Consider the following 57,671-nt stretch of genomic DNA (forward strand, 5'->3'; position numbering starts at 1 on the left):
CTTTCCAATCGCTTCAAGCTTACTGGTTTCTGCATACTTTAAATCAGACAAATCTAAAACTAGAGTGTTTATGCGCTTATCATTCGCTGCAGAATCGACTGCATATAAAATATCTGACAATAATGTTTCATCAGGGTTAGTTTGTCCTCTGCTTTCTGCCACTATAGTCTCAATAGGATCAACATATTGTTTTTGGTCGACGATTCGGCCACTAATATCAAGGACTAAGGCGCTATCAGGTGCAAGGTGAACTTTTTCTTCGGTTGCAACCGCTGCAATGATGCCAATAAGGGCGATAAAAAGAAAAAAGAAAAATACCAAATTAATAATAAATTGGCGCGTAAAGTTTATGACGTTCCAGATAAACTTGAATGTACTTTTAACTGCAGATGGTTGCGTTGAAGACATACCAACTCCCTTTAATTTGAATATGATTTTATGCTACCTGAATCATTGAAGGATTTCTAAATAGAATTGTAACTGTTTTTAATATTCTTTATAGGGACTTGAGGAAAATCGACTAACAGATTAAGTTATCAACATTATAAATACTAATTAGGTGGCCAGATGCAATACCCACAATTATTCAAACCCTTAGATCTTGGCTTCACAACACTTAAGAATCGTGTACTAATGGGCTCGATGCATACTGGACTTGAAGAGCAAAAAGGTGGCTTCGAAAAACTAGCACAGTTCTATAAAGAGCGGGCTGAAGGTGGTGTTGGTTTGATTGTTACCGGTGGTATTGCGCCTAACTTTTGTGGAAGAGCTTATCCTTATGCTGCAGAATTGAGTAATGGATTTCAACTTTCAAAGCACAGGTTAATTACAGATGCTGTCCATGAAACAGACACTAAGATATGTATGCAAATTCTGCATACTGGCCGTTATGCTTACCATCCTTTTGCCGTTGCTCCCAGCCGTATCAAAGCCCCCATTAGCCGTTTTACACCATGGAAATTAACTAAACGGTGGATTCGCTCGACGATTAAGGATTTTATTAATTGCGCAAGTCTAGCTCAACAAGCTGGCTATGATGGTGTCGAAGTAATGGGATCAGAAGGTTATCTCATCAACCAGTTTATTAGCAAAAAAACCAATAAAAGAGATGATGAATGGGGAGGTAGTTTCGAAAATCGTTGTCGTTTAGCTTTAGAAATAGTCAAAGGCATTAGAGCAAAACTAGGCACTGAATTTATCATTATATTTAGACTTTCAATGTTGGACTTAGTTGAGGAAGGTTCAACTTGGGATGAAGTGATCCAACTTGCGAAATGGTTGGAAGAAGCGGGTGTAACTATCATAAATACCGGAATTGGTTGGCATGAAGCCAGAATACCCACGATTGCTTCGAGTGTTCCTCGAGCGGCTTTTTCATGGGTAACAGCAAAGTTAAAAGGTGAAGTCACAGTCCCATTGGTCGCAACCAATCGCATCAATACGCCAGAAGTCGCTGAGGAAATTTTGAAAAGTGGTCAAGCTGACATGGTTTCTATGGCCAGACCATTTTTAGCTGACGCTGATTTTGTTAACAAAGCAGAAGCTGGTACACCGGAATTGATAAATACTTGCATAGGCTGTAATCAAGCGTGTTTGGATCATGCGTTTGAACTAAAGCGTGTTACTTGTCTCGTCAATCCAAGGGCTTGTTTTGAAACTGAACTAAATTTTGAATCTTCGTCAAACCCCAAACGGATCGCAGTTATTGGGGCGGGTCCTGCAGGACTAGCTTTTAGTATCTATGCAGCACAACGTGGTCATAAAGTAGTGTTGTTTGAAGCAAACAAGGAAGTAGGTGGTCAATTTAATCTTGCTAGAAAAGTCCCAGGTAAGGAGGAATTCAATGAAACTATCAGGTATTTTCTAGCCCAAATTGAGAAGTTGAATATTGATTTAAGGTTAAATACTCGCTTTAACCCAGAAACTGAACTTGATTTTGATAAATATATTCTGGCTTCAGGTGTCAAGCCAAGAGATATTCCTCTTGAGGGTATTGAACACTCATCAGTGATTAGCTATCAAAAACTATTAATTGAACAACCAACTATAGGAGAACGAATTGCAATCATCGGCGCTGGTGGAATTGGGTTTGATATTGCCCATTATTTATTAGAACCAAAATCGAAGACGCAAAATAAAGAGTCTTGGCTTGCCCGTTGGGGTATTGATCAAAATTACCGTTCAGCAGGTGGGTTAATGGTTGAGAATGATACGGATATTACCCCGAAACAGATTTATTTATTACAAAGAAAAAATGAAAAAGTAGGTAAGAATTTAGGCAAAACGACAGGATGGATTCATCGTAGTGAACTCAAGCATCACAATGTCATCACCAAGACAGGTGTCAGTTATAAGAGAGTGGATGATAACGGGCTTCATATTACTATTAATGGTGTCGATGAAGTATTGGCTGTTGATAATATTGTCATTTGCGCAGGTCAAGTATCAAATATTGAGCTGAGTCAGCAGTTAAAAAAAATGGGTAGAGATGTGCAGATCATTGGTGGTGCAGCAGAAGCAGGAGAGCTTGATGCTAAAAGAGCAATCAGACAAGGTGCAGAGTTAGCTGCTGTTATTTAAGTGTATTCATTAAATAAAACTAGCCAACCACTTGGTGTTGGCTATGTATTATTGTTACTTTTTGATGTACTCACCTAAAACATTGGTATCAATATCTGAAGTTAAATCAAGGTCTAGGTCTGAACTAGGAGAACAACAGCAAGGTAAGCATTCATCTTCTTCAAGTACAGCTAATGGCTCATTGGTATATTCTACAGTTCCACTAATCACTTTAGTTTTACAAGAGCCGCAAAAACCATTGCGGCACTCAGAAAAAATATCGATTTCTTTATCTTCTAATGCTTCGAGTAAGTTGGCCTGTTTATCAAACAACAAAACAGGCTTACCTTGCAGGTATACAATGGGCGCTTTTTTGAAGTTCATTACAAATCGAAATCTTCAAATTCACTTTCATCAATTGATGCATCAATTTGGCCCACTAAGTAGGATGATACTTCAACTTCTTGAGGAGCAACTTGAACAGCATCACTTTCCAGCCAGTTCTTCATCCAAGGTAGAGGATTAGAGTTTTCTGAGTAAGGTTGAGCAAGGCCAACGGCTTTCATACGCTGGTTTGTGATGTACTCTACATACTGACAAAGGATTTCTTTATTCATGCCGATCATTGAGCCATCTTTAAACAGGTATTCAGCCCATTCTTTTTCTTGCTCAGCTGCTTTATAGAATAAGTCATAAGCTTCTTGCTGACACTCTGCCGCAATTTCAGCCATTTCTGGATCATCCTTACCAGACTGCATAAGGTTCAAAATATGTTGAGTACCGTTAAGGTGAAGCGCCTCATCGCGAGCAATCAGGCGAATAATTTTTGCATTGCCTTCCATTAGCTTGCGTTCAGCAAAGGCGAATGAACAAGCAAAACTTACGTAAAAACGAATGGCTTCAAGAGCATTAACAGACATCATACACAGGTAGAGTTTTTTCTTTAGAACTCTTAAGTTAACGGTAAAGGTTTTACCGTCTACAGTATGAGTACCTGCACCAAATAACTCGTAAACTTGAGTAAGCTTGATTAAGTCATCGTAGAACTCAGAAATATCAGTAGCACGTTTTAAAATCTCTTCATTCACAACAATATCATCGAATACGGTCGAAGGGTCATTAACGATGTTCCGAATGATATGGGTATATGAGCGGCTATGGATAGTTTCAGAGAATGACCAAGTTTCAATCCAAGTTTCTAGCTCAGGAATTGAGACTAGTGGTAAAAATGCAACATTAGGTGAACGCCCTTGAATTGAATCAAGTAGAGTTTGATACTTCAGATTTGAAATGAAGATGTGCTTTTCATGATCAGGTAAAGCAGCGTAATCGATCTTGTCACGACTAACATCAACTTCTTCCGGACGCCAGAAAAATGATAGCTGTTTCTCTATGAGCTTTTCAAAAACTTCATATTTTTGCTGGTCATAACGAGCAACGTTTACAGGCTGCCCAAAAAACATAGGTTCTTTGGTTGCATCATTGGGTTGTTGACAAAAAGTTGAATAAGCCATGTTTTAATACTCTGCACTCTAAAAGGGGACGTAATGTCCCCAAACTATTCCTAAAAGTTTAAGTAAGATTAAATCTTACACGCACCGCCTGCGCATCCATCATCCTCTTCTTCAACACTGGTTATATCGTCCAGTTGATCTGAGGCTCCATCTCGAGTGTTATGATAATATAAAGTCTTCACTCCAAGCTTGTATGCAGTCAATAAATCTTTCAATAATGTCTGCATTGGGACTTTGGCATCACTAAATTTGGTTGGATCATAGTTAGTATTTGCTGAAATTGCTTGATCAACAAACTTTTGCATGATTCCGACTAACTCAAGATAACCTTGATTTCCATCCATGTTCCAAAGTAGTTCGTATTTGTCTTTTAACTTATCAAAATCAGGTACAACTTGTTTTAGTTGTCCGTCTTTACTTGCCTTAATACTGATCAAACCACGTGGAGGTTCAATACCATTTGTCGCATTTGAGATTTGTGAAGACGTCTCAGATGGCATTAACGCAGATAAAGTCGAGTTACGTAATCCGTACTGCTGTATATCACTACGCAAACTTTCCCAATCTAGATGCAATGGCTCATTACAAATCTTATCTAGGTCTTTCTTGTAGGTATCAATTGGTAAGATACCTTTTGAGTACGTAGTCTCATTGAATAACGGACATGCACCATATTCTTTAGCCAAATTCATTGAAGCTTTTAATAAGTAGTACTGAATAGCTTCAAATGTTTTGTGAGTAAGGCCGTTGGCGCTACCATCAGAATACTTCAACCCGTGCTTCGCAATATAGTTAGCGAAGTTAATAACACCAATACCTAATGTACGGCGATTCATTGAAGAAAGTTCAGCGGCTTTGATTGGGTAATCTTGATAATCAAGTAAATTATCTAGAGCGCGAACGGCAAGATCAGAAAGCTCTTCAAGCTCGTCTAGATTTTCGATAGCACCTAAGTTCAATGCTGAAAGAGTACAAAGTGCAATTTCACCGTTTGGATCATTAATGTCATTTAACGGTTTAGTTGGTAACGCAATTTCTAAACAAAGATTAGATTGACGAACAGGCGCAACTTTCGAGTCAAATGGACTGTGAGTATTACAGTGATCCACGTTTTGAATATAAATACGACCAGTTGATGCACGTTCTTGCATTAATAGAGAGAACAGCTCAGCAGCTTTGATATTTTGGCGCTTGATGTTGCTGTCGTTTTCATACTGAAGATATAAACGCTCAAACTCAGCTTGATCTTCAAAAAAGGCGTCATAAAGACCAGGTACATCAGAAGGACTAAACAATGAAATGTCTTGGCCTTTAATTAAGCGCTGATACATCACTTTATTTATTTGAACACCGTAGTCAAGATGACGGATACGATTATCTTCTACACCACGGTTGTTCTTAAGAACAAGTAAAGATTCAACTTCAAGATGCCAAATTGGATAGAACAGGGTAGCTGCGCCACCACGAACACCACCTTGAGAACATGATTTCACCGCGGTTTGGAAGTGCTTATAGAAAGGAATACAACCAGTGTGGAATGCTTCACCACCACGGATTGGACTACCTAACGCACGAATGCGACCTGCATTAATACCAATACCAGCACGCTGACTCACGTATTTAACGATTGCAGATGAAGTTGCGTTAATTGAGTCTAGGCTATCGTCACATTCAATTAGTACACATGAGCTGAACTGACGAGTAGGGGTACGTACACCAGCCATGATTGGCGTTGGCAAAGAGATCTTGAATTTAGACGTAGCATCATAAAAGCGTTTAATATGATCTAATCGCGTTTCTTTTGGATAGCGAGAAAATAAGCAAGCTGCTACCAAAATATACAAAAACTGAGCGCTTTCATAAACTTCGCCAGATACACGGTTTTGTACTAGGTACTTACCTTCTAACTGCTTTACTGCAGCATAAGAGAAGGTCATATCACGCCAGTGATCTATGTAAGAATCCATAGTATCAATTTCATCCTTGGTATAGTCCTCAAGGATGTGTTGATCGTATTTACCTAACTCGATAAGTTTACTGACATGGTCATATAGCTTTGGCGGTTCAAATTGACCAAAGGCTTTCTTTCGTAAATGGAAAACAGCTAAACGTGCAGCTAAAAACTGGTAATCAGGTGACTGTGGAGAAATTAAATCTGCAGCGGCCTTGATTATAGTTTCATGAATCGCTTCAGTCGGAATACCGTTATAAAATTGAAGGTGTGAGCGAAGTTCTACTTCGGATACAGATACATTGTTAAGCCCTTCGGCTGCCCATGTGATCACGCGGTGGATTTTTTCGAGATCGATCGTTTCTCTCTCACCACTACGTTTTGTAACTGTCATATTGCTGTTCATTGAAGATAAGCCTTGTCTATATATCGTCAGCAACTACTGCTGAGTTGTTCATGTAATACAATCGAATCATGACAACCCTTGGCTAGGCAAGGTGAAGTCTTAATTTGTTTAATCTGTAGGCAAATTGTAGTGTAGCGATTGTTATTAATACACAAGATATAGTGTTTATTATGTCGTTATCTACAAGATAGTGAGGTTAGTCGGATTTTGCAAGATGTATATCTTGTGGATAACCTGAGGGTAAAACCAAGGTTAGTAATGGCTAACCATAGAAGCTATTTTCCTAAACCCTGTGTACTCATTAGACCAATATATGAACGATAAAAATTTCCTTTGCCGGAGTTAAAAAAATGTTAAAAACATTATTTTAAAAATTGAACAATGACAAAAGATCGTTAGGATCGTTTAAAATAAGATCGGCATTCCAATCGCTAATTTTTTCACCAGAGGAAATATATCCCCACGTTGCGATAGCAGATTTCATTCCTGCATTTTTAGCTGCATATATATCAGTTCGCGAATCACCCACATAGATAATGTCACTTGATAATAAATTCAACTGCTGAGCAGCAAGAAGCATGGGTTGAGCATTGGGTTTGTTATGTGTAGTAGAGTCACCAGAAATGAGAGTTGTATTCTGTGTAAATAACTCGAATTTTGCTACCAAAGGACGGGCAAACTTGGCTACTTTGTTAGTAACAATACCATAGCTCAAACCGTGACAGTCTAACCGATTGATTAGAGAATCTATGCCATTGAAGAAATCCGTTTTATGGCCGCTTACATCTTGATAGTGCTTCAGCATAGTTTTTTGAACCCGTAGTTGAATCTCTACAGGTTGCGTAGGAAGTGCTGTTTGGCAAATAATTAAACTTCCTTGAGAGACTGATTCTTTTACTAATTGTTCAGAAACGGGTGCATAGCCGTGATCGGCTAAACTGAGATTAAGTGCATAAGTTAAGTCTTTTGCTGTATCTAGTAATGTGCCATCAAGATCGAACAAAATCCCTTTTATCTTTTCTTGCATCATTTAACCTTTTGGCACGCAATCATATAGTTGACATCAAGCTTGTTGGTATATGAAAAAATCTGTGTCAATGGATTGTATTTAGTACCAATGGCATCAAAACATTGTAATTCGGTTTGTTCTGCAAGTTTTATTAATTCTGAAGGGCGGATAAATTTGCTGTGATCATGGGTACCTACAGGAAGCATTTTGAGTACATACTCAGCACCGACAATGGCTTGTATGTATGACATGATGTTGCGATTGATAGTAGAAAAGAAGACATAACCATCTTGCTTTACCATATCACAGCAAGCTTGAATGACAGAGAGAGGGTCTGGAACATGCTCCAGCATTTCCATGCAAGTAACCACATCGTACTTTTCTATATTCTCATCTCGGTGTGACTCTGCGGTCTGTTGCAAATAGTTTACTGAGACACCAGACTCAAGTGCATGAAGACGTGCAACCTCTAATGGCTCGGTTCCCATATCTAAACCAGAAACATTAGCGCCAAGTTTCGCCATGCTTTCAGATAGGATTCCACCACCGCAGCCTACATCCAGTACTTGTTTACCAAATAATCCCTGGCTTTTTTCATCGATATAATTAAGACGAAGTGGATTCATTTGATGAAGAGGTTTAAATTCACCATTAGGATCCCACCATGTCGCAGCCATACTTTCAAATTTAGCGATTTCTTGTTTATCTACATTTAAATTGTCTTGCATACACAATTGCCAAATATCCGGCTAAAAATTAAAAGTGATTATATAACGATTAATAACTTTAGCTATGTAAATAATTTATCAATCGATTAAAAAAAGTGCTAACAATCAGTGATTTTTTTATTACTATTAATTACAGATATTCCTTCGAATTGGTTCGAACAACCTGATATCACAGGCTTTAAAAGCAATTGGGTTTGTGAGTGTTTGAGTGCTTCTAAAATCTGGATTAGATTGCAGTGGCGGCTTCAAATAACTGTGTTAGAATGTTAAATCAATTTTTTTAGGCTCGAGTGGACACGGAATCATAGTGTCTTCAGCAATTTTCAGGAGAGCGAGCAGTTTATGACTGATCTGGCATCATCAATTTCGCCGATAAACATCGAGGATGAATTAAAAAATTCTTACCTTGATTATGCAATGAGCGTGATCGTAGGTAGGGCGCTGCCAGATGTACGTGATGGCTTAAAGCCTGTACATCGTCGCGTTCTATTTGCAATGAACGAGTTAAAAAACGACTATAACAAGCCTTACAAAAAGTCGGCTCGTGTTGTCGGTGACGTAATCGGTAAATATCACCCTCATGGTGACTCTGCGGTTTACGACACCATTGTGCGTTTAGCACAACCTTTCTCTATGCGTTACACCTTAGTCGACGGACAAGGAAACTTCGGTTCGGTAGATGGAGATGCCGCTGCGGCAATGCGTTATACCGAAATCCGCATGGAAAAACTGTCTCACCAATTACTGGCTGATTTAGATAAAGAGACCGTCGATTTTGTACCTAACTATGATGGTACCGAACAAATTCCAGCCGTTTTACCTACTCGTATCCCTGCATTATTGGTTAATGGTTCTGCAGGTATTGCGGTTGGTATGGCAACCAATATTCCGCCACACAACTTAACTGAAGTGGTTCAAGGTTGTTTGGCATTAATTGATAACCCAGATGTAACCATCGATGAATTGATGGAATATATTCCTGGACCTGACTTTCCAACGGCAGCAACGATTAATGGCCGTAAAGGTATTATTGAAGCATATCGAACTGGTCGCGGTCGTGCGGTTATGCGTGCTCGCGCCGTAGTCGAAACCGATAATAATGGTAAAGAAACGATTATCGTTTCTGAAATTCCATACCAAGTTAACAAAGCTAAGCTTATCGAGAAAATCGCTGAGCTAGTAAAAGATAAGCGTATCGAAGGTATCAGTGCTCTTAGAGATGAGTCTGATAAAGAAGGTATGCGCATTGTTATTGAAATCAAGCGTGGTGAAGTGGGTGAGGTTGTTCTAAATAACCTTTATGCACAAACCCAGATGCAGTGTTCTTTTGGTATCAATATGGTTGCCCTAAGCAATGGTCAACCTAAGATATTCAATCTAAAAGAAATGCTAGAAGCGTTTGTGCTTCATCGTCGTGAAGTGGTAACTCGTCGTACCGTTTACGAATTACGCAAGGCTCGTGACCGTGCACATATTCTTGAATCTTTAGCAATCGCACTGGCTAACATCGATCCTGTTATCGAGCTTATCAAGAACTCGCCTACTCCAAACGAAGCGAAAGCTAAGTTAATTGCGCAAGGTTGGGATTTAGGTAACGTTAAATCCATGCTTGAAAAAGCAGGTGATGATGCAGCACGTCCTGAATGGTTAGAGCCTGAGTACGGAATCCGTGACGGCAAATACTATTTAACTGAACAACAAGCACAAGCGATTCTTGAACTACGTTTGCACCGTTTAACGGGTCTTGAACATGAAAAGATCTTAAACGAATACGAAGAGCTATTAGAATTCATCGCTGGTTTGTTACACATCTTGCGAAGCCCAGAACGTTTGATGGAAGTGATCAAAGAAGAGCTTGAAGTGGTTCTTGCTGATTTTGGTGACGAGCGTCGTACAGAAATTAAAGCTCACGAAGTTGATATGAGCCTTGAAGATCTTATCAACGAAGAAGATGTTGTAGTAACTTTATCTCACCTTGGTTATGCCAAGTATCAGCCATTAACCGATTACCAAGCACAGCGTCGTGGTGGTAAAGGTAAGGCGGCAACTAAAGTTAAAGATGAAGACTTTGTTGAGAAGTTATTGGTTGCGAATACTCACGATACCATCTTATGTTTCTCCGACAAAGGTAAGATGTACTGGCTGAAAGTGTATCAATTACCACTAGCAAGCCGCACTGCACGTGGACGTCCAATTGTCAACTTATTGCCGTTAACAGATGAAGAACGTATTACTGCAATTCTGCCTGTACGTGAATACTCTGAAGATAAGTTCATCATCATGGCGACTGCGCATGGTACCGTTAAGAAGACGGCACTTACTGCCTACAGTAACCCGCGTTCTAACGGTATTATCGCGGTTAACCTACGTGATGATGACGAGTTGATTGGTGTTGATATCACTAATGGTGATAATGAAATCATGCTGTTCTCGAACGAAGGTAAAGTGGTTCGCTTTGGCGAGAAGGTTCGTGATTCAGAAACTGGCGAAATCAAACGTGACCTTGAAACCGGTGAAGAAGTTTACTCTCTAAGAGCGATGGGTCGTACTGCAACTGGTGTTCGTGGTATTAAGCTTGAAGATGGGCAGAAAGTGGTATCGCTAATCGTTCCTAAAGGTGACGGTGACATTCTGACTGTTACTGAAAATGGTTATGGTAAACGTACTATTTTAAGTGAATACCCAGCCAAGAGCCGTGCAACTAAAGGTGTTGTATCGATCAAGGTTAGCGAACGTAATGGTGAAGTTGTCGGCGCAGTTCAAGTGAATGAAAACGACGAAATCATGCTGATCAGTGATAAAGGTACATTAGTTCGAACTCCAGCTAGTGGTGTTTCGACCATCGGTCGTAACACACAAGGTGTGACCATTATCCGTACCGCTGAAGGCGAAAGTGTTGTAGGTCTACAGCGAATAGATGAAGTTCAGTGTGCTGACGCTGAAGTCGAAGAGGCTATCGAAGAGGCCGCTGCTGAAGGTGCAACTGAGCAACCAACAGAAGAATAATTGGAAAGAATAGACTGAGCGCCTTAATGGCGCTCTTTTTTTAAGGAATGAAAGAGTGACGAAAACCTACAATTTTTGTGCTGGTCCGGCAATGATCCCAGAGCCAGTTATGAAAAAAGCACAAGCAGAGTTAATTAACTGGAACGGCTTAGGTACTTCCGTAATGGAAGTCAGTCACAGAGATAAGCCTTTTCTAGCATTAGCTAAACAAGCTGAAATTGACCTGCGAGAGCTAATGAACATCCCTGACAACTACCATGTATTTTTTATGCATGGTGGTGGCCGAGCGCAATTTGCAGCTGTAGTAAATAACTTTTTAGGGGAACAAGGTAGAGCACTTTATTTGATTTCTGGTCAATGGTCTCAACTTGCAGCTGATGAAGCAAAAAAATTGGTGCCAGAAGAGCAGATTGATACTGTTTCGATTTCAAACCACCAAAACAAAGATGAAACTAAATCAGTAACACTTCCTGACTTTACTGGCGATGTGCGTCAATTCAGATATCTTCATTATTGTCCAAATGAAACCGTAGATGGTATCGAAATTTTTGATGACATTGATTCTCCTTGGCCAATTATTGCTGATATGTCGTCCAATATTCTTTCACGCGACATTGATGTATCAAAATTTGCTGTCATTTATGCTGGTGCTCAAAAAAATATTGGGCCTTCAGGTTTATCAATTGCAATTGTTCGTGAAGATATGTTGCAACTACCAAGCTTGCCGCAACCAACAATTTTTAGCTATCAAGCTCAGCTAGAAAATAATTCTATGTATAACACGCCACCAACTTTTGCTTGGTATCTAGCGGCTGAAGTTTTTAAATGGTTAAAACAAATTGGTGGTGTTTCATATATTGAAAAAATTAATCGAGATAAAGCTGAGCTTCTTTATGCTGCAATTGATGCTTCTGACAACTTTTACAATGATGTTGCATCACAAAATCGTTCATTGATGAATGTTACTTTTCATATGAAAGACAAGAGCAAACAAGCACATTTTTTAACAGAAGCTGAATCACATGGGTTAGTGGCATTAAAAGGGCACCGATTTGTTGGTGGACTTAGAGCGAGTATTTATAATGCTATGTCAATGGAAGGGGTAAACACATTGGCTCAGTTTATTAAACGGTATTAATGTTAAAACCTTTCATTCTAAGTATTTAAAGTAACTTCAGGTTTACCTTACAGTAAAGATAAACCTGAATTTTAATTTATCGCTTCCAAGCTCGAGTAATTTCACGTCTGCCCATAGGGCCTTCACACTGGTCTAATTTAAACCCTATCGCTTTTAGGTCACGCTTAAATTGTCCATTGGCGCAATAGCTGACCAGTAATCCATTTGGTTTTAATGCTTGAAAACATTTTTCGAATAAGTGTTTTTCCCAAGCATCAGGTTGCTTACTGGGAGCAAATGCATCGTAATATATAATATCTACTGAGTTTAGTGTTAAAGCAGCATCGTGTAACTTTTGTTGAATTTTTAGTAGTTCAAATTTTTCGGTAATTTCTTCAACTTCTCCCCAATCGCAAGCATGAATTTGGGTGAATAACTCTGGGCTTGGCATTTTTAGCTTTTTGACGTAATTCAGTTTCTGCGCGGTATCGATAGGAATAGGGTATGGCTCAAGGCTAGAATATTTAATTGCTTGGCGAGCATCTATACTTTGCTTCAATGTTAATAGAGCGTTTAAGCCTGTACCAAAACCAAATTCAAGAATGTTTATAGTCTGGTCGTTAACTGTATTTAGAGATAAAAAATATCTAAGTCCACATTCAATATATATGAATTGAGATTCTGTAAGAGCCCCATTATAGGCATGATAGGATTCTTTGAGTGTAGGGTTTATAAGCGTGTGTGAGCCATCTTTAGTGGCGTGTAATTGTACGTCTTTCATTAAACTTGGTGAGCTGGCTAAATTATAGTGATAGTGTAATAAACCAGTAGTTTATTTTCAAAAATATAGCCTTAGCGAAACATATCCATACCCGTTCACTCCATTGAAAGTATACAACGGGCATGGTTCTATGCTACTTATTTATCATTGTTGAAGAAAAAGATTAGCCATTCCAGCCTTTTATGATCATTGCAGTACCAGCAATAATTGAAGCAACACCTACAGTAGCCTCTGCAGTACCTATCCCCACAGATTTCACTCCCTCGTTTGACCATTGAGGCCCGTTGTATTCAGGGGGTAAAGAGTTGCCACTACCTTCGATAAAGTTTTTCACTGTATCATTCGTGGCATTTTGTCCAAAAATTTGTGTTGCTACGAAAGTTACGGCTGGAGCTCCTACTGCTGCAACTGCACCACCAGCAACGAAAATAGTTCCTGTAACGACTAAACCAACTCGCTTTGCGGAGCTAAGCTTATTCTGTTTGTTTGGATCTATTATCTGGTAAGCATCATCCATTGCATCATGTTGTTGGACGCTAGAATAGTGTTGTGCACCACCGCCTCTACTTATTAGGGGGGATTCTCCTGACATATTATCACCTTATTTGCTAATCACTTAAATTTAAAGCACAACTATGTTTGTAATTGGTAATGAAATCCAATTAATTTTAATTAAATATATTTCATATTTTTAATTAACGCTTTGAGGTAGCAAGAATTTGAATAGGGTTGAGTGGCAGTAAAAAATAAGGCACTCATCAAGAGTGCCTATTATGGACAGTAACTAGAGTACCTTTGCTATAGATTGAGCTAAGTAATCAACATTGGTTTCAGTAATGCCTGCAATGCTGATGCGACTAGAACCAACCATGTAAACACTGTAATCACTTTTTAGTTGTTCCACTTGTTGTGGATTTACGCCTAAGAAAGAGAACATGCCTTTTTGTGCAGTGATAAAACTGAAATCTCGATTAACATTTAATCCGTGAAGCGCATTTACCAGTAATTGACGATTACCGTTGATTCGATCACGCATGTGCTTTAATTCGTCTAACCATTGTTGCTTCAGTTCTGCTGAACCTAGAATGGTTTCTACAATAGCTGCGCCGTGAGCAGGGGGCATGGAGTATAAACAGCGTACAACATAAAGCAGAACAGAAAAGGCGGTATCCGCTTTAGTAGAAGTGCTACCAATGATTGAACAAGAACCGATACGTTCACGGTATAAGCCAAAGTTCTTAGAGCAAGAACTGCAAAGAATCATATTTTCAACAGTAGCGGCCATTTTACGAACGCCGTAGGCATCAGCGTCTTCATCAATGCCAAATCCTTGATAAGCCATATCAATCAGTGGTGTGAAGCCTTTGTTTTTTGCTAGCTCTGCAATGATGTCCCATTGCGCGGGTGTTAAGTCCATACCACTTGGGTTGTGGCAACACGCATGAAGTAAAACAACGTCATCAGCACTTACTTGCTCAAGGCGGGCTACCATTTCGTCAAATTTGAGTGACTTATTGTCATAATCATAATATGGGTAGGTTTTTACAGTGATGCCTGCTGCTTCAAATAATCCAGTATGGTTAGCCCAAGTTGGATCGCTTACCCATAGAACGGCATCATTATTACAACGTTTTATAAAATCAGCTGCTACACGAAGTGCACCTGTTCCACCAGGAGTCGAAACAGTACGAATACGGTTTGCTAATAATGCAGGATGATCTGAACCGAAACATAGTTCAGTAATTAAAGTATTAAAATCAGCTGAACCTGTTGGCCCTATGTATACTTTGGTATCTTCGGTTGCAAAACGATGTTTCTCGGCGGCTTTTACACAATCAAGGATAGGGGTATGTCCTTGTGGATCTTTATAAACCCCAACACCCAAATCAACTTTGTTTGGATTGGTGTCTTGTCGATATTGATTTAGAAGTCCTAAAATTGGATCTGCGGGCATAGCGGTTAAGCGATCTAACATCTTATATCTACCTTTTTGTTTTATCTTATAACTTATTGCAATTAAGTGAGACTATCACAAATTGAAGGGTTAGGGAGAATAACAGTTGCAGAAAATTTATGTATGCGCCATTCTGTATATCCCTAATCTGTATGCTAATTACATTCATAAGATGCAACAACTCACTTTGCCTCATTTTGCTAAATTTAATGGTGAAATAAATATTCCTGGTTCAAAAAGCATTTCCAATCGTGCCTTGTTATTGGCTTCCCTGGCTGCAGGTACAACGACCCTTAATAACTTGTTAGATTCAGATGATATCCGACATATGTTATCGGCGCTTAAGCAGTTGGGCATTCGATACGAGTTAAGCGAAGATAAAACCCAATGTGTGGTTCATGGCAACAATGGCCCATTCATAAGCTACAAATTGCAGTCATTATTTTTGGGTAATGCTGGAACAGCTATGCGCCCCCTATGTGCAGCATTAACTTTAGGCTTTGGTGAATATGAGTTAACGGGTGAGCCTCGAATGGAGGAACGCCCTATCGAAGATTTAGTCGATGCACTCGCACAGCTTGGGGCTGAAATTAGCTATCAAAAACAGTCTGGCTATCCGCCAGTTCTGGTAAAAGGGACAGGTCTGTCTGGTGGTGATGTTAGTATCTCAGGCAAATTGTCTAGCCAATTTTTAACTGCTTTATTGATGGTGGCTCCGTTAGCTAAGGATAACGTAACAATTAGCGTTGATGGCGATTTGGTTTCAAAGCCATACATTGACATAACTATTAAGCTAATGGAACGTTTTGGTGTGTTGGTCGTGAATCATAACTATCAACGTTTTGAAATTAAGTCAGGGCAACAGTATCAATCTCCAGGAAACTTTTTAGTAGAGGGTGATGCTTCATCCGCTTCTTATTTTCTTGCTGCTGGTGCCATCAATGGTGGTCAAGTTAAAGTTACTGGCATTGGAAAAAACAGTATTCAAGGTGATATTCAGTTTGCTGATGCTCTTGCTGCTATGGGCGCTAACATAGAGTGGGGCGATGATTATATTATTTCATCTAAAGCTGAACTCTCTGCTATTGATATGGATATGAATCATATTCCAGATGCTGCTATGACATTGGCTGTTGCCGCAATATTTGCTAAAGGCACAACTAAGCTTAAAAATATCTATAACTGGCGTATCAAAGAGACAGACCGATTGGCTGCCATGGCAACGGAATTAAAAAAGGTTGGGGCTACAGTTGTAGAGCATAATGATGCTATTGAAGTTACGGCTCCTCATCAGTTAACCCATGCCACCATTGATACATACAATGACCATCGTGTGGCTATGTGTTTTTCTCTGCTTTCAGCGTCAGCAGTAGGGGTGACCATTAATGATCCGGAGTGTACATCAAAAACTTTCCCTAACTATTTCGAAGCCTTATCTCAAATAGGCCAAGAGTAAGCTCTAAAATGCCGTACTGATAATTTTCTGCTCTTGTAGTCAATAAATTTGTACGGCTTCATTCCTATTCATTTTTCCTATTCATTTATTTCAGCGGTCACGAATATCTGAAAAACAATCGGATTTTTGAATTTAGCTGGTGTACAATGCCGCCGCTTATTTTCATTAGCACCCATAAAATTATTTTTCGGCTGGGCTTTAACAGCCTAATAGGTGCTTTTAGGGAATGTTTATTTTGGAGGAATTATGTCTGAACGGACTCCAGTAGTAACAGTTGATGGCCCAAGCGGAGCTGGAAAAGGGACAATATGTCATTTACTGGCTCAAAAACTCGGATTTCATTTATTAGATAGTGGTGCTATTTATCGAGTATTGGCATTAGCTTCGATTCATCATGATGTTGAACTTGATAACGAAGAAGCGATTAGTTTGTTAGCCGCACATCTCGATGTACAGTTTCTTGCAGGCAATGAAAACGACAACATCAAAGTGGTTTTAGAAGGCGAAGATGTAACGCGAGACATTCGCACTCAAGAATGCTCTGATGCCGCGTCAAAAATTGCTGCATTCCCTAGAGTTAGAGAAGCATTATTACGACGTCAAAGAGCTTTTGAGGCAGAACCGGGGCTAATCGCTGATGGTCGTGATATGGGAACCGTGGTTTTCCCTGAAGCGCCAGTAAAGATTTTTTTAACAGCATCGGCTGAAGAACGTGCAGAGCGTAGGTATAATCAGTTGCAGGACAAGGGCTTCGATGTTAAAATCGACCGCCTTTTGGCTGAAATCATTGAGCGAGATGAACGTGATATGAATCGGCTCGTTGCACCGCTGAAACCAGCGGATGATGCATTAGTCGTTGATACGACAGGAATTAATATTGAAGGTGTGTTGGATATTGTTATCACGCACATCGAGAAAAATTTATCGAATCTTGATTAATTTCGAGATTGATAGGCGTTCACCACAAGGATGATGGTGAAATTATTTAACTGACTCTACGTTTAGGAATGAATGTAGTTTATTACTTAAAGTAAATTAACATGACTGAATCTTTTGCTGATCTGTTTGAACAATCCCTAGAACAACTAGAATTCCGCCCAGGCTCTATTGTACGTGGTACTGTAGTAGCTATCGAAAACGGCATGGTACTAGTTGACGCTGGTCTTAAATCTGAAAGCCCAATCCCTGCTGATCAATTCAAGAACGCTGCTGGCGAACTTGAAATCAACGTTGGTGATGAAGTAGACGTTGCTCTTGACTCTGTTGAAGATGGCTTCGGTGAGACTCAACTTTCTCGTGAAAAAGCTAAGCGCCACGAAGCTTGGATTGTTCTTGAAAAAGCATATGAAGACGCTGAGACTGTTATCGGTGTTATCAATGGTAAGGTTAAAGGCGGTTTCACTGTTGAATTAAACGGTATCCGTGCATTCTTACCTGGTTCTCTAGTTGACGTTCGTCCAGTTCGTGACACTGCTCACCTAGAAAACAAAGAGTTAGAATTCAAAGTAATCAAGCTAGACCAAAAGCGTAACAACGTTGTTGTTTCTCGTCGTGCTGTTATCGAGTCTGAAAGCAGTGCAGAGCGTGATGCGCTTCTTGAGAACCTACAAGAAGGTCAAGCTGTTAAAGGTATCGTTAAGAACCTTACTGACTACGGTGCATTCGTTGATCTTGGTGGTGTTGATGGTCTTCTACATATCACTGATATGGCTTGGAAGCGCGTTAAGCACCCATCTGAAATCGTTAATGTTGGTGACGAAATCAACGTTAAAGTTCTTAAGTACGATCGTGAGCGTACCCGCGTATCACTAGGTCTTAAGCAACTAGGCGAAGACCCATGGTTAGCAATCAGCAAGCGTTACCCAGAGAACACTCGTCTGAGTGGTCGTGTAACTAACTTGACTGATTATGGTTGTTTCGTTGAAATCGAAGAAGGCGTTGAAGGTCTTGTTCACGTTTCTGAAATGGATTGGACTAACAAGAACATCCACCCATCTAAAGTTGTTAACTTAGGTGACGAAGTTGAAGTTCTAGTTCTAGACATTGACGAAGAACGTCGTCGTATCTCTCTAGGTCTTAAACAATGTAAGACTAACCCATGGGATGATTTCGCTTCTCGTTATAACAAGGGCGACAAAGTTTCTGGTAAGATCAAGTCTATCACTGACTTTGGTATCTTCATCGGTCTTGATGGTGGCATCGACGGTCTTGTTCACCTATCTGACATTTCTTGGACTGGTACTGGCGAAGAAGCTGTATCTGAGTACAAGAAAGGTGACGAAATCAACGCAGTTGTTCTTTCAGTTGACCCAGAGCGTGAGCGTATCAGCTTAGGCGTTAAGCAAACTGAAGACGATCCATTCAACGCTTACTTGGCTGACAAGAAGAAAGGTACTATTGTTAATGGTACTGTTGCAGCAGTTGACGCTAAAGGTGTTACTGTTGAGTTGGCTGACTCAGTTGAAGGTTACATCCGCGTTGCTGATATCTCTCGTGAGCGCATCGAAGACGCATCTACTGTATTTGCAGAAGGTGACGCTGTAGAAGCTAAGTTCATGGGTGTAGATCGTAAGAACCGCACTATCAGCCTGTCTATCAAAGCGAAAGACGAAGCTGAAGAGAAAGAAGCACTAGCATCTGTTAACAAGAAAGATGACGCTGTTATCAGTAATGCTATGGCAGAAGCGTTTAAAGCTGCTCGTAAGTAATCATTGATATAAAGGTGCTTTAATTAGCACCTTTGATGGTTTATAAGTTTGGCTGAAAAAAGAGGATAGCTAGGATGACTAAATCCGAACTAATCGCAAAACTCGCTGCTAAAAATCCACAATTATCAGCGAAAGAAGTTGAGAATGCTGTAAAAGAGATGCTGGAGCAAATGGCTTCAACATTAGAATCTGGTGACCGTATAGAGATCCGTGGATTCGGAAGCTTTTCACTTCACTATCGTGCGCCGCGTGTTGGTCGTAACCCTAAAACTGGAACCTCAGTGGATCTAGAAGGTAAGTATGTGCCACATTTTAAGCCAGGCAAAGAATTACGAGAACGTGTTGACGCAGTCAATTCGTGATCTGACTTGATTAAAAAGCCTCCTTTGGGAGGCTTTTTTGTATCTAAAGCTAGCCTAAAATTAATATTTCGCAGATAATCAGAACTCGTACTGATTTCAATGACTAAACGAACAACTTTGTTGTTATCGAAAGCAGTATTACTGAATTATATGGAGATTAATGTGAAATCATTTTTCATTACAATTGTCGTTGCAACAATCTTCTTTTTAGCTTTTATTTTCGGCGCACGTAACGAACAGATGGTGACCATCAGCTATTTTGTTGCTCAAGGTGAATATCGACTTCCAATTGTATTAGCCTCAGTTTTTCTTGTTGGATTTATGCTTAGTTGGTTATGTGCGGCTTATCAAATTATAAAACTAAAGGTTGCTTTAAGACAGGCAAATAAAAAGCTAGCTGCCATAGACCAAAAAGCCACTAGCGAAGTAGATCAATAATATGCTTGAGATATTGTTCTTGTTATTGCCATTGGCTGCAAGTTACGGCTGGTATATGGGGCGGAGGAGTATGCGCCACCAGCAACAAAATAAACAGCGTAAGCTTAGCAAAGAATATTTTTCAGGCTTAAATTTTATTCTGTCTAACGAATCTGACAAAGCGGTTGATTTTTTTATCGACATGCTCGATGTTGATGATGAAACCATTGAAACCCACCTTTCTCTTGGAGCTTTATTCCGTAAACGTGGTGAAGTAGACCGAGCCATTCGCATTCATCAAAACCTAATTTCTCGTCCTAGTTTAGCTTCTGAACAACTAGAAATGGCAATGTCAGAACTCGGTAAAGATTACATGGCGGCTGGCTTTTATGATCGAGCTGAAGAAATCTTTTTAAGTTTGTTACAACAGTCAGATGATACTCAAGAAGCTGAAGCTCAACTTATATCGATCTACCAAACAATTAAAGATTGGCGTAAAGCAATTAAAGTGATCAACAGCATGAATCGGTCTAGTCGAAATGAGTACCTAGAACGTCAAGCTCACTATTATTGTCAACTTAGTGATGAAACTGATGACCCTGCAAAAAAAATAAAATATTTGAAGTTAGCGATCAAACAAGACGCAAAATGTACAAGAGCACTACTTGAATTAGCTAAAGTCCATGCGTCAAGAAAAGAGTATAAGCAAAGTAAAAATTACTTACTATCAATACTGAGTGCCGATATCGATTTTATAGCAGATGCTTTAGAAGTTACTAAAGAAGTATATTTTGCCCAGTCAGATACAAATGGGTATCGAGATTTTTTACAGCAAGCAATTGAGAAAGGTGCTGGTGTTTCTGTTAACTTAGAAGTTGTACACTTATTACTTCAAAATCAATCTTTATCTGAGGCAGAACAAATCTTACTCGACTCCTTATATCAAAATCCTACGATGAAAGGATTTCAGGAGCTAATGAAGCTTTACTTAAATCAAACAAAAGATGATGCTTCAAAGGATAACTTAGCTAGATTAGAAAAACTGGTATCACAGCAAATCGCATATAGGCCGTCTTACCGCTGCAAATCATGTGGTTTTCCTGCTCATGTACTTTACTGGCATTGTCCGTCATGTAAGTCCTGGGGGAAAATTACTCGCATAAAAGGTATTGATGGCGAATAACCGTGATCGTAATGGTTATGAAATTGAAAATAATATAGGAGAACCCATGGCTGAAAAACGTATCCTTGTTGCTTTAGACTATGACAATAAAGCACAAGCTTTTGCCCTAATTAATCAGCTTGATCCTACAATGTGCCGATTAAAAATCGGCAAAGAAATGTTTACTTTATTTGGTCCTCAATTTGTAAAGGAAGTACAAGAAAAAGGTTTTGATGTTTTCCTCGATTTAAAATTTCACGATATACCAAATACAGTGGCTAAAGCAGTCAGGGCTGCAGCTGAACTTGGTGTATGGATGGTAAATGTTCATGCAAGTGGTGGATTAGCCATGATGAAAGCGGCTAAGGACATTCTTGAACCCTATGGTGAAAAAGCACCAATGTTAATTGGTGTTACCGTTTTGACCTCAATGAGTGACGAGGAACTGCCGCTAATTGGAATCAACAAAACTGCTGACGAACAAGTGCAACACTTAGCGGCATTAGCTTATCAAGCAGGCTTAGATGGTGTTGTGTGTTCAGCACAAGAAGCTGAGTCATTAAAATCGACCTTAGGCGATGATTTTAAATTGATCACTCCGGGAATCCGCCCAATCGGTTCTGCTGTTGGTGATCAACATCGTATTATGACCCCAGAAAAAGCACTAAAAGCAGGCTCTGATTACTTAGTTATAGGTCGACCAATTACTAAAGCGCCAGATCCACTTGAAGCCTTGACGAGCATTCATTACAGTATCAATCCAACTGAATAAATCTGACTTGTTGTCATGCCTATGAAGGCAGGCATCCGGAGTCTTTACTAAGTCACTATACACTTGTCTACGCAGGTGTGACGATACAAAATAGAGAATCAACAATGGCAAATGCATTACAAGAGCAGCTATTAAAAGCTGGTTTAGCCAGTAAACAAAAAGTTCGTGATGTTAAAACTCAGAAACGTAGAAATAGAAAGCAAAAAGTTGATGACGGTTCGGCAGAGTTAAAACAACAGATTGCCGAACAAAAAAAGCAACAAGCAGAAAAAGATAAAGCGTTAAATGAACAGCGTTTTGCAGAAGCATTGGAAAAAGGTCAGGTTCGATCCTTGATTACTGAGTTTACTCGAACAGCAATTTCATTACCTGCAAATGGTGAAGTGAAGTTCAATTTTACCCTCGGTACTAAAGTTCATTCAATTTATATTGATGAACAAGTTCAGAGCCAATTACTCAGCAGTAAATTGGGTATTGTGCGTCACGAAGATAAAACTTATGTAGTGCCATTTAAATTAGCTGAGCGTGTGAATTTATTAGTACCTGAATGGTGTGGGTATTTAGCTTCAGAGGCAGATAGGGTTGAAGATACTGTAGAAGAAGATGATCCTTATGCGGATTATGTGATACCTGATGATTTGATGTGGTAATTGATTTACTTCCAAATGAGAAAGCCCGAGTCAATTTCGGGCTTTCTGAATTCAATTATTCCTGATTTTTTTTCTTTTTCAATCCTAAACCTAACTCACGCCCTCTGAATCGAGCATAGTATGGGAAGCCAATAAGCAGTAATGAAATTAAAACTGTCTCGATAACAGCAAAAGTAAACCCGTTGTCAGCTACCCATAAGTTCGTAAGAGCGTGCAGCTCATACAGACATAAAATAAAACTGGCCCACGCAAATGTATAAGGATTACCTTGAATTATCCCTTTTAACGGAAGTAGTAACGGAATTATCCATAGTGCAGTAAATGCAAAACTATAGGTTCCTGACAAGCCAAGCTGAATAAAGTAACCACTTAAAAGCAAAACTAATGCAATATATCCAGTTCTACATAGTTGAAATAACGTTTGTGTTTGCATTAGATGATATCCAATACGTTTTCTGGTGGTCTACCGATAACAGCCTTGTTATTGGCTAAAACAATCGGTCGCTCAATAATCTTAGGTGTAACAGTCATAGCTTCAAAAAGTAGATCGTCTGATACTGAACTGTCGGCTAAATTTTGTTGCTTGTAATCATCTTCTTTAGTTCGCATCATTTCACGAACTGAAACACCAAGTAGACTATGAATGTTTTTTAGTGTCGCAACTGTAGGTACATCTTTCAGATATTCAATAATCTCAATTTCACAATTATTTTCTTGTAGCAATGCTAATGTTTGTCGACTTTTAGAGCAGCGAGGGTTGTGAAAGATGGTTACTTTAGTCATGTTATTTCCAATCTAATTATTTACAACGAATTTTAACAACAAATCTAGCGCTTAGATAACTTTTTTATCTCGATTTCGTATTGTCTGAATTGACGAATTCGAGCTTCAATTCTTGCGAGCTGCAAAGGATCACCTTGGCTATTTTTATGAGCATAATTAAGTTGATCAATTGCACCGTCATAGTTTGCTTGCAATGCCATTATTTCTGCCTGAATATAATGCTCCATTGCTGGATTATCGGTTTTAGAATAAGCATCGAGCAGTAACTGATAAGCCACCATATTATCCCATTCATAAAAAATAGCATCTTGCAGGATGGGAATGGCTTTATCAGATTTTTCAGCTTCAATGTATGCATGGGCTAAATTCATAGCAATTACTTGAGATGCTGGTTTATCTTGATATTGTGCTTCAAGCATAGTGATAGCTTGTTGATATTTTTTTTGCTTAATTAACAAATCAGTTTTTGTATCGATATAAAACAAATTATCAGGGTTATGATTAAGAAGCTGCTTGATAATGGCACTTGATTGCTGAATTTTATCTAATTCGAATAACGCTAGAGCTTTGCCGTAAAGTGCGGCGTCTTTTAACACAAATGTTTTTAGTTTAAGTTGTTTATTGAACATGGCAAGGGTTGCACTCGGGCTAAGATCGGAAAATCTTACTTGTACTCTCGCTTTAGCCAACTGAAATTCGAGACTGGCTGGAATATATCGGTGTGGATACTTGGCTGCACGATTTCTGGCTTCTGTAATTCTTGATTTTGGTAGAGGGTGGCTTTGCAAGATTTCAGGCAGGCGAGTAGCGTACTGATATTTTCGCGCAAGTTTATTAAAAAAGAGGTAAGCTCCGTCTGGGTCAAACCCTGAATCAACCAGGGTGTGCATACCAATACGGTCAGCTTCTTGTTCGTTTGAACGGGTATAATTGATTTGTGTTTGCCTTGCTATACCTGTTGTCGTAGCCAGTGCGGCCATACCTGCTTCGGGTGCTGCAATGGTTAACAGTAAAGAGCCTAATAATCCAGCTATCATTGCGGGGTTACTTCTTGCTCTGGCTTCCATAGCACGTGCTAAGTGTCGTTGGGTAACGTGGGCTATTTCATGTGCATAAACAGATGCTAATTCACTCTCATTATTGGCGTTCAGAAATAATCCTGTGTGTATTCCTACGTGACCTCCAAAAAATGCAAATGCATTAATTTCGTCATTCTGAATCAAGAAAAATTTAAAAGGGGTTTTAACATCCTGTGCATGTGCGACAAGTTTGTTGCCTAATTCAGTGATGTACTGGTTGAGTAATGGGTCATAGACAACGGGGCGTGAAGCTCGTTGTACGCGCATATAGATATCACCCAATTCATTTTCTTGGTCGATGGTTAAGGTGCTTGCTGCGGCGGTACCGAGATTTGGAAGTTCATTATCAGACCACGCGAAATGAGAGGACGAAAGCATACTGGCTGTAAGTAGAGCCATTGTTATTTTTTTTAATTTTAAGAAACGCTTTTGTTTATTCAATGTAGACCTACTTTTAAACGATGAAAATAGGGGAGTCACTTGTGTTTTGCTTATAACTTAGGATAATAGCCACAGTTACTTAAGAGCAAGCGTATTATGCAATTTATTGATTTAACTGATCACCGTTGTCCACTTGTTTTAGTTAAAATTAAAATGGCTTTAAAAAGCCTACATGTAGGTGAAAAGTTACATCTCGCCATATATGACCATCTGTCACGTAAAGATGTTCCCAAATTTTTACAACAACAGGGACACAAAGTTCAAATAATCATCAATAATAAAGATAAGTTTGAATTTGTTGTAACCAAGTAATTGTCCATATTAAGTGAAAACTCATGATTTCTTTACTTTCAGATTGGTATAAGTCTAAATTCAGTGACCCACAAGCCGTCACTTTGGTTCTGATCCTTTTAACAATATTTCTAACCATTTATTTCGCTGCTGGTATTTTGGCACCATTAATTGTGGCTTTGGTGTTAGCATTTTTATTAGAGTGGCCTGTTAAGCAGATGCATCGCGTAGGCATAAATCGCACTGCAGGGTCATCTATCGTCTTATTGGCATTTATTGGTTTAGTTCTGCTGTTAGTTTTGGGTGTACTGCCTAGTGTCTGGAATCAAGGGATTGCATTTATTTCAGAGTTACCAAAAATGCTCGATCAAGGTATGGTAATGGTCAAAGATCTATCTACTAAATACCCTGATTATATTAGTACTGATCAAATCAACAGCTTATTAAATGAAGCAAAAGCCTTAGTAGATACAAAACATTTAATCAATCTTGGGCAACAGTTACTTGGTTTTTCTGCGTCTTTAATTGTTTTGATGATTTATGTAGTTTTAGTTCCTCTTTTGGTTTTCTTTTTCTTAAAAGACAAACAAGTGTTGCTGAGTGGAGTAAAGCGGTTCTTTCCAAGTAATCGTCAATTAGCAGGAAAAGTATGGTCTGAAATGCATCAGCAACTGTTTAACTACATTCGAGGGAAAGTAATAGAAACCGTTGTTGTGGGCGTTGCAACCTATATATTTTTCTTGTTTATGGATTTACGCTATGCGGCTTTGCTGGGGGTATTGACTGGGCTTTCCGTTCTGATTCCTTTTTTAGGTGCCGCATTAGTTACACTTCCTATTTTGCTTGTTGCATTTTTCCAATTCGGTATTAGTCCTACATTTGGTTATGTAATGTTGGGTTATGGCATTATTCAAGCGCTTGATGGTAACGTACTCGTTCCACTTTTGTTTTCGGATGCTGTCGATCTTCATCCAGTCATAATAATTGCAGCTGTGTTAACTTTTGGTGGGCTATGGGGCGTATGGGGAGTCTTTTTAGCTATACCACTGGCTTCATTGGTTAAAGCTGTACTTAACGCTTGGCCGGAGCGAGAACAAGTATCTGTATCTTGATGAGAAAAAGCGACCTATTGGTCGCTTTTTTAATGATAAGATTCATTCACCTTTCAGGTAGTTTAACACTACGTCATGATGTTCTTTAGTTTTGAACTTATTAAATACGTGTTCAATCGTTCCATTTTGGGCAACAAGAAAACTAAGACGATGAATGCCATCGTAAACTTTCCCCATGAATTTTTTCTCTCCCCAAACACCAAAAGCATCTGCTACGGCGTGGCCTTCGTCACTCAATAATGTGAAATTCAATTCTTGTTTTTCTGAAAATTTAGTTAGCCTAGGAACAGCGTCGGGGCTTAAGCCAAATACAGTGACATTTAGACTATCTAATTCCGCTTTTGAATCACGAAGGCCGCAGGCTTGAACGGTACAGCCAGGAGTGCTTGCCTTCGGATAGAAGTAGACTAATACTTTTCCATTCTTTAAAGCTGACTCCAAAGAATGTGTTTCTCCATATTGATCTTGTAAATCAAATAGCGGGGCTTTGTCGCCTGCTTTTAGGGTATTCATAATTATTCCTGAATGATTTTTGTTAATTGTTTGATGCTGCTTTCAAGCCCTAGCTTTAGAGCAAACTGCTCGATTTCTGGGGTTACAGCGTTCGCAGAAATACCTTCTGGGACATTGATGATCACTTGAATTTGTTGTGTGTGTTTATCATCTTCATCTGACTCAGCATGAGATTTTACACTCGCTAAGTCTAGTTCTTTGTCTGCTAAAAATCGTGTAATTGCTGCCATTGTTCCACGTTGATCTGCGCCTGAAAATACCACTTCTAATCGAGAAGTAAAATTAGTCAAGGTATGCTTAGAAGTACGCTTAACGACAGTTAACAGATCCAACTCAACACTCAGGCTAGGAATAGTACTTTCAATTTTAGCTATTGATGTCCAAGAACCTGATAACATCATTATCATGGTGAACTCGTTGCCAAATATTGCCATTCTGCTATCAACAATATCGCAATCACAATCGGTTGCTAACCTTGCAAGACGGCTGACAATACCTGGACGGTCGGCACCCATAGCTGTAAGTACTAAGTAGTTGGTCATTAAATTACCTCTTTAGAAAGCCAATCTTCGATTTATAAATAGACAAGAAAGATCAATAGACCGTAATAAGTAAATGATATTATCAAATTTATCCTCTTGTTTGTACTTGTCATTATTGCTGAGCGTAAGTAACATAGCGTGGCTCGAGTATTGCTTGAGAATTTTTCTTAGTTGAGGGGATAACAAATGTTTAAGGGAAGTTTTGTTGCCTTAGTCACTCCTATGGCGCTTGATGGTAGTGTTGATTACGCAAGCTTAGACAGGCTGATTGAATTTCATATTGAAAATGGCACAGACGGGATTGTTGTCGTAGGCACAACAGGTGAGTCAGCGACTCTTACGACTGCGGAATACGTAGCCATTGTTAAACATGTTGTAAAAGCCGTAGATGGCCTAGTTCAAGTTATAGCCGGTAACGGTTCTAATTCTACTGCGCATGCAGTTCAATTGACGAAAGCTTTATCTCCGCTTGGTTTAGATGGAATGCTGTGCGTAACACCGTATTACAATAAGCCTTCTCCTCAAGGTTTAATAGCGCATTTTACAGCGATTGCAGACAGTACTAATGTCCCCCAAATTCTTTATAATGTGCCAGGTCGCACAGCAGTAGACATGCAGCCTGAAGTTGTTGCCGAATTGGCGAAATTATCCAATGTTGTAGGCATAAAAGAAGCAACGGGTGATGTAAATCGAGTAGAAATCATTCGAGAGTTATGTGGTGATGACTTTGCTATTTTAAGTGGTGATGATGCAACTTGTCGTGAATTCATGTTATTAGGTGGTGATGGTGTCATTTCAGTAGTTAATAATATTGCTCCTAAAAAATTCAAAAACCTATGTGATTTAGCCTTAGCAGGCAATACCGATTTATCACAACAAATTGATGAATCATTTTCAGGGCTTTACGAATCATTATTTATTGAAGCTAATCCGATCCCGGTAAAATGGGCTGCCTACCACCTTGGTTTAATTGCTAACCCAACTATTCGACTGCCTTTGACTGAACTTTCATCTAGCCATCATGGTCTGTTAATAGACGCAATGAAAAAAGCCCAACTAGAGGTTAAATAATTACATGCTAAAAAAAGTTTCACCATTGGTCTTAATGATGACCGTAGCGGCCTGTTCTACCACGGCTGAACGCCGCCAAGCGAATGGTTCGGATAATTATGTTAATGAAAAAAACGAACCCAAGCTCATAGTTCCTAATGGCTTAAAGCAGCCTGCGTACAAATCTGAATTCCGTTTACCAACATTATCTAAGGATCATGACTCACAGCAAGTCGGTTCAGCTCTTGATATTCGACCTCCTTTGCAGGTGTTAGCGCTTGCCGATGGAACACGAGTTGAAGATAATAGTAAAGGCGTTAAGGTACTGGTTGAAACCGTCAACAATAATCGCGATCTTAAAGGCGAAATCGAAAGTACTATAGAATCATTTTTAGCAAGTCGTAATATTCGAATTGTTGAAAAAACTGAAAACCCATTAACTTTTAAAACTAACTGGGTTGAAAATACTAAGGTTGTAGACTCAAGTTTATTTGGCAGTGATACAGGTTATACCTTGCGTCAACGTTATGAGTTTGACGTAAACATCAAGCCTCATGGCCGCACTGGAGATATTGTAGTCAAGTTAATTGACCATCAAGTTCAATATAATGGTGAAGAGCAGGGTATCAAGTTAACCGATACTGATATGCATCGTTATACGGTTGATATGTTAAATTCAGCCATTTCATATTTAAGAATTGAGCGTATCAAAGCCATTAAAGCAGCAAGAGTAGAACAAAGCTTAGGTATGAAGGTTGAGTTTAAAGCTGAACAGAAAACAGCATATTGGCTTGTTAATGCACCGAACACCAAAGTATGGGATCGTCTCCGTATTGTTCTTCCTGAACTTGGTTTTGAAATCGTTGACATGGATGTAAGTAAGAATCTCTATTATATTGATTACAAAAATGAAACCGGTTTTTGGAGCTCTTTATGGGGTGACAGTAACAAAATTGAGCTGAAAGATGGTTCATATCGATTAACTCTCGAACCTCAGGGCGATTCTTCTACCAAAATCATAATTCGTGATATTGAAAATAAAGCACTGTCTCTTGAACAATTACAATCACTAAATAAGCCATTAATGACGCAAATGGCTGAGAAGCGTACTTAATTAAGCATTAAGAGCAAGTGGATTATTCCGCTTGCTCTTTGGCTTAGGCTTATGCTCTAATCGCCACATCTATTCTTTCCATGCGTTACCGACGTAACATTTCATTTTGTAGTAACACTATGCCTAAAAATAATCCAACTATTCTTGCCGTTGATACTTGTACTGAAGCTTGCTCTGCTGCTTTGTTAGTAGATGGTCAAATATTTTTTGAATCCGCCAATGCACCTAGAGAGCACAGTCAAAGACTGTTAGGAATGGTGGACTTATTACTATCTAAGGCAAAGATTTCTCTTCGAGATGTTGATGGTATTGCATATGGTAGAGGTCCTGGGAGTTTTACTGGCATCAGAATTTGTACCAGCATGACCCAAGGGCTTGCATTAGGGCATGATATTCCTGTTTATGGCGTATCAACATTAGAAACCATGGCTCAAATTGCTAAAGAACAAGGAGCAAAGCAGATCATTTGCGCCATTGATGCTCGAATGAACGAGATTTACACCGCACAGTATAGAATCGAAGAAGAAAAATGTATTACGGTTTCTGATGAAGAAGTCTGTGCGCCAGAAAATATCAGCATTTCTTTAGATAATGCGATGGAAGTTATTGGTTGTGGCACGGGGTTCTCTGCCTACCCTGATTTAGCTAAAAATTTTTCTGATTTTGAAATTCAGCCCCTTGCAGAGCTACCATCTGCGAAACCTATGCTCGCGATTGCCATTGAAGCATGGCAAAAAGAGCTATATACACCAGTTGATGACCTTTCTCCAGTTTACCTGCGTGATACCGTTACATGGAAGAAACTACCTGGCAGAGAATAAAAATAATAGTGTAGAAGTGGCTCAAAGATCCATTATCCACCAATTAGTACAGTTGGCCATCCTAAAATGATGGTTCCTCCGTGTGCGGTGATATCAAGCATGCGGGCTGCGGGTTGATTACTTAGCAATACTGTCATGCTTCCTTTTACAATACTGTCTGGAGGCCCCACACAAACGCAGGGTTGCCCCATAGTCGCAGCTGGTAGATTTCCAATAAGCACCATATTTGGTAAGGGAAGAATTGGCCCTCCAACGTGAGGAATTGGCACTATTGCAGGGGTTTGCATTGGACATACATGCATATCTGTGGCTCTTGCTGCTGGAAAACTCATAATGTATCTTCCTATTTTTCTACTTTGCCATTGCCTCCCATGGCGATGTTTAATCCAATATCAATAAATTCGTTATATCTTTGTTCTGCATTTTCACCGTAAGGTAACACCGCGGTGAGAGTGATACAGCCCGATACTGCTTGTGCGTATAAATAAGCTGGGGGTAACACTTCAGGCGAATCAGGATCAATCATACTGCCACCGCTCCAGAATGCTGACTGAGCAGCCCAACCAGCTCCTGACTCTAACCCTGCTTTTTTCGCCATGTCTTCTGCGTATCTTCTATTAGCTTCATCTGGCGCGTGAACCCAAGCTCTTGCTGATTGGATTGCATTGAGTTCAGATTCATTCCAATCGGTACGTTTTGATGCACAACATACAGCCCACCATACGGCTTCTCTTATTGGTAAACCATGTGCAAGAAAGGTAATTACATGACTAAAGTTCTCATTGGTGCGAGAGTTCTGAATCAATTCATAAGGGGTAGGAAATGGCTCTGAGAATAAGATGTAATCAGCATTTGGTTGGTAAATGCTAAATAGTTTTTGTGGCGTGTCGTAAGGGATCTTTAATAATTTCATTAGTTGATTTTGGCAATTGCCCCTTGTAATTGAACCATGGCTCCAGCCTTGAGTTGCGTCATCGCTGTTCCTTCCACGCTTACAAGTGCACCTTTTAGATCTGCTTTACCTTGTCCCTCTACTGTAACCATTGCCGCTTTCAATTCAGCTTTGGCTTGTCCTGAAATTTCAACTTGAGGTGCTGAGATTTTAATGCCACTGGGACTAAGCTCGATAGAGCAACCGCCAACGGATAGCGCAATTTTTGTTTTACCACTGATTTCTACGCTTTGGCCGTCTACTGTTACAGAAGAAATAGCTTTTGCTTCTAGCCCTGAATTGGCCTGCATAGTTATATCTTTATCAGCAGTAGCACTGAATGTTCCTTTTGTACTCACAGTGAAGTCTTTGTCTGTTGATGCAGCCCAAGCTTCTTTACATGTCATTTCTATTGCTTTTTCTACCGTCGTGGTTTGATTGCCTTTTATTGTTGAAATGCAATCATTTTCAATACTGGTATTGGAGTCGTTAGCAATGGTAGTGATGATATCGTTTTTAACATCTATAAGTAGATCCTTTTCCCCATGTAGGTAGATCTGCTCATTGTCTTCTTTATCTTCAAATACTAATTCATTTGCCCTGTCACTGCTGCCATTGGGTGAGGTTCGAGTTTTGATTCCGGATTGAGTAATTACATCGTAAGGTATTTGGTTATTGGTATTATAAATAGAACCAACAACAACGGGTCTATCCGGATTTCCATCTATATATTGCACCAATACTTCGTCACCAATTCTGGGCATGAAAACAGCACCAAATCCGTTGCTCGCGCATATTTGGGAAACAGGAAGCCAGCAGGACGTATTTTCATCATTCTGGCCTATCGCATCCCAATGAAATTGAACTTTAATTTGTCCTTTTTTATCTGTATAAATTTCATCACCACTTGGTCCTGTAACTGTAGCTGTATGCAATCCTTGAGTTTTGGGTCTCGACTGTAATTTTGGTCTAAAGGGAACCGAGATAGGAATGCATTGAAAATTATTTTGATACTGTATTTGTGAGCCAGATTCAGCATGATCAATAACATGATTTATTTGGGTGACCACATATTCTTGATTAACTTCAGATACTGGATGATTTGATAATTTAAAAGTAGTACCTGCAAACAAGGCAATAATATTTGAACATGAATTGGCTTGTGTTCTTTCAGTATCTAATGCTTCCATTTGCAACTTTGCAAAATCGCGAATAACGCCTTTATCATCACAACCTTGACCGTAATAGTAAGCTTGTAAACCACTGAAATTATAATCAAGATTACTTTGCCGCTCGTCGCTTGAAAAGACTTCAGCGAGTTGTTGAGTGTGATCAGATAATGACAAACTAGCAGTCCCTAGTGAAGTTTGAAATTGCCACTGAGTTATGACTCGTTCGGGAGATTCAAATAGATCTTTATAACTAACAGAACTATTATCGATTGAAACAAAATTATTATTAGAATCCGAAATGACAACTGTTGGCTTCGAAGCAGTATGGTCTAAATAGTAATACCAGCCTTCCATCGACATTAAGCGCTTGATAAAAGCAAGATCGGTTTCACCCATTTGAGTGCAATATTCATGATCTCGACCAGAGCCTACCAAGGATAACTTTGTAAAAGTTTTTGTCTCTGAATCTTCTAAAATTTGTTCGATTATCCTTTTAGTTTCCATACTCTGAAACATTTGCTGATTGCTTCGATACTTGAGCAAGGAAATAGGGTCAACCGCACTGATGCGATAATAATAAATATTTTTTTCTAGGCTGTACTCCTCAATTACTATCGCTGAAATTAAGCCTGTGAACTGGCGAGTCTCATCTTTATATTTTACTTTGACACTTAAATCCTTACCAAGTACTTGAGCTGAAATTTCAGTATCACTAATGATGGATAAATCAATTTGAGTTCCCTCTGAGATTGCTTCACTACAATGAAGCTTTGTTGCAATGTAAGGTCCTTTACCATTTAACTTAGCCGTCATCGGACGTACTGATACATCAAAGTCAGTGACTGCCATAAGGTACGAAATCCTTTTAAAAAAGGGAGTGTAGAGAGTTTGCACTCTAGCGGATATAAAATTTATTCCCACTACAAAAGTTGAATAACTAATGCCTATTTAGTATTGCACTCATCTTTAGTTAGCAGTAAAAGTACATTCTTTCAATGGTCACTTACAGAGTGAAATAGGTATTACTATGAAAAACAGATTGAGTAATCATAGTTTGTATCTGCCTAAGTTCTTAATCATTAAAACATCAGAGTTCATAATTGTTTTAATATCTAGATCTGCTCATTCAAAGTACAGTTTTTTTACCCCTTAAAATTTTAGTTTCGTTTCATAACTCGGTTTGCCCTATATCATTTTTGAGCAAAGTTGTATTGGAGTACGAGACATGCATTTCAAAGTATTTAAACGCAAAATAAAAGATACGATGTTCGGTAGCACTACTGACACTGCGGCTTCTTTCCAATTAAAGGATATGGAAGATGCTCGTTACGGAGCCATGTACTTTTTGGCAAATGTTGAGATTAAAAAGAACTTTAGTCTTTCTAAAGACTGGTTCGGTGGCAACGTTATCAGTACAGAACCTTTAGATGATATAAAAACAGTTTCAACCATCTTATTGAACAAAACAAAAGTTGGACGAAAAATAACTGGTGCGGTTAACGTTCTTGGTGACGCAATATCTACCGTTATTGACAAAATCAAAGGTATGATCCAAGCATTCTTTGAATGTATTATCGGTAAGGTAAGATCTGTTTATGGGGTCATGCTATATGGTGCCGAATGGATAACCGAAATGGGTGTGTGGTTAGCCCAAACGTTCAGTAAAAGTTTAGCCGATGTTATTCCAGGATTAGGCTACGCCAGTTCAGCGCTTGATATCTACAGTGGAATTAGGCAGGCAGTATTAAAATCAATTGACTTTGGCACTCAACTATACGCTGGTAGGGGCGTTGAACTCCTCGGTGGTCACCCCTCAATCATTGCCAACGCATTGGCAAGACATTCTGCTGTTGGGATTGCTGGTGGTGTTAAATCAATTGCTTATGGGGCGACGAGTATCGGACTAGAGGCGGCTGCGGATTCTGTTGGTGGAGCCGGTATGATTGTAAGTGTTGTCACTGGCATATTGGACAGAATAACTGAATTAGTCGATCGATTAGTTCAAATTTCAGTGATGAAATATGTAAGTAATAAAGCAAAAAAAGAATGGGAGAATCGTGGTTCCGCAACTTCCATGCTTAATAATCATAAAGCCTTCTCTGAATGGTTTCAAAATACCACAATTACAACTCCAGTTGTTGCAGCATTAGTGATGGGTTCTGGTTTTGTTGCACACAGTAATAAGTTTTTGCAGCTTCTAGATGAAAATGCAGAAATAAAAACTCAAAACCAGTTTGATAAAGGAATCACTTATATTGAGAAACTTAAATCACTCTCTGGTAAATATGTTAGGGAGTACATTGATGGTTATGGTGTCGATTTCACTAGCTTGGATGGTGTTGTAAATGCTAGGTTAACTGAACTAACAAATGGAAAAGCTTTGCTCGACGGCACAGAATTCACTGTGCAACCCATATCTCCTAGTGTAAGCGCTATTGGTGCAATGGCAACAGGAGCACCACATCAAAACTCTGTTCAAGCATAGACAATTCGAGGGTTAATTCAATTGTTTACCGAGCAACTTAAACAAGAGTTAATTCAACCGATCAGTGCTGAGATGCATTGCGGTGAATATATAAAACTTGATAGGTCTTTATTTAGACCGCTTAGAAATTCGTTTAATTTAGCTCAGACTTCTCTGCGAAAATTAAGTCAGAACCCTGATGGAACTGAAATAGAAACTTTACTGGAAGAAAACACTAATAATTGGGAGCAGTTATCTCAAGAGTTATTAGACATTTTCAAACAATCAAGTAGAGATATTGAGTTAATAGGTTGGTTTCTTTCTGCTCAACTCATTCTTGATGCCTCATTAGCCAGTTTCGCAACGGCCATGGAGTGGCTAGCAGAACTGGTGAATGAGCAATGGGACTACCTAAATCCTGTTCTGCCAGAAAATAAACTGAAAGCAGAAGATGAAGCAGGAAAGCTAAAGGAGCAGTCTGAAGCTAAATCTAAAGCTTTTTTTCAATTAGTCGGAGATAGCGAAGAAGGTAGTTTGCTCTATGGTCCATTTTTAATGCTGCCGTTAATTAATGAAATTAGCTTCTTTCATTATCAAAGTGTTGAAAGAAAAGGTGAAGTAAGCGTTTTAAAACAAAAGGTCTCTGCTTACGTAAGCAATGAAAAAGAAACCGTAAAAACGAAGATAGAGAGCTTAGAACGTGCATTAACTGCCGTTGAAAGGTTAACGAATTCTACTTTCGAACATTGTAGGGAAAGTAACGTTACTGCGCCTAATTTCAATTTTATAAAAAATATCATCAAAAAATTTGAATCTGCAATCGTTTATTTAACAGGTATTAAGCTTAATAAAAAAGTAGCTGCGGCTGATACAGCTGATACAGGTAACGATACAGAGGCGTCAAAAGCAGGATCAGAAACAGAAAATTTAAAGGTTCAAAATCAGTCTGAATCAGGTCAAAGCAGTAGTTCTGAACAAATTATGTTAACTAAAAATTCGGAATCGTTGTCAAAGGTAGCTGCGAATAACAGTATGAATCGAAATTTTGCGCTGCATCAATTACGAGATATCTCTGATTATTTTAGACAAAGCGAGCCTCACAGTCCGGTTTCATTTCTACTAGAAAAAGCAATTCGTTGGGGCTGTATGTCTTTACCAGATGTGATCAAAGAAATGATGACTGAACCAGAGGGTGGTCTTGTTGACAAAATATTTGATAGCACAGGCTTGAATCGAATGGATCAAGTGGTGCTACCTGAAGTTGATGAAGTTAACCCTATATCCATAAATCAGCAATCAAATACACAGAAGGTAAGTCACACACCTGAGCAACAAATCCAGCAAAAAATCCATACGTCAGAACCAAGTGGGAATGACGTGACATCCAATCAACAACCAAAATCTGATGAAGCAAGAAAAAATACGGCACTCAGTTGGTAGTTGAGCAGTAATCATTCATAAGTAAGGAACTTACTATGGCAAGTATCTATATGCGAATTGATGGCGTCGATGTTCAAGGTGGCGCTACGATAGAAGGTCTTGAGGGCACGGGTTGGTTTGCTTTGAGATCATATAGTTGGGGCGGTGTCAGGAATGTTGCCATGGATATTGGTAATGGCAATAATGCCGATTCTGGCATGGTTGCAATGACAGAGGTGAATATCTCTAAGCAAGTCGATGGCGCATCAGAAGATTTACTTTCTTATCTATTTAATCCGGGGAAAGAAGGAAAAACCGTTGAAATTGCTTTTACTAAACCTGAAGCCGATGGTTCAGGCGCAAAACTTTACTTCCAAGTGAAACTCAGTCAAGCACGCTTAGTTTCATACAATGTGAGCGGTACAGATGGATCTCAACCTAATGAAAACATCTCATTGTCTTATGTAGAAATTTCACAAAAACACAATTACGAAATGGAAGGTGGCGAAGTCAAAGAAGGCGGTATTGTTACTTATAACCTACCACAGGGCAAAATGCTTTCAGGTGCTTAACAAAATTAATCTCTTGGAACCTTGTGAAATGGTAGCAAGGTTTCTTTTTTCAGTATTTTTTGCAAGTCAATCGGGGTGACGGTTATGGCATTAAACGCACAACATAAGCGAGTAAGTAAAAACCGAGTAAGCATCACCTATGATGTTGAAACAAACGGCGCAGTAGAAACCAAAGAATTACCGTTTGTTGTCGGTGTCATTGGTGATTTTTCTGGTCATAAACCTGATTCAGATAAAGTGGATTTGGAAGAACGCGAATTCGTTGGTGTAGATAAGGATAACTTCGACACAGTTATGGGGCAAGTTAACCCAACACTGAACTACAAAGTTGATAATAAATTGGCAGATGATGATAGTCAATTTGAGGTCAGTCTTGAGTTTCGTTCCATGAAAGATTTTCAACCAGAAAACGTTGTTGCGCAAATCGATCCACTTAAAAAATTGGTAGAAACTCGTAATCAACTCAAAGTGCTATTAAGCAAGGCCGATCGGTCTCGTGATCTTGAACGTCTTTTAAAAGAAGTACTCCAAAGTGCTGATGCAATTCAAGGGTTGGCTGATGAGCTTGGTGTGGGTCAAAATGGAGGAGAAGAGTAATGTCAGAAGAACAACAAGCTACCGAATCTGCTGCAGGTGAAGTTGAGCAACAAAGTTTATTAGAAAGAGCAATTTCTGCAACCACACAAACCCCCGCCGATACCACCAAAGAGTTATTAAGCATTCTCACCAGTCAAGCCTTAGATGGAACGGTTACGTGGGACAAAAACCTTACATTGACGATTCAAAAAGCCATTTCACAAATTGACAGTAAAATCTCTCAGCAACTATCGGGTGTTATGCGTAATTCTGATTTTCAGAAACTTGAAGGTACTTGGTTAGGGCTACAAAAATTGGTTAAAAATAGTGAACTTGGGCCGGATTTAAAAATAAAACTTGCTGATTACACTAAAGATGAGTTGCTGGAACAATTTGAAGATGCACCAGCCATTGATCGAAGTCGCTTCTTTACTATGGTCTACCAAGAGGAGTTCGGCACTGCAGGTGGACAACCTTATGGTGCTTTGATCGGTGACTATGAATTTGGATATGGGGATGAAGATGTTGCATTACTTCGTTACATGGCAGAAGTTGCGGCGGCATCTCACTCACCATTTGTTACTGCTACAAACGCCAGTATGTTTGACTACGATAGTTTTACTAAGTTTTCAGAAGGTAAGCCTGTTGCTGCGGGTTTTGACTCACCAGCTTATGCGAGTTGGAATGCATTCAGAGCAAGCGACGATTCAAGATACGTAGCCTTAACTCTTCCAAAAACATTGGCTCGATTGCCGTACGGCTCCGCTACAATACCAGTTAAATCTTTTGAATATGAAGAATTACAAACTCGCCCTGATGGTTCACAAATTGTAGAGTCTGACGAAGATTTTGTCTGGAGTAATGCTGCATACGACTATGGTTTGCTACTTACTCAGGCATTTACACAATTTGGTTGGTGCACAGCCATTCGTGGTACTGAAAATGGTGGTAAAGTTGAAAACCTGCCAAATTTCACTTACTACTCGGATGCAGGTGACTTGTTGCAGCAATGCCCATCTGAAGTAAACCTGACCGATGAACGAGAAAAAGAACTGAGTGATTTAGGTTTTTTACCTTTGGTTCATTACAAGAACACCAGCTACGCGGTATTCATGGGGGCTCAAACGGCGCACAAACCAAAAACTTATACTGATCCCGATGCTACTGCTAATGCCGCTATATCAGCTCGTTTGCCTTATACCATGGCCAGTAGCCGAATCGCGCAGTATTTGAAAGTTATGGGGCGCGATAGAATTGGCTCACATCTAGAACCCAGTGATGTTGAAAAAGAACTGAATACTTGGATTCACCAATATGTTAATCCCAATGCTATTGGTAATGAAGCTAAGGCGAGACACCCATTGGTAGAAGCAAAGGTTACGGTTGAAGAACAAGCGGGAAGGCCGGGTTCCTATTCTGCAGTAGCTTACCTAAGACCTTGGCTACAGATGGAAGAGCTAACAACATCTTTACGAATGGTTGCTAATATTCCAAGTTAGGAACTTACGTCCAATGACACATTCATATCAAAACGTCACTTTGAATACGCCACAAACGTCTAAGTTATGGGCTGAACTAGGAAAACATTCCAATCTGCATGATGTTGACAAACTTAAAGTCACTGTAACACTTTTAATTGCGCAACTTGATAAGGTAATTAGTGCTCAATTGTCTGAAGTTATTCAACATCCACATTTTAAGATGCTTGAAGCTTGTTGGCTTGGATTAAAGAGTCTTACTTCATTAAATGTTTCTCTGCGGCGAGTTAAGGTTAGATTACTCGACCTCAGTTGGGAGCAAGTTTCGGCTGATATGAATTTAAGCTTTGATGTTCGACATACTGCTCTATACCGAAAAATATATTCACAAGAGCTTGATACGGCAGGGGGCACGCCTTACGGAATTTTGTTGATTGATCACCTCGTTAAGCCGGACTATGTAGCAATATCTGATTATGATGATTTGTATACACTACAGTTGCTATCAGAGTTGGGGGAGCAAGCACTATGTCCTATTCTTTTGGGGCTAGATGAGTTCTTTTTCGGTGATGATCCTAAACGTCAAATGCAAGATCCTGCACGAATTGACCGTATTCTAGAAAGCCCAGACTATCAATCTTGGCACTTACTTAGAAATAACAATTCATCACGTTTTTTACATTTAGTTATGCCAGAGTTATTCCTTAGGGCACCCTATCAAAATTATAACTCTGGATTCATATTTTCTGAAGCCGACACCGCTAAAAATTCATTATGGGGCAACTGTTCCTTTATGTTAACCGCTAATGCTATCAAAGAATTTGATAGGATTAGTTGGTTTGGATTTTTGCGTTCCTACAATTCGGACGGTGTGAGTGGTGCTTTGGTTTCCACATCTAATGATGAACCAGTGGTTACCAAAATTGATCTGCATAGTGAAGAGGATGGTTTTTGGGCAGAACATGGCTTTGTTTCATTAAGCAGTCTTTATCTGACTGAACAAAAAGGTTTTTTCAGTAACCAGTCAGTATGGAATGCAAAATCTGATGCCGAGCGAATTTTGGGGATGCTGCAAACAAACCTTATGGCATGTCGTTTTGGTCATTATATTAAAACCCAAACTCGCGATCAGGTAGGGGGATATGACAGTGTTCACGACTGTCAAAAACGTATTGAACGCTGGTTGCAAAAATACATTAGTGGGCTTGATTACGGTGAAGATTCTGTGATGGCTCGTTATCCATTAAAGTCTTGTGAAGTCAAAATAGAAGCGGACCCTTTAGATAAAACCCGCTATTTTTGCCAAATACGATTACAACCTCAGTATCAATATGAGTTGATGGATGTAGAAGTTCTGCTGAGTACCACTTTATCCAACCAAGACGTTGGAGAAGCAGCATGAGTATGATGGCTAAATTGACACAGAAGTGGGGCAACAACATTGATTCTATGAGAGACATAATTATAGAAAATGTCTGTTCTTTAATATCTTGTCGTGCCCCTTTCTGGGAGGAAAAATTAAAAACTGGACATTTAAAAGGCACCATTGTGCATTATGGGATTCGTCATGCCACTCGATCACAGAGTAAAGCCAACATTGAGGTAATTTTAGCTGATATAACAGAAGTGATTCAATTGTATGAGCCCAGACTTCAACATGTACTTATCGAACCGAGCAAAGATGAGAAACTTACAAACAACCTAAAGTTTCGCATCTCAGCCGTTTTAGATACTGAGCTTGGTTCTGAAACAATGGTTTTTGATTCGGTATTGGATTTCAGTTTCAATCAGCTTGATATAAGGAATTCAAACCTTGTCTGAGACAATGTTAACCTACTTTGAACAAGAGCAGCAGTTCATTCGGCGTGATGGTGCTATGTTTGCCATTCAGCATCCTGGAGCTGCAAACGCATTAGGAATAAGCAAGGAGGGAGTGGATGATCCGCAAATATCGCGCCTTATAGAAAGTATCGCTTTATTAAATGGCCGGTTACAAAAGAGGTTGGATGGTAGCTTTCCAGAACTTACTGAAAGTCTTATTCAATTACTATTCCCACATTATCTAAGACCGATTCCTTCATATGCAATTTTAAACTTTGCAATCGATGATTCTGCCAATTCGAGCCATTTAATACCAGCGCTTACTGAGTTTGATGTAAAGAGTGGCAATCAGACATCGTGCATTTTTAGAACGACTGAAGACATTACACTTTATCCAATTAAACTCAGTAAGGTTCGAGTCGCTTTTGCACCTTTTGATGTTCCGAAGCCTAAAGGTGCTGAGCAAGCTAAGGCACTAATTGAAATTGATATTGAGACCATTGATGAAACGATTCTGTTTTCAGATTTAGATATCAAAGAATTAAATTTATATTTAAAAGGTGAAGCCAATGCTGCGTTGAGATTGTACGACATAGTATTTCAAAAGACACTTGAGATATGTGTTTCGACTGAAGATAAAAATTACGTTTTAGGTCGTAATCGTATGAATTCAGTTGGTTTTGAGCTAGAAGAAAGTCTACTTCCTTATAATGTATCTTCATTCGCTGGTTTTAGGCTTCTTGCTGAATTTTTTACCTTTCCAGAGCGATTTAATGCGTTTAGGTTTGATTTACATGAATGTCTAAAGCAAGTGGATTCAAATCGTATCTGTTTACGACTTTTCCTTAGTGAGTTAAGTGTTGATATGGCTAGAGGGCTCTCAACCAACAATTTTTGTTTGTTCTGTGTACCAATAGTTAACTTGCACACTATGACGGCTGATCCGGTTTCAATAGACTTTTTAAAAAGGCAATATCCGTTGATATTAGATTCTGGTCAAATCGAGGGGATAGAGGTTTTTTCTGTCGATCAAGTCTTTGATGTAACAGATGGAGATTTAGTCAAAGTTCCAGCTATCTATAGTGAGAAATATCTTGAAAATCAGTGTGGGTTAAGGTGGCAATTAGTTCAAGAATCACATGAAGATGGTCATATTCAAAGCCATTTAAAAGTTGCTGATCTTAAACATCTTGGTGCAAGTGGAGATAACAGAACGTGGCTGGTGAAAGTGACGGTAACCAATGGCTTAAAAGCGGGTACTTTACCTCTATCAAGTGAACTTCGCTGCAGAGATTCACTAACAATTCCGGGGACAATGAGGTTATTACGAAAGCCATCTATTGCACTAAAGCGTAGAGATGCGGATGAAGAAATTTGGTCGTTATTGTGTCATTTACATTTCAATTATCAGAGCATTTTAGGTAACAATGATCCCAAGCGTACTCTTAAAGAGGTTTTCCATTTGTACAACCATAATCAAAGCACACAAAACACCGCTTATATCGAGTCGATAAATAACATTGAACTTGAACAGATAGTTTCTCCAATTAGAGTTTCAGGAAAAGGATGCTTCGCTTATGGAACTAAGATCACGGTTACCTTAGATGCAAATCAAATAAATGGTGGCTTAGTATTATTTAGTACGCTATTAGATAAATTTTTTTCATATTTCGCGAACTTTAATAGTTTTAATCAACTTGAAATAAAGCTAGAAAGTCAGGATGAAGTATATATTTCGTTTCCGAGGAGATCAGGATGCAAAGGTCTTCTTTAACTGAAAAATTATCATCAGTGGATGGTGCAGAATTAGCTAGCGCTTGGCAATTAATTAAACACGAAGCGGCGAGTAATGGTACGAGGCCAAGAATTAGGTTCCGATGTGAATCATTACCTGCTTATTATCATTCTCAGGTCACCAGTGTCAGTCATAACACTCGACAATTTTGGATAATTGAAACAAGCATAGCTGCATTATCTGGAAGTCATGGGGTTATGCCTCGGCCTATGTATCGTGCCGCATTAGAAGCGCGTTTTGAGTATAGCGATGAAGCAGCTATCGATTTTTTTAATGGCTTTAATAACCGTTATTTAAACTTATTTTGTCAGGTCGAAAACAAGCATCAAATAGTGCGCTTAAAAGAAGAAGAAACATTTACATGGCCAACACATGGGACACACATCAGTGAGCTTTTGGCTAAGTTATCCGGTGTTGTAGGCGAATCAAATGTGATTCCACAAAAACACTTTATTCAATATACAGCTTTATTGGGTTTTAAACTGACCTGCCCAATAGCATTGAGAATGATGCTAGAAGATTATTTTGAGGCAAAATTTGAGATTGACTATTTTGATATGGAGCATCAAGCGCTCACACCATGTTCATTAACGAGAATTGGCCGTAACGGTCAAAACCAAAAGCTAGGTAAAACTACACTTATTGGGAAAGTCGCCACGATGGTGGGGCAGAGCCTTAAGATAAAAATATGCCCACGAAATTATCTTCATTATTTAGAAGTTTATAGTGATAAGAAGTTAACGCTTGCAATTGATCATATGGTGAAAACCTATATGGGGATCAATATTAAGTACAAGTTATATATGAAGGTGAATAGCCGATATTTACCTAGAACACGTTTACTATCATCAGCAAGTAACGCGACTAAATTAGGACGTTCAGCCTGGATGGGAAGCCAAAATACATCAAAACAATTTGTTGAAATGCCGCTTGCTATTGATCCGCTTTTACAATGAGTCGGAATAGTTATGATTAATGTCGAATTACAAAGTTTAGTCAAACGCTTAACAACGGAACTGAAAACAACATTAGAAGATGCTGCCGGAGAATGTTTAGCTAGAACTCATTTTAGTATTGAGCTTGAACATTGGTTTTATGTACTTTTTAGAGCTCAAAAAATGGGATGGTTGGCAGCGTGTGAAGCCAGTGGTACTCCAAAAGATATTCTGATTACCAAGGTTAACGAAGAGTTAGCAAGTTTTAGTAAAGGAAATGACTCTTCACCTTCACTTTCGGCATATTTAATTGAGCTATTAAAAGATGCGTGGATGTTAGCCACGTTAAATCACTCCCAAATGAAAGTGGATGAATACCATTTATTACTGGTTCTAAAGCAAAGAATTGAACAGGGAGCCTACAATGGTGCATTGAGCATGTGGATTAATAACCTTTCGTCAGAATGGTTAAAAGCGCAATCATTAAAGACTTCTAAAACATCCACCAGCACAGAAATAGAACACACAGCGTCAACAGAGCAAAGCTTTGACAGTAATACACCAGCACTTGATAAGTACTCTAAAAACATTACACAAGCGGCAAGAGATGGAAACTTAGATCCAGTCACGGGCAGAACCGTTGAAATTCGAAAGGCCATTGATATTTTATGTCGACGCCGACAAAACAGCCCAATATTGGTTGGCGATCCCGGTGTGGGAAAAACTGCAATTGTAGAAGGACTTGCACAGCAAATTGTCTCTGGGAATGTGCCTTCTTTTTTAGCTAATGTCGAGCTCAGAGCATTAGATCTTTCCTCGATTCAAGCTGGAGCCAGCATAAAAGGTGAGTTTGAAAATCGCTTAAAGGACATTATCACTGAGATAAAGCAGTCAGCGGTTCCTATTATTATGTTTATTGATGAAGCACATACATTAATTGGTGCTGGTGGCGCAGCTGGTCAAAATGATGCTGCAAATATTCTAAAACCAGCATTAGCTCGTGGTGAATTCCGCTCTATTGCCGCAACTACATGGGCTGAATATAAGCAGTATTTTGAATCTGATGCCGCATTAACACGTCGTTTTCAATTAATTGGTGTAAAAGAACCGGAAGAAGATTCAGCTGTGCAGATGCTCTCTGGCATAAAACAAAGCTTAGAAGATCATCATCAAGTTAAAGTTCTGCAAGAAGCGGTCAAAGCTTCAGTTTCAATGTCTATTCGCTATTTACCCGATCGAAAGCTCCCAGATAAAGCCATAAGTCTTCTAGATACCGCTTGTTCTCGCATTGCGCTCAGTCAATCTGCCACTCCATTTCAGCTGGAAGCATTAGCAGAGCAAATTGATTATTTAGAAAAAGAAATAAAAACAGCTACTCATGAAACAAATTTGTGGTCAATCGAAGCTGAGCATATTGATAAAGTGAAAGAAAAGCTGTCTCAAATGCGACAAGAGCATGAGCAAATATCACAACAATGGCAGCAAGAAAAAGTCTTAGCCGATGAAATATTACAACTGCAAACTCAGCTATCTGATGCGTTACAAAACCCTAATAAATCAGATTTACAAGCGCAGCAGACAAAATTGAAGCAAAAAATGGATGAATTGAGTTCATTGCAAGGTGAGCGTCCATTAGTTATTCCTCAAGTGAATAAGCAAACTATTGCAGAAGTTATCTCGTTATGGACAGGTATTCCTGTTGGTAACATGATGAAGCAAGAAGTTGAAAGGTTAATGAGCCTTGAGTCGCATATTAGTGAAAGAGTGATCGGGCAGAGTACTCCGGTTGCCGAAATTTCCCAGACGATTCGAATGGCGCGTGCAGGACTAAAAGATAGCAGAAAACCTATTGGCGTATTTTTGATGTGTGGACCTAGTGGCGTAGGAAAGACAGAAACAGCTTTGGCTTTGACGGGTGAGCTATACGGTGGCGAACACAACATAATTGCCATCAATATGACAGAATTTAAAGAAGAGCATAAAGTATCAATGTTGTTAGGTTCTCCTGCTGGATACGTTGGCTATGGAAAAGGTGGGGTATTAACTGAAGCGGTAAGAAAAAATCCATACTCTGTATTATTACTTGATGAAATGGAAAAAGCACATCCTGGAGTGCATGATATTTTTTATCAAATATTCGATAAGGGCAGTATTTCAGATAGTGAAGGGCGAAATATCGACTTTAAAAATACTATCATCATTATGACATCAAATGCCGCTGACGGAGCAGTGGTTCAAGCCTGTGAACATGAGCGTCCTGATATTCCTGAATTAACTCAAACCATCTTTCCTGAGTTACAAAGATACTTTAAGCCAGCATTTCTTGGGCGAACGATTATCGTACCGTATTATCCGCTAAACGACGAAGAATTGGCGGCGATTACCCGTCTGTCACTCAAGCGAATCGAAAAAAGTATCACACAACGATATGGCGCCAGCTTTAAATATGATGATGAAGTAATTACAGAAATCGTTAACCGAAATCAATCCCCAGAAACAGGTGCGAGAGCCATTGAACAAATTATCAATAGAACATTGATGCCTAATTTAGCTAACCAATGTATCGAGCGTATGATTGAAGGATTATCTATAAGTGAGATTGATATCAAGTTAGATTCAGGTCAGTTTGATATTGTAATTGAGTAGGAGCTGTGAAACTTTCTAGCATTCGAACTCACCTGTATTCATTTGAGAAATAGACATTATGCCATTGTCAATTCGTATTATTAGCTCCCCAGAGGGCGAGAGTATTTCTGAATGGAATAAGAATTTCCCTGAAACAGGGGGAGAAATCGGGCGTTCGCCTGAGTCAACAATGACTCTTAATGATGTATCAAGAATAATTTCCAGCCAGCATGCTGTTATTCGAAAAACGGCTAGAGGTTATCAAGTTATGGATAACAGCTCTAATGGTCTTTTTATTAATGGTTCGTCTAAGCCATTAGGTAGGGGAGTTCAAACCAGTTTAAATGATGGTGATATTTTAGGGATTGGAAATTATCGGCTCTTAGTCTCATGCTTTCTACCAGAGCAAGCTACTGCACACCCGTTTGATTCTAGCCCTCAAACTGATGATCTTGATGACGATCCTTTTCATAAACAGCTTGACCTAGGCCAGCAAGAGCTTCGGTCCAATTCTCGCACTCCTTATGACGAACCATCCAGCCACAGACAGCAACCAATAGAGTTAGAGCCGACAATACAAGAGTCACAACTCGATTTGGTTGAGGATGATCCCTTTAATTCAGGCATGGACATCAATATTGCAGAAGTCGAAAAAGAAGCCGAGATTGGTTTTGTTGATGTAGAAGAAGATCCATTTTACGAAGAATCATTAGCGAAAACCAAACTACCATCACCAATTAAAGCAAGTGTAGAAAAACAAGAGACAAGCTATTCCCTTGCAAGGCTGATTAGTGCTGAAGAAAATTTAAAGCAAAAGACCGAAAACGCCATGGAATTGGCAATATCAAAACTGTTAATCGAATTATCTCCCAGCAATTTACAGAGTATGTTTGATGATTTGACTGTGCCATCAATTTTTCATCGAAAGCCCAATTATTGGGAAATGTATAAACGCTTTTACAGCAGACAATTAAATAGCCGAACTTGGCAAATTAAATTCCATGCCTATTTTACAGAAGCACTCAAAACACAAAGAAATGGTGATGAGGATTAAGATGAAAAAAAACTTAACCATAATCTTGTTTACTTTGTGTTGTAGTAGTTGCAGCACTATAAGCAGCATCTGGCCCTTTGGTGATGACATAAAGCCGTCGCCCCAATTGGTGGTGAACATTACTGCTCATAATAATATTAATCCAAATCTAGCAGGTGTTGCTTCGCCCATAGAGCTGAGGCTTTATCAGCTCAATGATAGTGAAGCGTTTTCTCAAACTGATTTTATTAGCCTGTATACCGATCCTCAGGGAGCACTCAAAGCGGGTTTATTATCAGCGCGTAATTTGTCGAGTATATTTCCTGGACAGTCTAAAAAGTTTACCTATCCACTTAATGCACAGACCCAATTTATTGGCATTATTGCGGCATTTGCAGACTATCGGCAAGCAAAAACCAAGGGAATTTATAAGGTTTTGCTTTCACATGGCGCAATTATAAATATCAATTTAGATGGTTTAAATCTATCAGTTTCAGGAGAAATTGAAGATAAGTAGTTACCGAAATACGAGTATAAGTATATGGACTTACTTTAATTGCTAATCAATAAGGTAAGTAATGGAAACGAAAAAAATAGTCTGGACTGAGGGGATGTTTTTAAGCCCTCAGCATTTCCAACAGCAAGAAAGATACTTGGAAAATTACACCAGAGAGTACGCTACATTAGTAACCCCAAATTGTTTCGGATTGTATGACCTTGCCATTAAATTTTCGCTATTAAGCATTGGCAAAATTCATGTAGAGCATGCCAAGGGCATTTTTCCAGATGGCACTCCTTTTTCCTTAATGAATGGGATAACTCTTGAGGTTCCAGAAAATTCAGCAAAGAAAAAAGTGTATTTGGCTTTGCCTATTGCACGGAGTGGGGTGGTTGAGGTAGGTGAAGACGAAAGGATGAGGCATCGATTAGCCGAACATCAAGTGTTTGATACTAGCCAAGAATCATCCGAAGCTTTAAATATTGAGATAGGGATACCAAACGTTACTCTAAAATTGGAAGGGGAAGATCTCAAAGACTACACCTTATTAGCGATAGCTCAAATTTTAGAATTTAAATATGAAGGTGAAGTGGTACTTAACGAAGCATTTGTCCCGTTTTGTCTTCACTTTGGAGTTTCAACTTATCTTCGGGAAAGCATCTCTGATTTATATGCCCAGATGCAATATAGAGCAAAGACCATAGCTCAACGTTTAACTGCTGATGGAGACAGTAAAAGCTATCAATCTCTCACTAGAGATTACTTATGGTTACAGGCATTAGGTGCTTGGATACCCAAAGTAGGTCACTGGAATGAGAATGGCTACTTACTTACTCATCTTCTATACCTCGAGTGCGTCTCGATGGCAGGCCAATTTCAAGGATTGGAAGGCAAATTACCTAAAGAATTTCGTTCTTGGAATCATAACGATCTTTACGGCATTTTTTCACGCGTTTTTTCTGAGATTTTAGTGCTACTTCGAGAAGTCCAAATAGACAATGTCACCACACTTTCATGGAATAGTAATTTGTTTGCTACTCGGCGGTTACTGCGCACGATAGTTAAAGATCGGAGTTTGTTTCATGATGGTCAATTTATTCTGGTTGTTAAATCCAGTATTGGAGCGTCAAGGCTCTGTGATGAATTTCCCAAAGCGGCTAAACTTGCAGGGAACAGTGCCATTGCTGAATTAGTAAGAAATGCTTTATCTGGCGTGCCGTTACGAAACTTACCATATGCGCCAACAGAACTTAAATCTAAACATGATGCTGCGTATTTTGAAATCAATACTCAATCGGAATTGTGGCAGTCAATTATCAAAAAAGATGAACCGATTGCTTTGCACATTGATGAGTGTATTGAAAATGTTGAAATTGAATTTCATGTGATCAGGTAATTCCGATGGCTAATATTTTTTCAGATGAGCCCACAGTCGTTATTCGTCGAGAGCAATCTTCGCCAGAGAACCATTGCTCAGATGAAGAAAATACCCCAGATTTAACTGGCACAGAAAAGTTGATTGAGAAGCTTGTTGCTTATAAAAGCCCACTATTGAATGCGGCTACACAGTTGCTTGGAATTTTAGTTTCTATACCACGTCAAGGACAACCTAAAGATATTGATCGTTTTAGGCAACGTTTACTCGATGCAATTTCACATTTTAAAAGTTTGGGAGTGATGCTCGATTACCATCCTAGTGTGATTCAGAAAAGCTCTTTTGTACTATGTGCAGCCTTTGATGAAGCTATCCTTTATACCAAATGGGGTGAGGACTCTCGATGGGTTAATCATTCCTTACTTAGCAAAAGTTTTAGTGAAAGAAATGGCGGTGAAGTTTTTTTTCAATTATTAGAAAGGGCCAGTTTACAGCCTCAAAAATTAGTCGATTTTATTGAACTTCAATATGTACTGATGATGTTAGGTTTTCAGGGCAAGTATCGTCATAACGATGAAACCGAATTACATGAAATTAAGTCAAATACATTTAAATTGATACGAAACTTCCGTGAAGAAACTGCATTACCTGTCCCACTTACTCCAAAACTACCTGAGGCATTAAAACCATGGAGAATGGTCAGTTTTAGAAAGGTATTATTGGCAGGTTCGTTAATATTACTTGTGATCTATATGAGTACTGAATATTGGTACTTCAGAGGTAGTAAGCTGGTGCTTGATCAGTTTGTAGCAATGAATGAAAGCATTCCAGCAACAGGTGCAAAGAATAACACTCTTGGTGATGAAACACACAGTCAAATGTCACATGAACAATCCATGCAAAATCAAATGAATGCAGTGAGGTGGGAAGTCTTTCTAGGGGTCTACACCAATCCAAGTGATGCTACACAATTAGGAAGAGTACTTGAAGATGCCGGCTATCACACATCAGTTATCGAAACACAATATGGCATTGAATTAGTTCTGAGTAAGACAGGGGACTTAGCAACTATCAGAGAACTTGCTAATGAACTAAACATTCGTTTTGGTTTAAATGCTACCATTAGAAAGGTGCAATAAACTATGTTCAAAAAAATATTAGTCGTTTTTACTGTCTTACTTAGTGCACTTTTTACTTGCTTGTTATGGTGGTACATACCATCAGTAAGTACTTATAGTTGGCTGAAATATCTAGGAATAGTCATTACCTTGGTGCTTCTTGGGATGGCTATTTTTTGGTGGATGAAAAGATTAGATAAAAAAAAGCAATCTGATCCCAATCACGATGAATATGTTTTGCTCAATCAAGATACTAAAGCGCTCAAAAGGCTATTTAAGCAAGCGGTTAAAAAGTTAAAAGGCAGAAGCGGCAGTCGATTAAAAAGTCTTTATGATCAACCATGGTATTTAGTTTTAGGGGGAGAGAAGGATGCTAAAAGCTCTTTCTTACTTCAAAATAACCTTGAACCTTTACTTGATAAATTACTTGAAGAGCAGGACAGTCAGCAACTGATCCGTTTTTGGCATAATGATCAAATTGTAGCGCTAGAAGTTGGCGCAAGAATTTTTAACAACGAATCTCTTGACGATAAGCTTTGGAAATTGGTTTCGCAGCAGTTATTGTCACATCGGCCACGACAAGGAGTGAATGGCATCATCTCTATTATTGGCAGCGATCGTTTACTCTTGGGGGATAAAAAAACGCGCCTATCTATGAGTACTGTTATTCAAGAAGCTACCTTAGCAATGAGTGATTTTCTAAAGCTACATATTCCAGTTTATTGTGTATTGTCTAAGGCTGACCTTATTGCTGATTTTGTACCGTTTTTTGAAATTTTCTCTGGTTGTGACATTGATAATCCATTTGGAATTACCTTTCCTATAACTCAAGACCGTCGATTTGATGCTGATGACTTCGAAAATCAAACAGAACGATTGTTAGAGTCGGTTGTAGACCAGCAATTTGAACTGATCACAAATATTGATGCTGATAAAGCAGCTTCAATTATTGCTTTGCCTTACCAACTCAGAATCTTTTTTAAGTTAGTGATTGAGTTATTGACAGCAATTGGGAAAGAAAATCGCGTTAGAGACGCTGTTTGGTTAAGAGGAGTATACTTATTATCTTGCGGTCAAAAGGGAAAACAATTTGATCTATTGTCTCAATCAATAGCCGAGACTGCCGAGTTTAATACCAATGCAAGGCTTAAAGGCAACCCTGGCAGACGGAATTATTTTTCAGCTCGTATTTTTTCAAACATTATTTATCCAGAAAATGAAATTGTAGGTGTAAATCATTTTAGGCATTTTGGTTATATCGCAGGACAATCTCTTTTAATTGCTGGTGTGTGTGCCATAGTGGCTTACACATCTGTATTGTTAAAAAATAATTGGAATACGGATGAGATATGGAGAGCAGAAGCGTTATCTAAGTTAAATATTTATAAAGAAGATATAAAGAGGTTAAATTCTTCTGATGAGAACATCTCACATCTAGTCGCAGTACTTAGTGAGTTACGCAAAGTGGCTGTAACAGGAATAGAAGATGCCCCGTGGTATGAACGTGTGAGTACTCAACAAGACGATACTGCAAGACGTATATACCATATATACCAGCAACAATTACAAAAAGAGTTGCTGCCAAAAATTGATTATTTGATTAGTAAAGAACTTTATATCTATGTCAGTTTTGATAACCCAACAAAGATCTTTGAAGTACTTCGCTATTATGAAATGCTATTTGACAAGCACAGGCTGGATTTAGAAGATTTAAAACAATACATTCTAGATACATTACAAGAACAGGATAAAATTTCTGTTCATAACCTTACCAATCTATCTAATTTATTATCTGATTTATTAAGCAGCAAATATTCTAAATCCTTAAAAGCCAATCATAAGCTGATAACTACAGCTACCAGCAGCTTGGATGGTATGTCTCCAGAGCGTCTCATTTATACACGAATAAAAGGTTTACCTAAATATAGAAATCAAGTGGATGTCAGAAATCAGCTAGGAGACAATTTTGATAGCTTGTTTAGATTTAGTGATGGATATCATGGATATTTGATACCTGAAATTTTTACCAAGCAAGGTCTTAATCAATTGGATCTCTCACCGAAATCTAAATTATTGAGAGAGCAATTAGAAGACTATAGAGCAATAAAAGGAGATATGAGTTCTGTTTCAATCACAGAGATGAATGATCTTAGCAAAGACGTGCAAAATCTATATTTCGCTGATTATATTCAGCATTGGAAAGATTTGATCAAAAACATACATATCAAACAATTTTCTTCTACAGTCAATCTTTCATACGCTTTACATAAAGCACGAGAACCGGTGACGAGCCCTATCTTGGATGTGCTTGGTGCCATTGTTTCAAATACGCGATTAGCTGTTGAAGAAAAACCTGATACAAAAGGAAATCAAAAATTAGCAAAACAGCTTGGTTTGAAAAGCGCCTCTAAAGCCTTAGGTAAAGCTAATCGGATTAACCGCGCTTTAGGAAATAAAATTTTGAGTTTACAGCCTTCATTCGTCGTCAATAAGGCTTTTCAATCATACGCGGATTTTTTAAAGGGAACTGGACGAACTGGAGATAAGTTACCTGTTACAGGTTTAATTGATTCCTTAGACGAGCTAAATACTTATTTTGAAAAAGCATTATCAAGCCCAGAGCCAAATAAAAGTATGTATGATTATGCCAAGGAGCATGCCGCAGGAACGCAAGACCCGCTTACAAACTTTGAGCGAGAGGCAGCCAAAGCTCCTGCACAAGTTGGAAAATGGGCCAATAATATTGCTGTTCAATCTTGGCATTCAGTCGTTCAAAGTGATATTCAATACATTAACCAGCAATGGAATGACAACATCTACTCATTTTACACTCAAGCAATTTTAGGGCGTTTTCCCTTTACTCAAAATGGCCGGAGCGAAGTTGCCTTAGCGGATTTTTCAAATTTCTTTAAACCACAAGGACTGGTAGACAGTTTTATTAATACCTATCTCAAACCCTTTGTTTCTTGGGATCAGGGTAAATTAAAGCTTGAGACTGTAGATGGAGCTATTTTACCCGTTAAAAAGCAAAGTCTTGATACACTTGCCCAATCCAAACAACTTAGTGGAATGTTTTTTGGATCAGGTCAAGAGCTTGCGTTAAATCTAGGGTTTATGCCGACTGAAATGAGTTCTGATGTTTCTAGTTTTGTTTTACGTGGTGATGAAGACATCTTCAGTTACAACCACGGCCCAAGGATATGGAGTGATTTAAGCTGGCCTTCAAATAGAATAAATGGATTTTTAAGCGCCAGCTTTTTTAACGGAGCCAATCGCGTTGCATTTAAGACTTATCGAGGGCAGTGGGCTTTATTTAGAATGCTATTCGATGGTGAGGGTAAACAAACTTCATCAAGGCTGATTAGGCGCTTGGATTATTCTATTGATAAAAAACAACTAACATTCAGCTATACCCTGAGAAATTCTAGTCAGCATTTAGCGCTTAACTTGATTAATCAATTTAAATTATTACCGAACTTATAATGTACCGCAATGATAATGAAAGTGTATCGTCCGTTGTAGAAATTGGCGACTGTTACTACGTTAAACACTATTCCGACGTTGAGTTTTTGCATAATGAATGGCGCGCAATTGAACTGTGTTCTGGGGAGTATGGCCGTGCCAGAAACATTCAAAAAGGAATTGCAGTGCAATTTGCTAAGCGATTAATCACACTTGAATACAATGCAAAGGCTATATCACTCTCAGATTTTACCGAAAATGATGTTCAGACATTTTGTAGCTTATTACCTCGATTAATTTCCGTAATTCATCATTGTCACACCAAAGGGATTGTTCACGGTGATATTAAGCCATCTAACATTTTATATGAAAGGGATACAGAGAAACTTACTCTCATCGATTTCGCAGGTAGTTTAAAACTAGGTGGTTTATTGCCTTCGAAATTATTATCAACCGTCAGTTATAGCTATGTCCTCAATCATAATGATATTCAAAAAGTGACAACCGCACTGGATTGGTGGGGGCTTTTTCAAATTATCCAGCAAGTGGTTGCCCATCGGCGATCAAATGAATTAAACAGAAAAGTATTTAATATTATTAACTCTTTTCGATTGGTGCTAGCCTCTGATTTACCTTATGATTCAATTATGAAGTCACTTAATACAGAACTATAAATGGATTGGTTAGATAAAAAGGGCATTCAGTTCTGGATTTACCTTGCGGTAGCCGCTTTTCTTGTTCAGATACCTATTCTTGGGCTACCCCTATATTGGTTTGCTACCTTTTACCATGAATTATCCCATGGTATAGCAACGTTGTTGACCGGTGGAGTTGTTGAAAAAATACAATTGTTCACTGATGGTTCTGGCTATTGTTTTAGCATTGGTGGTATTCATACAATCATAGCTTTCAGTGGTTATTTAGGGACACCATGGTTTGGTGCAATGATCTTTAAAATTGCTGAGCCTAGAAACTCTGCGATAACAAAGATTTTAGCTGTGATAATGCTATCAATAATCGCAGTTACGCTTTTATTTTATGTCTCTGATTTACTCACTTTCGCTATTTTGATGCTGATTGCTATATGTTTTTTAGCCTCTTTATACATCAGAAGTGTTAGATGGATTAGGCATATATATAAATTATTTGGCGTGTCATTGATCTTAAATGGGTTGTTAAGTTCATTATCTTTATTTGGTTATACCCACGAAGGCGATGCCGCACATTTAGCTAATTTAACTTGGTTACCGGGCTTGTTTTGGGTTGCTTTATGGGTGGCGAATGCAGCTATTGCTTTGTTTTGGATTTATAACACTTCTAAGACCCGGTAACTTATTGGTGATAAAAATATGAATAAAGCCAAAGAAATTGTTTTTAACCTTCCACATATTCAGCTTGCAGCTCGGCAATGGGGAGACAAAGATAAACCGATTATTCTCGCTTTACATGGTTGGTTAGACAACGCAAACAGTTTTGAGCCATTAGCACCTTTATTACATGATTACTGTTTAATTGCGATTGATTGGCCGGGGCATGGAAAGTCACAACATCGACAACAGGGCTATTCGTTACACTTAACCGATTATGTGTTTGATTTAGACTCTCTAGTTTTACATTTATGCGAGCAATTTTCGATAAGCAAGATTCACATCCTTGGACATTCCTTCGGTGGCATTATTGGTGCTATTTATACCAGCTTATTTCCAGAGCATGTGGCTAGCCTAAATTTAGTGGAAGCCCTAAGTCCATTATTTGAAAATGAACAGCAAACTAAAATGAGGCTAAGGCAATCAATTATCCAACATCGGGACCTGACTAATTCAAGTAAAACGGCTAAAAGTTATTCATCGTTAGAATCTATTGCAAAAAATCGTCATAAATTAACGGAGCTTCAATATCAATTTTGCTTATCGATTCTATCAAGAAATATAACTCCATCACATAATGGTGTTTGCTTGAAAACCGATCCAAAACTGAAACTAGGATCTGCGTGGCGATATTCTGAAGCACAAGTCTTAAATTTAATCGATAGTGTTTTAGTCCCATCATTATTGATATTAGGTGAAAGTGGTTTTGCTGAGCTTCAACATGCGCCTAATAGGTTGCAAGACTACTTCCGGCAATTAACTATAGTAACGAGTGAAGGGGGGCATCATGTTCATATGGACAATCCTAGACACGTTGCAGCTCATATTTGCACTATGATTGAGCAGTTATAACCAGAATAGCTAGGATTTTATGTCCTTTTGTGTGAATATGAATACAGTATATTCAAACAAGCGTATAATAACCTGTTTAATAACAATAATAACGATCATATTTTTTACAGGATGACTATTATCCTGTCTCTTCGAAAGAACTTAGGAGACAATTGTGAATCAGCCTTGGCTAAATAACTTACCTGAAGGTGTTCCTGCAAACATCAATTCTAATCAATATTCTTCACTGGTTGAGATGTTTGAAAAATCCGTCAATAAATATGCCGATCAACCCGCATTTGTAAGTATGGGGGCTACGGTAACCTATCGTAAATTAGAAGAGCGCAGTAGAGCATTCGCAGCTTATCTACAAAATGAACTTGGTTTAAAAAAAGGTGACCGAGTAGCATTAATGATGCCAAACACTTTGCAATATCCCATTGCTTTGTTTGGTGTTTTACGAGCTGGTATGACAGTAGTAAATGTCAATCCACTATATACGCCTAGAGAATTAAAACACCAACTAAATGACTCTGGCGCAAAAACGATTGTTGTAGTTAGCAATTTTGCTAAAACGTTAGAAACAGTGGTTAATGAAACGCCTATAAAAAGTGTGATAATTACTGGCTTAGGTGATTTATTAAGCCCGCCTAAGCGTACCATCGTCAATTTTGTAGTTAAATACGTTAAAAAACTTGTACCCAAATACCACCTTCCACAGGCGTTACCATTTAGACAAGTTTTGTCTAAAGGACGCAGACAACAATACGTAAAACCTGAAATCAGTTCAGATGATATTGCATTTTTACAATATACTGGCGGAACTACAGGGTTATCAAAAGGTGGAATGCTATCTCATAGCAATGTGGTATCTAACGTTTTACAAGCGAGCGGAGCGTATTCACCTATCCTAAAAGATGGCAAAGAACTAGTCGTTACCGCTTTACCCCTTTATCACATATTTGCGCTAACAGTAAATTGCTTGTTATTCATCGAAAAAGGTTGTAATAACTTATTAATTACCAACCCTCGTGATATTCCTGCATTCGTATCCGAACTTTCAAAATATCCTTTTACTGTGCTTACTGGTGTTAATACCTTATTTAATGCACTGATTAATGATGAAGCATTCAAAAGATTAGACTTCTCTAAGTTAGGCTTGTCTATTGGTGGCGGTATGGCTGTACAGCGTGCTGTTGCTGAAAAATGGCAGAACATTACTAAAAGCAGGCTATTAGAAGGTTATGGCCTAACCGAAGCTTCTCCATTAGTAACATGTTGCCCTTATGATCTTGATGGCTACAATGGCTCCATCGGTTATCCTGCACCTGGAACCGATATTCAAATTAGAGATGCAGAAGGCCAAGTGTTACCACAAGGTGAGTCCGGTGAGATATTCGTTAAAGGCCCGCAGGTTATGCAAGGTTATTGGCAAAATGAAGAAGCAACCAAAGATGTCATCGATGAAAATGGATGGTTAGCAACTGGTGATATTGGCTATATGGACGAAAAAGGCTTCTTCTATATAGTCGATCGTAAGAAAGATATGATTTTAGTTTCAGGTTTTAATGTCTTTCCAAATGAAATTGAAGATGTCGTTGCACTGCACCCTAAAGTTATAGAAGTAGCAGCTGTAGGTGTTCCTAATGAAGCCAGTGGTGAAGCGGTTAAAATTTTCGTTGTTGCTAATAGTGACAAATTGACAGAAAAAGATTTGATCAAACACTGCCGAGTGCATCTGACTGGTTACAAAATTCCAAAATTTGTCGAATTCAGAAAAGAGTTACCTAAAACCAATGTCGGCAAAATCTTACGACGTGAGTTACGTGACGAAGCAAACAAACAGGTTAGTTAATGTCTACAACTTTGCACAATGATTTAGGTTTCGACTATGTACTCG

52 protein-coding genes and 1 pseudogene (2 of these 53 cut by a window edge) are annotated in these 57,671 nt (G+C 38.8%); 36 read left to right on the forward strand and 17 right to left on the reverse strand.

Annotation, left to right across the window (positions count from 1 at the left end; translation table 11 throughout):
• Positions 1-408: the 5' portion of a signal peptide peptidase SppA gene (gene sppA, locus D5018_RS02810; RefSeq protein WP_121837467.1), read on the reverse strand. The gene continues 1,449 nt to the left of window position 1, outside the view; 408 of the gene's 1,857 nt are visible here — the first part of the coding sequence; the start codon lies at positions 406-408; the stop codon falls past the left edge of the window.
• Positions 409-567: 159 nt separating this feature from the next.
• On the opposite strand from sppA, the gene D5018_RS02815 reads away from it, so the two are divergent.
• Complete coding sequence (locus D5018_RS02815) at positions 568-2,580, forward strand: NADPH-dependent 2,4-dienoyl-CoA reductase (RefSeq protein ID WP_121837468.1); 2,013 nt, start codon at positions 568-570, stop codon at positions 2,578-2,580.
• A gap of 93 nt (positions 2,581-2,673) precedes the next feature.
• Here D5018_RS02815 and yfaE read toward each other — a convergent pair.
• The 5 genes and pseudogenes from yfaE to ubiG form a co-directional block, all read right to left on the reverse strand.
• Positions 2,674-2,943: pseudogene (yfaE, locus tag D5018_RS02820) on the reverse strand (class I ribonucleotide reductase maintenance protein YfaE); the annotation flags it as partial.
• The gene (gene nrdB / locus D5018_RS02825; protein WP_121837470.1) at positions 2,943-4,073 is read right to left on the reverse strand and encodes a class Ia ribonucleoside-diphosphate reductase subunit beta; all 1,131 of its coding nucleotides are present in this window, start codon (positions 4,071-4,073) and stop codon (positions 2,943-2,945) included. The pseudogene yfaE and the gene nrdB, both read right to left, overlap by 1 nt.
• A gap of 68 nt (positions 4,074-4,141) precedes the next feature.
• Complete coding sequence (gene nrdA / locus D5018_RS02830; protein WP_121837471.1) at positions 4,142-6,430, reverse strand: class 1a ribonucleoside-diphosphate reductase subunit alpha; 2,289 nt, start codon at positions 6,428-6,430, stop codon at positions 4,142-4,144.
• Between the two features lie 367 nt (positions 6,431-6,797).
• On the reverse strand, positions 6,798-7,460 hold the full coding sequence (locus D5018_RS02835) for an HAD-IA family hydrolase (RefSeq protein WP_121837472.1): 663 nt from the start codon (positions 7,458-7,460) through the stop codon (positions 6,798-6,800).
• Positions 7,457-8,167 (reverse strand): bifunctional 2-polyprenyl-6-hydroxyphenol methylase/3-demethylubiquinol 3-O-methyltransferase UbiG, encoded by a 711-nt coding sequence (gene ubiG, locus D5018_RS02840; RefSeq protein ID WP_121837473.1) that lies wholly within the window; start codon positions 8,165-8,167, stop codon positions 7,457-7,459. The genes D5018_RS02835 and ubiG overlap by 4 nt, the downstream gene beginning before the upstream one ends.
• Before the next feature lie 342 nt (positions 8,168-8,509).
• On the opposite strand from ubiG, the gene gyrA reads away from it, so the two are divergent.
• Positions 8,510-11,173: a DNA topoisomerase (ATP-hydrolyzing) subunit A gene (gene gyrA / locus D5018_RS02845; RefSeq protein ID WP_121837474.1), complete on the forward strand. Its 2,664-nt coding sequence runs from the start codon at positions 8,510-8,512 to the stop codon at positions 11,171-11,173.
• A 55-nt stretch (positions 11,174-11,228) separates the two neighbouring features.
• Positions 11,229-12,311 (forward strand): 3-phosphoserine/phosphohydroxythreonine transaminase, encoded by a 1,083-nt coding sequence (gene serC, locus D5018_RS02850; RefSeq protein ID WP_121837475.1) that lies wholly within the window; start codon positions 11,229-11,231, stop codon positions 12,309-12,311.
• A 76-nt stretch (positions 12,312-12,387) separates the two neighbouring features.
• Here the strand turns inward: serC and mnmC2 are convergent, their stop codons facing one another.
• The 3 genes from mnmC2 to D5018_RS02865 all read right to left on the reverse strand — a co-directional run bounded on the left by mnmC2 (position 12,388) and on the right by D5018_RS02865 (position 15,046).
• Positions 12,388-13,071, reverse strand: a complete 684-nt coding sequence (gene mnmC2 / locus D5018_RS02855; protein ID WP_121837476.1) for a tRNA (5-methylaminomethyl-2-thiouridine)(34)-methyltransferase MnmC2 — start codon at positions 13,069-13,071, stop codon at positions 12,388-12,390.
• 163 nt (positions 13,072-13,234) lie between these two features.
• Positions 13,235-13,663, reverse strand: coding sequence for a hypothetical protein (locus tag D5018_RS02860; protein WP_121837477.1), 429 nt, complete (start codon positions 13,661-13,663; stop codon positions 13,235-13,237).
• Positions 13,664-13,855: 192 nt separating this feature from the next.
• The gene (locus D5018_RS02865; protein ID WP_121837478.1) at positions 13,856-15,046 is read right to left on the reverse strand and encodes an amino acid aminotransferase; all 1,191 of its coding nucleotides are present in this window, start codon (positions 15,044-15,046) and stop codon (positions 13,856-13,858) included.
• Between the two features lie 151 nt (positions 15,047-15,197).
• Between D5018_RS02865 and aroA the strand changes: the two genes are divergently transcribed.
• From aroA to D5018_RS02905, 8 genes are all read left to right on the forward strand, one after another.
• Positions 15,198-16,481 (forward strand): 3-phosphoshikimate 1-carboxyvinyltransferase, encoded by a 1,284-nt coding sequence (gene aroA / locus D5018_RS02870; protein WP_121837479.1) that lies wholly within the window; start codon positions 15,198-15,200, stop codon positions 16,479-16,481.
• Between the two features lie 246 nt (positions 16,482-16,727).
• Positions 16,728-17,420: a (d)CMP kinase gene (gene cmk, locus D5018_RS02875; protein WP_121837480.1), complete on the forward strand. Its 693-nt coding sequence runs from the start codon at positions 16,728-16,730 to the stop codon at positions 17,418-17,420.
• A gap of 101 nt (positions 17,421-17,521) precedes the next feature.
• Complete coding sequence (gene rpsA, locus D5018_RS02880; protein WP_121837481.1) at positions 17,522-19,189, forward strand: 30S ribosomal protein S1; 1,668 nt, start codon at positions 17,522-17,524, stop codon at positions 19,187-19,189.
• 74 nt (positions 19,190-19,263) lie between these two features.
• Positions 19,264-19,551, forward strand: coding sequence for an integration host factor subunit beta (gene ihfB / locus D5018_RS02885; RefSeq protein WP_121837482.1), 288 nt, complete (start codon positions 19,264-19,266; stop codon positions 19,549-19,551).
• A gap of 162 nt (positions 19,552-19,713) precedes the next feature.
• The gene (locus D5018_RS02890; protein ID WP_121837483.1) at positions 19,714-19,989 is read left to right on the forward strand and encodes a LapA family protein; all 276 of its coding nucleotides are present in this window, start codon (positions 19,714-19,716) and stop codon (positions 19,987-19,989) included.
• 1 nt (position 19,990) lies between these two features.
• Positions 19,991-21,151, forward strand: coding sequence for a lipopolysaccharide assembly protein LapB (gene lapB, locus D5018_RS02895; RefSeq protein ID WP_121837484.1), 1,161 nt, complete (start codon positions 19,991-19,993; stop codon positions 21,149-21,151).
• Positions 21,152-21,197: 46 nt separating this feature from the next.
• Positions 21,198-21,902, forward strand: a complete 705-nt coding sequence (pyrF, locus tag D5018_RS02900; RefSeq protein WP_121837539.1) for an orotidine-5'-phosphate decarboxylase — start codon at positions 21,198-21,200, stop codon at positions 21,900-21,902.
• Between the two features lie 104 nt (positions 21,903-22,006).
• Complete coding sequence (locus D5018_RS02905; protein ID WP_121837485.1) at positions 22,007-22,552, forward strand: DUF2058 domain-containing protein; 546 nt, start codon at positions 22,007-22,009, stop codon at positions 22,550-22,552.
• Between the two features lie 55 nt (positions 22,553-22,607).
• Here the strand turns inward: D5018_RS02905 and D5018_RS02910 are convergent, their stop codons facing one another.
• Genes D5018_RS02910 through bepA form a run of 3 tightly spaced genes read right to left on the reverse strand, consistent with a single transcriptional unit; the run spans position 22,608 to position 24,855 of the window.
• Positions 22,608-22,985: a DUF2069 domain-containing protein gene (locus D5018_RS02910; RefSeq protein WP_121837486.1), complete on the reverse strand. Its 378-nt coding sequence runs from the start codon at positions 22,983-22,985 to the stop codon at positions 22,608-22,610.
• Entirely contained in the window at positions 22,985-23,335 is a 351-nt protein-coding gene (gene arsC / locus D5018_RS02915) for an arsenate reductase (glutaredoxin) (RefSeq protein ID WP_121837487.1), read from the reverse strand. The genes D5018_RS02910 and arsC overlap by 1 nt, the downstream gene beginning before the upstream one ends.
• Before the next feature lie 44 nt (positions 23,336-23,379).
• A complete protein-coding gene (gene bepA, locus D5018_RS02920) occupies positions 23,380-24,855 on the reverse strand; it encodes a beta-barrel assembly-enhancing protease (RefSeq protein WP_463674598.1) in 1,476 nt (491 codons plus the stop codon).
• Positions 24,856-24,951: 96 nt separating this feature from the next.
• On the opposite strand from bepA, the gene D5018_RS02925 reads away from it, so the two are divergent.
• Together D5018_RS02925 and D5018_RS02930 are read left to right on the forward strand one after the other, a co-directional pair.
• The gene (locus D5018_RS02925; RefSeq protein WP_121837488.1) at positions 24,952-25,167 is read left to right on the forward strand and encodes a sulfurtransferase TusA family protein; all 216 of its coding nucleotides are present in this window, start codon (positions 24,952-24,954) and stop codon (positions 25,165-25,167) included.
• A gap of 23 nt (positions 25,168-25,190) precedes the next feature.
• Positions 25,191-26,258 (forward strand): AI-2E family transporter, encoded by a 1,068-nt coding sequence (locus D5018_RS02930; RefSeq protein WP_121837489.1) that lies wholly within the window; start codon positions 25,191-25,193, stop codon positions 26,256-26,258.
• 42 nt (positions 26,259-26,300) lie between these two features.
• Here the strand turns inward: D5018_RS02930 and bcp are convergent, their stop codons facing one another.
• Together bcp and D5018_RS02940 are read right to left on the reverse strand one after the other, a co-directional pair.
• Positions 26,301-26,771 (reverse strand): thioredoxin-dependent thiol peroxidase, encoded by a 471-nt coding sequence (gene bcp, locus D5018_RS02935; RefSeq protein WP_121837490.1) that lies wholly within the window; start codon positions 26,769-26,771, stop codon positions 26,301-26,303.
• A 2-nt stretch (positions 26,772-26,773) separates the two neighbouring features.
• Entirely contained in the window at positions 26,774-27,313 is a 540-nt protein-coding gene (locus tag D5018_RS02940) for a glycine cleavage system transcriptional repressor (RefSeq protein ID WP_121837491.1), read from the reverse strand.
• Positions 27,314-27,499: 186 nt separating this feature from the next.
• Here D5018_RS02940 and dapA point away from each other — a divergent pair, with 186 nt between their 5' ends.
• The 3 genes from dapA (at position 27,500) to tsaB (ending at position 30,298) form a co-directional block, all read left to right on the forward strand.
• Positions 27,500-28,384, forward strand: a complete 885-nt coding sequence (gene dapA / locus D5018_RS02945) for a 4-hydroxy-tetrahydrodipicolinate synthase (protein ID WP_121837492.1) — start codon at positions 27,500-27,502, stop codon at positions 28,382-28,384.
• A gap of 4 nt (positions 28,385-28,388) precedes the next feature.
• Positions 28,389-29,477 carry an outer membrane protein assembly factor BamC gene (bamC, locus tag D5018_RS02950; protein ID WP_121837493.1) on the forward strand — a complete coding sequence of 363 codons (1,089 nt, stop codon included), beginning with the start codon at positions 28,389-28,391 and terminating at the stop codon, positions 29,475-29,477.
• 119 nt (positions 29,478-29,596) lie between these two features.
• Positions 29,597-30,298 (forward strand): tRNA (adenosine(37)-N6)-threonylcarbamoyltransferase complex dimerization subunit type 1 TsaB, encoded by a 702-nt coding sequence (gene tsaB / locus D5018_RS02955; RefSeq protein WP_121837494.1) that lies wholly within the window; start codon positions 29,597-29,599, stop codon positions 30,296-30,298.
• Between the two features lie 32 nt (positions 30,299-30,330).
• On the opposite strand, the gene D5018_RS02960 is transcribed toward tsaB, so the two are convergent.
• Genes D5018_RS02960 through D5018_RS02970 form a run of 3 tightly spaced genes read right to left on the reverse strand, consistent with a single transcriptional unit; the run spans position 30,331 to position 33,250 of the window.
• Positions 30,331-30,630, reverse strand: a complete 300-nt coding sequence (locus D5018_RS02960) for a PAAR domain-containing protein (protein ID WP_121837495.1) — start codon at positions 30,628-30,630, stop codon at positions 30,331-30,333.
• 11 nt (positions 30,631-30,641) lie between these two features.
• Positions 30,642-31,211 carry a DUF6931 family protein gene (locus tag D5018_RS02965; protein WP_121837496.1) on the reverse strand — a complete coding sequence of 190 codons (570 nt, stop codon included), beginning with the start codon at positions 31,209-31,211 and terminating at the stop codon, positions 30,642-30,644.
• Positions 31,211-33,250 carry a type VI secretion system Vgr family protein gene (locus tag D5018_RS02970; RefSeq protein WP_121837497.1) on the reverse strand — a complete coding sequence of 680 codons (2,040 nt, stop codon included), beginning with the start codon at positions 33,248-33,250 and terminating at the stop codon, positions 31,211-31,213. Before D5018_RS02970 ends, D5018_RS02965 begins: the two co-directional genes overlap by 1 nt.
• A gap of 376 nt (positions 33,251-33,626) precedes the next feature.
• Here D5018_RS02970 and D5018_RS02975 point away from each other — a divergent pair, with 376 nt between their 5' ends.
• The 20 genes from D5018_RS02975 to rnd all read left to right on the forward strand — a co-directional run.
• Complete coding sequence (locus tag D5018_RS02975) at positions 33,627-34,886, forward strand: hypothetical protein (protein WP_121837498.1); 1,260 nt, start codon at positions 33,627-33,629, stop codon at positions 34,884-34,886.
• 21 nt (positions 34,887-34,907) lie between these two features.
• A complete protein-coding gene (locus D5018_RS02980; RefSeq protein ID WP_121837499.1) occupies positions 34,908-36,305 on the forward strand; it encodes a type VI secretion system protein TssA in 1,398 nt (465 codons plus the stop codon).
• Between the two features lie 35 nt (positions 36,306-36,340).
• Positions 36,341-36,856, forward strand: coding sequence for an Hcp family type VI secretion system effector (locus tag D5018_RS02985; protein WP_121837500.1), 516 nt, complete (start codon positions 36,341-36,343; stop codon positions 36,854-36,856).
• 84 nt (positions 36,857-36,940) lie between these two features.
• Entirely contained in the window at positions 36,941-37,453 is a 513-nt protein-coding gene (gene tssB, locus D5018_RS02990) for a type VI secretion system contractile sheath small subunit (RefSeq protein ID WP_121837501.1), read from the forward strand.
• Entirely contained in the window at positions 37,453-38,931 is a 1,479-nt protein-coding gene (gene tssC / locus D5018_RS02995) for a type VI secretion system contractile sheath large subunit (RefSeq protein WP_121837502.1), read from the forward strand. Before tssB ends, tssC begins: the two co-directional genes overlap by 1 nt.
• Positions 38,932-38,944: 13 nt before the next feature.
• Positions 38,945-40,312 (forward strand): type VI secretion system contractile sheath domain-containing protein, encoded by a 1,368-nt coding sequence (locus D5018_RS03000; protein WP_121837503.1) that lies wholly within the window; start codon positions 38,945-38,947, stop codon positions 40,310-40,312.
• Complete coding sequence (tssE, locus tag D5018_RS03005) at positions 40,309-40,731, forward strand: type VI secretion system baseplate subunit TssE (protein ID WP_121837504.1); 423 nt, start codon at positions 40,309-40,311, stop codon at positions 40,729-40,731. Before D5018_RS03000 ends, tssE begins: the two co-directional genes overlap by 4 nt.
• A complete protein-coding gene (gene tssF / locus D5018_RS03010) occupies positions 40,724-42,505 on the forward strand; it encodes a type VI secretion system baseplate subunit TssF (RefSeq protein WP_121837505.1) in 1,782 nt (593 codons plus the stop codon). Before tssE ends, tssF begins: the two co-directional genes overlap by 8 nt.
• Entirely contained in the window at positions 42,487-43,482 is a 996-nt protein-coding gene (locus D5018_RS03015) for a type VI secretion system baseplate subunit TssG (RefSeq protein WP_121837506.1), read from the forward strand. Before tssF ends, D5018_RS03015 begins: the two co-directional genes overlap by 19 nt.
• A gap of 12 nt (positions 43,483-43,494) precedes the next feature.
• Positions 43,495-46,107 (forward strand): type VI secretion system ATPase TssH, encoded by a 2,613-nt coding sequence (gene tssH, locus D5018_RS03020; RefSeq protein ID WP_121837507.1) that lies wholly within the window; start codon positions 43,495-43,497, stop codon positions 46,105-46,107.
• Positions 46,108-46,165: 58 nt separating this feature from the next.
• Complete coding sequence (locus tag D5018_RS03025; protein ID WP_121837508.1) at positions 46,166-47,140, forward strand: type VI secretion system-associated FHA domain protein; 975 nt, start codon at positions 46,166-46,168, stop codon at positions 47,138-47,140.
• Position 47,141: 1 nt separating this feature from the next.
• Positions 47,142-47,636 carry a type VI secretion system lipoprotein TssJ gene (gene tssJ / locus D5018_RS03030; protein ID WP_121837509.1) on the forward strand — a complete coding sequence of 165 codons (495 nt, stop codon included), beginning with the start codon at positions 47,142-47,144 and terminating at the stop codon, positions 47,634-47,636.
• Positions 47,637-47,697: 61 nt separating this feature from the next.
• Positions 47,698-49,014, forward strand: coding sequence for a type VI secretion system baseplate subunit TssK (tssK, locus tag D5018_RS03035; protein WP_121837510.1), 1,317 nt, complete (start codon positions 47,698-47,700; stop codon positions 49,012-49,014).
• Positions 49,015-49,019: 5 nt separating this feature from the next.
• Complete coding sequence (gene icmH / locus D5018_RS03040) at positions 49,020-50,132, forward strand: type IVB secretion system protein IcmH/DotU (RefSeq protein WP_121837511.1); 1,113 nt, start codon at positions 49,020-49,022, stop codon at positions 50,130-50,132.
• 3 nt (positions 50,133-50,135) lie between these two features.
• Entirely contained in the window at positions 50,136-53,594 is a 3,459-nt protein-coding gene (gene tssM, locus D5018_RS03045) for a type VI secretion system membrane subunit TssM (RefSeq protein WP_121837512.1), read from the forward strand.
• Positions 53,594-54,247, forward strand: coding sequence for a protein kinase domain-containing protein (locus D5018_RS03050; RefSeq protein WP_121837513.1), 654 nt, complete (start codon positions 53,594-53,596; stop codon positions 54,245-54,247). The genes tssM and D5018_RS03050 overlap by 1 nt, the downstream gene beginning before the upstream one ends.
• On the forward strand, positions 54,248-54,904 hold the full coding sequence (locus tag D5018_RS03055; protein ID WP_121837514.1) for a M50 family metallopeptidase: 657 nt from the start codon (positions 54,248-54,250) through the stop codon (positions 54,902-54,904).
• Between the two features lie 18 nt (positions 54,905-54,922).
• Complete coding sequence (locus D5018_RS03060) at positions 54,923-55,792, forward strand: alpha/beta fold hydrolase (protein ID WP_121837515.1); 870 nt, start codon at positions 54,923-54,925, stop codon at positions 55,790-55,792.
• A gap of 154 nt (positions 55,793-55,946) precedes the next feature.
• Positions 55,947-57,626 (forward strand): long-chain-fatty-acid--CoA ligase FadD, encoded by a 1,680-nt coding sequence (gene fadD, locus D5018_RS03065; RefSeq protein ID WP_121837516.1) that lies wholly within the window; start codon positions 55,947-55,949, stop codon positions 57,624-57,626.
• Positions 57,626-57,671: the beginning of a ribonuclease D gene (gene rnd / locus D5018_RS03070; protein ID WP_121837517.1), read on the forward strand. 1,088 nt of this gene lie beyond the right edge of the window; only the first 46 of its 1,134 coding nucleotides appear in the window; the start codon lies at positions 57,626-57,628; its stop codon lies beyond the right edge, outside the window. The genes fadD and rnd overlap by 1 nt, the downstream gene beginning before the upstream one ends.

It is taken from the genome of Parashewanella curva (assembly GCF_003675895.1).
Classification (GTDB): Bacteria; Pseudomonadota; Gammaproteobacteria; order Enterobacterales; family Shewanellaceae; genus Parashewanella; species Parashewanella curva.

What these genes read in the sequence shown, in the direction of transcription:
- D5018_RS02815 (WP_121837468.1), top strand. Translation starts at nt 568, where the DNA reads ATGCAATACCCACAATTATTCAAACCCTTAGATCTTGGCTTCACAACA.
- nrdB (WP_121837470.1), bottom strand. Translation starts at nt 4,073, where the DNA reads ATGGCTTATTCAACTTTTTGTCAACAACCCAATGATGCAACCAAAGAA.
- nrdA (WP_121837471.1), bottom strand. Translation starts at nt 6,430, where the DNA reads ATGAACAGCAATATGACAGTTACAAAACGTAGTGGTGAGAGAGAAACG.
- D5018_RS02835 (WP_121837472.1), bottom strand. Translation starts at nt 7,460, where the DNA reads ATGATGCAAGAAAAGATAAAAGGGATTTTGTTCGATCTTGATGGCACA.
- ubiG (WP_121837473.1), bottom strand. Translation starts at nt 8,167, where the DNA reads ATGCAAGACAATTTAAATGTAGATAAACAAGAAATCGCTAAATTTGAA.
- gyrA (WP_121837474.1), top strand. Translation starts at nt 8,510, where the DNA reads ATGACTGATCTGGCATCATCAATTTCGCCGATAAACATCGAGGATGAA.
- mnmC2 (WP_121837476.1), bottom strand. Translation starts at nt 13,071, where the DNA reads ATGAAAGACGTACAATTACACGCCACTAAAGATGGCTCACACACGCTT.
- D5018_RS02860 (WP_121837477.1), bottom strand. Translation starts at nt 13,663, where the DNA reads ATGTCAGGAGAATCCCCCCTAATAAGTAGAGGCGGTGGTGCACAACAC.
- D5018_RS02865 (WP_121837478.1), bottom strand. Translation starts at nt 15,046, where the DNA reads ATGTTAGATCGCTTAACCGCTATGCCCGCAGATCCAATTTTAGGACTT.
- aroA (WP_121837479.1), top strand. Translation starts at nt 15,198, where the DNA reads ATGCAACAACTCACTTTGCCTCATTTTGCTAAATTTAATGGTGAAATA.
- cmk (WP_121837480.1), top strand. Translation starts at nt 16,728, where the DNA reads ATGTCTGAACGGACTCCAGTAGTAACAGTTGATGGCCCAAGCGGAGCT.
- rpsA (WP_121837481.1), top strand. Translation starts at nt 17,522, where the DNA reads ATGACTGAATCTTTTGCTGATCTGTTTGAACAATCCCTAGAACAACTA.
- ihfB (WP_121837482.1), top strand. Translation starts at nt 19,264, where the DNA reads ATGACTAAATCCGAACTAATCGCAAAACTCGCTGCTAAAAATCCACAA.
- lapB (WP_121837484.1), top strand. Translation starts at nt 19,991, where the DNA reads ATGCTTGAGATATTGTTCTTGTTATTGCCATTGGCTGCAAGTTACGGC.
- pyrF (WP_121837539.1), top strand. Translation starts at nt 21,198, where the DNA reads ATGGCTGAAAAACGTATCCTTGTTGCTTTAGACTATGACAATAAAGCA.
- D5018_RS02905 (WP_121837485.1), top strand. Translation starts at nt 22,007, where the DNA reads ATGGCAAATGCATTACAAGAGCAGCTATTAAAAGCTGGTTTAGCCAGT.
- D5018_RS02910 (WP_121837486.1), bottom strand. Translation starts at nt 22,985, where the DNA reads ATGCAAACACAAACGTTATTTCAACTATGTAGAACTGGATATATTGCA.
- arsC (WP_121837487.1), bottom strand. Translation starts at nt 23,335, where the DNA reads ATGACTAAAGTAACCATCTTTCACAACCCTCGCTGCTCTAAAAGTCGA.
- D5018_RS02925 (WP_121837488.1), top strand. Translation starts at nt 24,952, where the DNA reads ATGCAATTTATTGATTTAACTGATCACCGTTGTCCACTTGTTTTAGTT.
- D5018_RS02930 (WP_121837489.1), top strand. Translation starts at nt 25,191, where the DNA reads ATGATTTCTTTACTTTCAGATTGGTATAAGTCTAAATTCAGTGACCCA.
- bcp (WP_121837490.1), bottom strand. Translation starts at nt 26,771, where the DNA reads ATGAATACCCTAAAAGCAGGCGACAAAGCCCCGCTATTTGATTTACAA.
- D5018_RS02940 (WP_121837491.1), bottom strand. Translation starts at nt 27,313, where the DNA reads ATGACCAACTACTTAGTACTTACAGCTATGGGTGCCGACCGTCCAGGT.
- dapA (WP_121837492.1), top strand. Translation starts at nt 27,500, where the DNA reads ATGTTTAAGGGAAGTTTTGTTGCCTTAGTCACTCCTATGGCGCTTGAT.
- bamC (WP_121837493.1), top strand. Translation starts at nt 28,389, where the DNA reads ATGCTAAAAAAAGTTTCACCATTGGTCTTAATGATGACCGTAGCGGCC.
- tsaB (WP_121837494.1), top strand. Translation starts at nt 29,597, where the DNA reads ATGCCTAAAAATAATCCAACTATTCTTGCCGTTGATACTTGTACTGAA.
- D5018_RS02960 (WP_121837495.1), bottom strand. Translation starts at nt 30,630, where the DNA reads ATGAGTTTTCCAGCAGCAAGAGCCACAGATATGCATGTATGTCCAATG.
- D5018_RS02965 (WP_121837496.1), bottom strand. Translation starts at nt 31,211, where the DNA reads ATGAAATTATTAAAGATCCCTTACGACACGCCACAAAAACTATTTAGC.
- D5018_RS02970 (WP_121837497.1), bottom strand. Translation starts at nt 33,250, where the DNA reads ATGGCAGTCACTGACTTTGATGTATCAGTACGTCCGATGACGGCTAAG.
- D5018_RS02975 (WP_121837498.1), top strand. Translation starts at nt 33,627, where the DNA reads ATGCATTTCAAAGTATTTAAACGCAAAATAAAAGATACGATGTTCGGT.
- D5018_RS02985 (WP_121837500.1), top strand. Translation starts at nt 36,341, where the DNA reads ATGGCAAGTATCTATATGCGAATTGATGGCGTCGATGTTCAAGGTGGC.
- tssB (WP_121837501.1), top strand. Translation starts at nt 36,941, where the DNA reads ATGGCATTAAACGCACAACATAAGCGAGTAAGTAAAAACCGAGTAAGC.
- tssC (WP_121837502.1), top strand. Translation starts at nt 37,453, where the DNA reads ATGTCAGAAGAACAACAAGCTACCGAATCTGCTGCAGGTGAAGTTGAG.
- D5018_RS03000 (WP_121837503.1), top strand. Translation starts at nt 38,945, where the DNA reads ATGACACATTCATATCAAAACGTCACTTTGAATACGCCACAAACGTCT.
- tssE (WP_121837504.1), top strand. Translation starts at nt 40,309, where the DNA reads ATGAGTATGATGGCTAAATTGACACAGAAGTGGGGCAACAACATTGAT.
- D5018_RS03015 (WP_121837506.1), top strand. Translation starts at nt 42,487, where the DNA reads ATGCAAAGGTCTTCTTTAACTGAAAAATTATCATCAGTGGATGGTGCA.
- tssH (WP_121837507.1), top strand. Translation starts at nt 43,495, where the DNA reads ATGATTAATGTCGAATTACAAAGTTTAGTCAAACGCTTAACAACGGAA.
- D5018_RS03025 (WP_121837508.1), top strand. Translation starts at nt 46,166, where the DNA reads ATGCCATTGTCAATTCGTATTATTAGCTCCCCAGAGGGCGAGAGTATT.
- tssJ (WP_121837509.1), top strand. Translation starts at nt 47,142, where the DNA reads ATGAAAAAAAACTTAACCATAATCTTGTTTACTTTGTGTTGTAGTAGT.
- tssK (WP_121837510.1), top strand. Translation starts at nt 47,698, where the DNA reads ATGGAAACGAAAAAAATAGTCTGGACTGAGGGGATGTTTTTAAGCCCT.
- icmH (WP_121837511.1), top strand. Translation starts at nt 49,020, where the DNA reads ATGGCTAATATTTTTTCAGATGAGCCCACAGTCGTTATTCGTCGAGAG.
- tssM (WP_121837512.1), top strand. Translation starts at nt 50,136, where the DNA reads ATGTTCAAAAAAATATTAGTCGTTTTTACTGTCTTACTTAGTGCACTT.
- D5018_RS03050 (WP_121837513.1), top strand. Translation starts at nt 53,594, where the DNA reads ATGTACCGCAATGATAATGAAAGTGTATCGTCCGTTGTAGAAATTGGC.
- D5018_RS03055 (WP_121837514.1), top strand. Translation starts at nt 54,248, where the DNA reads ATGGATTGGTTAGATAAAAAGGGCATTCAGTTCTGGATTTACCTTGCG.
- D5018_RS03060 (WP_121837515.1), top strand. Translation starts at nt 54,923, where the DNA reads ATGAATAAAGCCAAAGAAATTGTTTTTAACCTTCCACATATTCAGCTT.